Source organism: Nostoc sp. FACHB-280 (assembly GCF_014697615.1).
Taxonomy (GTDB): Bacteria; Cyanobacteriota; Cyanobacteriia; order Cyanobacteriales; family Nostocaceae; genus Nostoc_B.
Map to the genome: position 1 here is coordinate 1 of NZ_JACJSD010000030.1, position 53,400 is coordinate 53,400.

A 53,400-nucleotide genomic window follows, 5' to 3' on the forward strand; every position below is an offset into this window, starting at 1 on the left:
TCCGTCAAATAAACTCGGTATCCTTGCTCTAGTAAAACTTTAATCAGGTCAAAGTAAAGTCTTGTGCTGCGATGTTCCTCTCGGCAGTACTTTGAATGCAGAGCGTATGGCGTAGCAATTTCAATCTCTTCTACTCTTTTATCACTTTGCCTTCGAGGGTCTTGCCCAAGGATGACAATTGTTTTTTTATCTTGAATATCGTTATTTAGTTCAAGTATGCTGGGAATATCCACTCCAATTATCCAGGCATCATCATAAAATTTTTGAAAGCCTTCATTAGATGAGCGAAAAATACATCTAGTGGAAGTGTATTGAGGACAGCCTTCTATCTCAAAGTCCTGTCGCATTGTTTCGTATAAGTTAGATAGCTGGTTTTGTGAAATAGTAAAAATCTGAGCTAGATGCTGAGATAAATTTTCAAACTCATTATTTCTAAATTGTGAAAATAAGTACTGAGTCATATTGTAAGTGGTTAAAAATAGCTACTTACATAAAATACCCACTTTTATTAATAGATAATCATGATTTACAATAATGATCTGATGAATACAAGTTACATAGACTGCTTATTTTTATACTTGCTGCTGATCCAGGTCACAGTCCGAGAAATACACACGAGTTACGCTTAATCTACAAAATTAGCAGTGGGATCTGTGCTGAAGGCAATTTATCAGCTAATGCTATCCGAGACACAATTAAGTTGATGCTCAGTGCGTTTGGAATTGAATCGCGTGAATTTTCGCTTTATCTCCGTGAAGATCAGAACGCAGCAGAATAATTGGTAAGCGATCGCTAATCTTATCCCATCAAGCACATCTACCAAACGATGACCTACTGGTTGTTTCAAGGCAACCCCAAATATTACCGCATCATAGATGGCATCCGCGACTTTGAGCAGATGCCTTGGCTTGCCACACGCTATGCCAAAGAAATGGCTGCTGGCGACGGAGTGCTGATTTGGAAATCTGGGGATCAATCAGGGATATATGCGATCGCAGAGATTATCGAACCACCCAAGATTATCGCTAGTCCGCCTGACATTGGCTATTGGATTGACATCAGCCGTGTTGGTATTAAACCTTGTGCCAGGATTCGGTTTACTAGCAAGTTGTTAGAGAAACCGCTGTTACGGGAAAACTTAAAACAAGACCCTGTGCTGAAAAATCTGAACGTCATTCGTCAGCCGAATGCTACCAATTACAGGATTACTCAGCAGGCGTGGCGGCGAGTTCATGAGTTAAGAATATAGCAAAAGTATTGCAATTTTTATAACTAAATTCGATATGCTTACAACAAAATCTCTAAAATCTACATTTTCCATACTGGCTGGTTTTGTATTAGTAACCAATTCGCTCGATGTAGCTAATGCTGTAACTGTATTTAATAATAGTCAAAGTTCAATATTAAAACAAAATAGTCAAAGTTATATTGGTTTGCGCTATCGAGATGTACCTAGAGGATTAAAAGATTTAGGTGGGTGGATAGTAGGTAATCCTCAAGCTGGGCTTGAATATGCGATTGCTCATATTAAGAAGAAAAATCAGAATATGCTATGGTTTGAAATTCTTGTTTCAAGAGATAATAGAGGAAAAGCAACTTTTCAAGTTATAGATGTACTCAACTTGCCTAAACTAAATAAGTTAGAGCAAATAGGACATGGTGGCTCATGTCTGCTAAACGGAGTCAACGATCCTGAAATAGTAGCAATTGTGAAATATCAAGATACTGAATATTGGAGGCAGATTACAAAAGCTTGGCGTTCTAATCGTAATTCCGGTAAGTTTGAAGAAATTTCTCCTCGTAATATTGCCTGTGAAAATCCAGGATGGGGAGTTTGAAACAATAATAACTATTTCTTTCACGCTATTCTTAAAGGAAAACTCAAAAGTGATAGCGATTTAAATTTAGCAGCATCTTAAAAAACTTTAGATAAAGTAAGTATGAAAGCGGTTTAATTAGTAGGGTTAATAAGTTGCTAGTTACCATGTACTTCTACTGAATATTTCATCAAGTACAAGCTTTCAGCTTATGACTTATTCATATTTTTTATTTCTCAATAATCTAAACTTCACACACTGGAATTGATTTAAGCACTTTATAACACTTTTAAACTTAGTGGCAGTTTCTTAACAGCTTCTTAAATTTAATTTCGATAAATATATCATGGTAGCAACAGTCTAGATGATTGATATTAGAGAAGTGGTATCAAACAAGGTTAATTAAGCAGTGAATAAGAAATGGGCTGTTAAAAGAATAACGATTAATCTCACATCAGTTGAAGCAGAAAAATTAGAAAAATACTGTTCAACTACAGGACGACCAGCGACAGATGTAATTCGAGAGTTAATTCGTTCTTTGACTGTTGAAGAATCCCACATTGTAAATAACACATGATAGATGGCTGGGTATGCAAACAAAATCTGCTCAAAACCCTGTTCAAGTTAATTGAGGAATTGGCTATGAGAACTCTGCAACAGTCATCAGCATTAAGAGCCGCATTCCAAGAGAAAATAACTGCTAAAAAGTCTACTGTACACCAAGAAATTCACCAAGCTTTAGGTGACAGTACATTAGGTAGTTTAGCTTCGTTCATGTATGAGTTTAAGCAAGCTAAAAATCAATTCAAAGGTAGCATGGGTGAGTGGGGTGTATCAGCTATATTCCAATGCTTTCCTGATACTTGGGTGATGTTCAATAATGCCTTAATCCCTACTAACAAATTTGGCGGTTTAACTGAAATAGACCATGTAATTATAGGTACAAAAGGCATTTTTCTACTAGAAATCAAGACTTGGAAGGGTTCATTTAGCGCATACAACGATAAGTGGAAACGTCGAGAAGGTAGTAATTGGGTAGCAGTAACTAACAGCCCAACATCTCAAAGTGCTTACCATCAACAGATGTTTGCTCAATGGATAGTTTCTGTAGTTCCTAATATACCTAATAATTGCGTTTATGCTCCTGTGGTTTTCCCTATCGCCAAATGGTTGGGAGTGAACAATTGTTCAGTGCAAGTCTTCCAAGGTGTACCTGCACTGCTGCAAGCAATGGTTAGTTGCCCTGAGTGTTTGAGTGAGCAGCAAATACAGGCAATCGCCTCTGCTGTAGCTAATTATGAGATTCCAGAAAATACGACTCCAACGCCTAAACCAATTCCCAAGCCAAAGCCTATTAAGCGTCCCAATTCTAGCAGTTGAGTGTTTCTACTTTATTTTTTAGGCAAAACCCAAATAGGCTTATCTACCAGCCAGAATAGGCAGCACATTACAGGTGATGTTTATAGCTGTAAAAAGGGAATACTAAACATAGAACATTGTTTTATTTTTATACTATGAATAAACCAAATAGTGTAGATAATATAGAACAAAAACGGCGAAAGTCTAATGGGCCTGCATATCTCCCATACCCTAGTTGCGGAATGTAGCTTTTTCTATTTGAGATATTCTAAGTTAATTATCTGTCCCTCTCATCCATCTGTTTCCTGACCCATTCCCTGATTGCTTGTCGGAAAACACGTCTTCCTGCCATACGGTATCTTTCAATTAGTGATGGAATTTCTTGAATATTTAGATTAGGAAACACTAAACTTGTTTCTGTTTGAATATATTCCTCACCTTGCAATTGGTAAATTTTGATGACTCCAGAATCGTAAGACCAAATCTCAGGTACACCTAATCGTGCATAAATGGGGAAGCGATCTAAAGACTTACTGGTAACATCAATTTCTAAAGCTAAATCGGGAGGTGGGTCTTGATTTAAATCAAACTTGAGCTTGCCGCGAATTAAGAGTTCATTTTGAAAATAAAAGCAATTATCAGATTCTACTCCAGCTTTTTTAAGTTCTCGCTTCCAGGTGGTTGAGCCGTAACACTCGTAATCTAGCTCTAAAACCTCAGCCGTATCTTTGATGATGTCACCAATGATTTCCTTATAATATTCGTGTTCTGGTAATGGGGTCATGATTTCTAACGTGCCATCATCATAAGCAATCCTAGCTGCTCGGTTTTCACCTAAATCTATTAATAAACTCTCAAATTGTTGCCAACTGATATTATAGAGAACTACCCGGTCAGCGCGACGTTCTGTTAACAGCATAATTCCTCGCAGTATCAGTGAGCCATCAACAATAATCAGTAATCAGCGAGAAATCAAGTATATTTTGAAAACCTGCAACTGATGACTGGCTAATATCAAAATTTATCTTAATTTATTGTATCAATCATCATTGATGAATACTTTCAAACCTAGCAACCTCCTCTCACGCAACTTTCAACGAGAAGCGATCGCTAAACTCGTCAATCAGCAAGACATCCACTTCACTCCTCCTTTTCTGCTTATACTTAATTTTCCCCAAAGGGGGATGAAATCACCTAAAATATTCAACATTCTTCGACTCAACCCATACGATGCCCAGAGCAGTCACAGCCCCCAAACGCAAGCCTAGAGCCAAACCAACCCCGAAAGACTCAGTTCTTACGTGGCCAGATGAAACGGAACTGGTAGGCTTAGTGTTTGATTTGGAGGCAACAGCAACGGCTTCTCTTTACTCGCAATACACGATAGGACTTCATGCTTGGTTTCTCGACCAAGTACGCCAAGTTGACCCAGACCTATCTGCTTACCTGCACGATGGCGAGTCAGAAAAAGCTTTCACTATATCAGCACTGGAAGGTCAACTGCTTCCTAGCGGCAAACAATTGAAACTAGTCGCTAACCAAATCTATCACTGGCATATCAACGCGCTATCTCAACGAGTGGCATTGTTTCTCAAGCAGTGGTTGACTAACTTACCAAAGATTATCGATTTGAGAGGCGCATCCCTGCAAATCAAGCAAGTGAGTATCGCTCATGCCCCCACGACTTACGCCCAATTACTGCGATCGCCAATTGAAAAATCAGTAGTAGACCTCAGTTTCGTTTCACCAACCAGCTTTCGCCGCAAAGGACATCATTTCCCATTGCCAGTACCAGAAAACTTGTTCCACAGCTATCTAAGGCGGTGGAATGACTTTTCGCAGCAGCCTGTAGACCAAGAAGCTTTTGTGAACTGGATTGATGAAAGCGTTATCATTCACCAACACCATTTGGAATCGATGAAGGTGGCAGCAGGCAAGCAAGGGTCGGTCACTGGATTTACGGGAGCAATATCTTTGGGTTTGAGCAGGGCTGCTTTGGCAAATACTGAATTTACTCAGCTATTCTACGCTTTGCTCCGGCTTGCCCCATACTGTGGGACAGGGCATAAGACAACTTTTGGGATGGGACAAACTTGCTCTGGTTGGCTCTCAGAGCAAAAGGCAGCTGTAGCCGAGCAGTTGATTACTGATATGCTGGCTCAACGGATTGAAGAACTGACAACGATATTTACTGACCAACGTAAACGCAAGGGTGGGGAGCGCACAGATAGGATTGCTGTGACTTGGGCGACTGTACTGGCCCGTCGAGAACATGGAGATTCTTTGGGGGCGATCGCAACTGACTTGGAGATGAAACCAGAGACTGTGAAGACTTACGTGAAGTTGGCTCGAAAGGCTCTCAAGCAGGAGTAGCTAATAAAACTATTGTAAAATCCAGGTTATTAATTGCGAATTGCGAATTGCGAGTTGCGAATTGTTAGTGCTTGGGCGACTGTACTGGCCCGTCGAGAGCATGGGGATTCTTTGGGGGCGATTACAACTGACTGGGAGATGAAACCTGAGACGGTGAAGACTTACGTCAAGTTAGCTCGAAAAGCTCTTAAGGGAACTGAGGGGGCAATTGAGAATCAGTAGTCGGCAGAACAGGGATTGGCGCGAAGCGGAGGAGTAGAGTAGTGTTCGCCCTGTAATTATGAACAAGAACGGTAGGAATTATTAGCAGGTGTGTTATCAAGCTGGCGTTTAGAATTGAAGGCGATCGCACTTTCAATTATGAGTTGAATTTTCATGATATTTCTTGCGAAAGATGATTTAAGTTTCTAGATCACTCTAAAGACAAATAGAGTCAAGTAGAGCTAAGAATTAAAATATAAATTAATTTAATTTACCCTAACAAAATAATAAATATATGTTGAGTATACTTTGGGGCATAGTGGTTTTGCTAGTAGCTTTTTGGGTATTAGGGCTAGTGCTTCATATTGCAGGAAATTTAATTCATGTGGCATTGCTTATAGCTATTGCCCTCGCCATCTATAATTTTTTCAAAGCTCGTGATGTATAAAAGAATAGCTCTTAAGATACAGTATGTTTTTCAATTAAAATCTGTAAAAATTGTTGCTGTATTGTTTGATTAATTTTAATTTCTAACTCTTGAGTTCCTGATATGAAATTAATTAATTTGACTAACTGGTTTAACCACAAGAAAGAAATTATCTTACTTTTTGATTCAATTGTGGCAGCGAATGAAATAGCCATGATGCTTAATGCTCAATGGGATAGTTGTAATGGTGTAATCGTAACTGTCTGTAATGAGGTTGCTGTTAATACTGCTGCCCAATTATGTGAAGTTAAATGGTGTCATCAAGGTGCTGAAAAAGCTGTCTTGGTTAGGTTAAAGACTGATGAGTTTCTACAGCGTTACGCACTTGGAGAAAGAAATTTCCATAATGCTAACTTAAGATGTGCCAAATTGTTATCCACTAAGCTCAGTCAAATTAATCTCAGTTATGCACATTTGAATATGGCTGATGTTAGTCAAACTAACTTAACTCAAGCTAATTTCACTCAAGCAGACTTAACTGGGGCAAATTTGAGAGGGGCAGATTTAAGCCAAGCACAGTTAATCAGCACAAACCTAACTCAGGCAAACTTAGCTCAAACTAATTTGAGAAAGGCAAATTTGTTTAGGGCGAATTTAACACAAGTAGACCTGACTAATGCAGACTTAACAGGAGCAAATTTAGCACAAGCAGACCTAACTGGGGTAAATTTCCATTTGTGCAACTTAAGTGGCGTTAATCTAGAAGGTGCAAAGTTCATTGAATCTGAGTTATCTTGTGCAAAACAATGTTAATTTAAGTGTCGATAAAGCAGCTTTTGTGTATGTTTGCTGGTGAGCCAAACAGAACCCTACATCGAGCAGTATCATAACCAGGAGTGTAACAGCAGTGATCGCTGGCTATGGCAAGTTTATGCTACACATAGAGTTATCAATTTTTTGGCTGAATCAAGTGATTGATGGTATTTACAATATGTTGATAATGCTTGTAATCACGAGTAGGTGATGATAAAGAAATTAATTTACCTAATTTTAATTCTAGTTGTATTAAGTACCACGGAGTTCGATTTGCTAAGGGAATTTGAGTAACAGAGGCTTTTAAAACTTCACTTAGCTTTGCTTGTTGAGTAAATATACCCAAAAATTGATGTTGTTTTTTGATAATAATTTGGTCTGAATATTTATCAAAGTCACAAAAAATCTGCTTTGGAATTGCTAAAGATTTGAAAATAATAGCAATACCTGGAAGTAAAAATACTATTCCTTCGAGAAATCCTGACCACCGATCATCTTGTTGAATCTTTAGCCCAAGCTGTTGAGGATTGTTGATAAAAGCATTAATTGTATCAGTAATTTTGTAGTGCTTCTCTTTAATAAATACTCTATGGTTCACTAATTCTATTGCATCCATACTAGAAGAAGTATACAGTACAACTCCTGTCCCATATTCTGTGACAACAGCAGCTTCCTTTAGCTGACCAGAGAGCCTATTTGTTTCTGTTCCTAACAAACTAAGAATTGTTCTTCGGCAAGTAATTTTGTTACTGTCATTGCGCTGACATTCTAATGTAGTTAAATTGCTTGTAGCTGCAATAATGAGTAATCCAATGATGACAAAAGGAATACTAAATATTATTCCCCAAAGCCATTGTAAATTTTTATCTTCTAATACCAATTTAGTTGATGTTTCCTCAATAATTTGCATCTATCCATTCCCTAATTGACTTAATATTTGTGCTAATTCAGCTAAACACAAATTCCCTTCTACTGGTTGTCTGCCTTGCTGTTCTGGTTTTAAATAGAGATATTTGCAATCAATATTTATAAATTTATTATGAGTGGGTATTTTCCAAGCGAACACACAAGCCCCTGTCAATATAGCAAAGGAGAAATCTGTATTTTGCACTAGAGAATGGCTAAAGTCAGTATCCGTTAAGTTGGCTTTTCTAAAAGATGTACCAGGATGACTTTGAATTAATTGCCGCAGCCATTGTAAAATCCGAAAACTTACAATTCCAGAAACAGACATTAACAGTAGGAAGAAACATCCTTGAGTCGGAGAACTACTAAAGCTAGAAAAACCAATCATCATAAACCAAAATGTCAGCAGGAGCATCGCTAAAAATAATGTAGCAATAGCTCCCATACTGAAGATATTACTAAGTATTGGGAATTGAACAATCAGACTATCTCTAAGAAAAATCTCAGCTAAAAATAATAACAAGGGGAGCGCACCAAACAGGAAATTGAGGACGGGTTCGCTCAATAAGGTAGTTAATACCTCTACCAAGAGTATAAAGGAGCCGCATAAAATTATTGGGCTGGCTATAGTCGCAACAAATAACACATTTACTTGGCGTTGGCTCTGTCCCGTTTTGACCTGTTGAAAGTTAGTCCCTATTAAGTTTGCTCCAGCAAAATCACAACCTCGCAAGTCAGAACCATTAAAATCTGCGCCAGCCAATTGCTGTCCTTTGAAGGAACGATTTTGCAAGTTCTGATTGCTGTAGTTGAGACTAGTCATTCTTGGCTGGCTTCGTCAGGATGCAATACTATTGTGTAAGTGCTTTTTGGTGAGATTATCTCTAAACAAATCTCATTTTTTCACCCACAATGTTAACCAATTCTGCCTGGAACGGCTAGAGATGAATAACCAACTAACTGCATCAAATTTTTTCAATACCTTAAATTAAAATAGATGCTTAATTCCAGTGCAATTAGATATTTGTTCATAAGTCCAACCAAAAGCCTTAATTCCCCACGCATCAACTTCTGGTATGATGGGTGACCCCTTGAGGCTTTTGGTTGGCAGATCAGGGCTTTGTGCAAGGCGAGGGGATGAAGTAGTCATACCTTAGCTAAATAGCGATGTATAAATTGCACACACACACTGCCCTCGCCAACACCAGATGCAACTCGTTTGACTGAACCATAGCGCACATCACCTGCTACAAAAATACCAGGCACGTTAGTTTCTAATAGAAAAGGATCGCGCTCCAATGTCCAGCCTTTAGGACGACGTTTATCTAGCATTAAATCAGCACCTGCTATAATAAAGCCGTTTTCATCGCGTTCGACGATGCCATCTAGCCAGTCAGTTTGGGGACGAGCGCCAATGAAAATAAATAGGGACTTTGCAGGTAAGGTTTCAATTGCTCCGGTTTGGTCATTGATTAACACAACAGCTTCTAAATTTTGTTTCCCCTTAACTTCCACAACTTTAGTCTGAGTGCGAACAGTAATATTTTGTGTGGCTTTTATCTGGTCAATCAGGTATTGCGACATACTTTTGGTAAGCGAATCACCACGTACTAACATCGTCACCGAGTGAGCATACTTGGCGAAGTGCATCGCCGCCTGTCCAGCCGAGTTCGCACCGCCAATAACAAATACTTCTTCACCTTGACAGGCAATTGCTTCAGTCATTGCCGCACCATAATAAACACCCGCACCAGACAGATGCTCCTCACCCGGAATATTTAGCTTGCGGTACGATACTCCCGTGGCAATCAACAGTGCATGACAACTGATCTCACTACCATCTGCCAATAAAATCACCCGATAGGGGTCTTGAATCCTAACCCCTGTTACTGTTTGCGGGGTTAAAATCTCGACCCCAAAGCGTTTTGCCTGCGTTACTGCCCGACGCGCTAAATCTACACCGCTTAACCCTATAGGAAAGCCCAGATAATTTTCGATGCGAGAACTTGAGCCTGCTTGCCCACCTGGTGCTTCTTTTTCAATCATCACAGTGCTTAGTCCTTCGGAGGCACCATAAACAGCCGCCGCTAGTCCAGCCGGGCCGCCGCCAACAATTGCCAAATCATAAAATGGGCGTTCTGCCTGAGTTTGCAATCCAATATGTTCAGCAATTTGCAGGTTTGTTGGTTGTATCAGCGTAGAGCCGTCTGGAAATAATACTAATGGTAAGCTTTGCACACCATCGGGTTTAGTATAAGTCAATAATTGATTTGCTTCCTTTTCTAACTCTACATCCATCCATTGATAAGGAATTTGATTGCGTGCCAAAAAATCTTTTACTTGGTGTGACTGTGGCGACCAACGGTTTCCGACTACCCGAATACCTTCAAATGGTGGACGATAATCTGCTAACCAGTCATCAATCAAATCATCCAGCACCGGATACAGACGTTCCTCTGGCGGGTTCCAAGGTTTGAGCAGATAATAGTCGAGTTTAGCGTTATTAATGGCACGAATAGCAGCATCAGTATCTGCGTAAGCAGTCAGCAAAACTCGCTTGGCATTAGGAAACAGAACGATCGCCTGTTCCAAAAATTCCACCCCACTCATAAGCGGCATTCGTTGATCAACAACAAATGTGGCAACAGTTTCATTGCGAATCTTTAGTTGTTTTAAGACATCTAATGCAGTCGCACCGGAATCTGCCCGCATAATCCGAAAGCGATCGCCATATTCTTTTCGCAGGTCTCGTGCTATCGCTTGCAGCACATCGGGATCGTCATCAACGGTGAGAATGACCGGTTTTGCCACGCACTTGCTCTCCAAAATTTAACCAGATGCGCTCTCAGCCTAGAACTAGATATAAAAAAAATGATTCTATCTAAAGACTGAGTTTCAAATGTACGTCAGTCAGCTTTGATAAGTAAGAGCGTTATTATGCTATCCCAGCAGACGAGGAAATTATGCTTTGTCTTGAAGAACTGTTGACTCTGGAATTGTTTCAAGCCTTGCCAAGAAACCGCCTCGACTGGATCTGTGAGCGTGCCAAAACGATTGACTTAAATATTGATGAGGTATTGGTGAAGGAAGGAGATCCTCCACGGGGATTTTTTATTCTACTGTGTGGTCGTATGGGATTAACTCGGCGAAGTGAGGGACTGGAAATACCGATTGGACAGCATGACGCTCCTAGCTTTTTTGGTGAAATTCCAGTCTTAACTGGCGAACCTGCCCCTGTAACTGCCAGAGCAATCACAGACTGTCATTTTTATGAACTATCAGGTGACGATTTCCTGACATTGCTGCATGAGTGTCGCACCTTTGAGCAGATGATTTTTCAAAGTGTGGCAAAGCGATCTCGTGGATTAGAGTCTTTTATCCGCAACCGGGAAAAAATGGCAGCTTTGGGTACTTTAGCAGCTGGACTGGCACACGAACTGAATAATCCCGCCGCCGCATTGGTTCGTGCTTTACAAGATATCACCCCAGCAATCATAGAATTGCAACACATGAATTTAGTCGTTGGGCAACACCAAATTGATGAAGCACATACTCAAGAATGGCTCAAAGCACGAGATGAGGGGTATGAGGCAATTCTCCACAAACGGATTGATCTGATGAGTTTGAACGAGCGCGAAGACAAAATGCTCAATTGGTTGGAAGATTATGGCGTGAAGGATGCCTGGAAACTGGCTCAACCTCTAGCTGAAAGCGGCATCAAAATTGAAACTCTCGAAAAATTAACAAACCAATGGCGGGATGAATTAACTCAAATGCGTGACATTGGGCTGCGTTGGTTGGCACTTTCGTTTGAAGTAATGTCAATGACCACCAGTGGGTTGCATGGTGCAGAACGCATTGCCCAATTAGTGCAGTCGATGAAGTCTTATTCCCATTTAGATCAGGGCGTGCGACAACTAGTAGATATACATCAAGGGCTAGAGGATACACTACGATTATTCTCCTACAAACTGAAGCACGGCGTAGAAATCCACCGCTCCTACGCTCCGTTAATTCCCAAAATCTGGGCTTATGGAAGTGAATTAAATCAGGTATGGACAAATTTAATTGATAATGCCATTGATGCAATGGAAAATAAAGGGGAGCTTGAAATTGTTACTATTCTCCACAGCGATCGCATCGAAGTACAAATCATAGATTCAGGCTCAGGTATCCCACCAGAAATCCAATCACGAATTTTTGAACCATTTTTTACAACAAAGCCAGTTGGAAAAGGCTCAGGATTAGGCTTAGAAGTGGTGCGACGAATTGTCGAAATTCGCCATCAAGGAACAATAATGCTGGCATCTAAACCAGGTAAAACTCAATTTACTGTTTGTTTACCTAATTCCGAGAGAAGGCTCCCGCCATAATCTTTGATTTGGCGGCGAGATGAATCGAGGGCTAAAAACGAAACACCCCAAAACCCCCTCAAACCGCAGGTTTGACAAGGCAAGGGGTAGTTGAGTTTTTAGCAAAATACGTGATATTTTTACGTCAAACTGCATGACGTAAAGATGCTGGTATTTGAGGTAGATATAGCGTAGCTGACACCAAGGGCAAACTAAACAGTTTAGTTTAAAAATAAGGAGAATTGGAAAATTGTTAACAAGTTGAGCAAAAAGATGTTAACAAGTTTATCCTAGAGTTAGTGTAAGCTGTTAACAACTTTATGACTGATCCAATAGCTAAGGGGGGACGCGGACATAAAGCCCCATACTCAACCACCCATGTCAGAATTGCTCAAGGAATCAAACCAATTGTTGAAAGACTGAGCGCCGTATATCGTCAAAAATTTCTAGGCGATTTAAACCCAGACACAAACGAGGCAACCGAAATACTAGAGCGTGTAGAAGCGGCGTTATCACCAGTCGTATCGACCGTTGAGGATAAAGAGCAAGTTTGCGAACGCTACTTGGCATCGTTGCAGCTAGAGGAGCAATCACTTGAGTACAAAAAAGCAAAGCAGCATATTGAGGCATTTATTCAAGAGTTACATTGGGAGCGATTGTCACTGACTCCATCTAAGAAGAAGATGAATGTTGAAGCATTGCGACTATTGCGTCACGAGTTTAAAAACAATTGGCTGAGGTTCTTTGAAGCAATCTCAATTGAGCCTGGATATTTTCTGACTTTTGAAGAATTATTACAAACTTTAGAGCAAGAAATGGCTATAGCGTATGGGGATTTAGAATCTCATGAAAAGGATTTTCTTCGTGGTTGGGATGAGGTTTATAGCAGAGCTTGTACTGAGGCTGACCGACGAAAACACGGGGCAAGTCCTAACTTGAACTGGCTTGAGCAGTAGTGGCTGTACTCATGTATGAATTAGCAAGTCTATTAGAAGTACGACTTTGGGAACTAAATGAAAATCTAGAGTTAACTACTGAAGATATGTTTGATATTCTCTGTCAAGAATACCACTTGAAAGCTGATTTTATAGAAAAAACACTAAGTTGTAAATGTCCATTTGCATTAACTAGCTTCTTGAAAGAATTACAGAACTTAGAGATTGCTAATTATTTAGAATATTGAAGACAATGAAAGATGAAATATACCGAAAAGTGTTACTTTAATTTAGATTTGTGCTAGTACAAATAGCAAAAATTAGCAAACCTAAATAAATCAACAAGAGACTGCCTAAATATCAAAAAAGAGGATAAAAATTAGAAATGGATATTAAGAGTGGAAACTATATTGGTTTTAAAAATTGGTCAAAGCTAGTTGTATCTTGGCCATGTATACCTCCAATAATTTCAATTAAAATTGACCAAGAGCGTAGTTGCGTTTGGTTTGATGTAGGTGGTGAAAATCGTCCTCTTGTTAGGTACGATATTTTTTCTAACATGGGTGGTTGGGAAAGTGGTCATCAGGCTAATGCTGCTGCTAATCCATCAGCTTTTTCACTAGAAGAAGCAACATATTTATATAACCAACTGATTACTGGCAAGATGAATCATGAAGTCAAGTCAATTTTGACTCTTGTTGCACTTGCTAAAAAACGTGAAAACAGTCCTTAATCGTGTTTGCCTATGGTGACTAAATATTAATCAAGGAAGTTTAGCTAATTTCTTAGTTGTTGTAGTTCTAGGCACTGCCTCTAAATCAATTGTGGCAAGTTGTGATATTTTTTAATATCAAGAAAGCAATGAGTGAATATCAATATTACGAATTTCAAGCACTAGACAAACCCTTAACTGCATTAGAACAAACATATATTAGTAGTTTTTCAAGCCGTGTACAGCTAACATCGAGAAGTGCAATTTTTACTTATAGCTTTGGTGATTTTCGTGGCGAACCCAAGGAACTTCTAGATAAATGCTTTGATATCATGCTATACATGGCGAATTGGGGAACTAGACAATTAGTATTTCGTCTGCCAAAATCGTTAGTTAACTCATCAATTTTTCAACCTTACTGTCTTCCTGAGCAAATTACTGTAGCTACGACATCAAATTCTGTAATTCTAGATATAAATATTGATGATGAAGAATACAGAGATTGGATAGAGGGTGAAGGATGGTTAACTAAGTTAGCGCAAATTCGGGATGACATTTTACAAGGTGATTTGAGAGCTTTATATCTTGCGTGGTTAAAAGCGAGCTCAATTTTAATAGATGAAGAGTCAGAAGATTGTCTTGAACCACCTGTGCCTGCAAAGTTAAAAAACCTACCTGCCCATCTTAAAACTTTTATCGAATTTTTTGATATCGACCAGGATTTGGTTGCAGGTGCAGCAGAGCTAAATACTTCACAAAAATCGGAAATTGAACCACTAGAAGAATGGATTTATGCTTTATCCGCCAAAGAAAAAGATAAGTTTCTCCTCAAAGTAGTTGAGGGCGATCCTAATGTTAGGCTTCAGCTACTCAACAGACTAAGAGAACTATTTAAAAGTCCAGAAAATGCTAGTAGTGTTAATATTCACAGACGGACTTTTTCAGAATTAGTAGAAATTTCTCAACAGCAATCCCAACGCCGTCATGAACAGGAATTACTAGTGGCACAACAGATAAAAAAGTGTAAATTAGAAGCACTAGCTCTCAAAGAAGAATCTGTATGGTTAGAGGTATATAGATTAATCGAGATTAAGCAAGCTAAACAGTATGAAAAAGCAGTAGGATATTTAGTTGATTTGCGAGATGTAGCTGAATATCAAGATAAATTAGATGAGTTTAAAGCTTGTATCCAAAAGATACAGAAAGATTACAGTAGTCGTTCTGGTTTACTATCTCGGCTCAAAAAAGCTGGATTATTCAAACTTTGAAAATGAAATAATCTTTGCAGTAACTAATCAACAAGTCAATGCTTTTTAATGCGCCTGTAGATATTACGCTGCCCTTGTGAGTACCATTATTTTGATTTAATGACGATGGAACAAAGTCTCCAGATAAACTTGTGCCACTCGGCGGTCGCCATCAGCATTCTGTAGCAGAAACAGTGAGACAGCAGCCGTTAATACCCGGTTCTCATCCCAACCAGGGTGCTGTTGTAAATAATCTTGGAGGCACTCATGCAGGGTTTCGGGAATTTCGGTGAAGATGCTAACTGTTGTATTCATACGGTGAGAATGGGAGCAAGCGAATTAGGACAACTAGCTTTGAGTGAAGTAGCTAAAGGCTGTTTCCAAATATTCTTCAAATACTGAACCAAGTTTCTACATTTGGTTTTTACAGCTTACAGAACTATAAAAGCTAGTCGAATTATTGTGCCGCTAAAAGGGGTGGGTTTGTCAATGCTACGAAATATTAAGCCCAGGTACAGAAAGAATCAATATTTACGACAGAATTAGGGATAGAGATATATTTTTGTTACTTTGCTTCATAAAAACTCAGTAACTGCTCTGATAGGCCAAGAGGAAATGAAATCCCCAGCCATGCAACCAAAGCCTACAAGCCTGTCGAACTGCTGTGGAAAATCACTCTTACATCTGTGGAAAAGCTGTGGAATGATTGCGGAAAAGTTAGGCTAATGATAAGAATTGCAAAAAACAAAGAAACTGTAGACTGCGGTAAGATGTGTAACTTAGTGCTGTTTGAGCTAATAAGGTAGTTATTCAGCTTTCACAAAAAAGTTATGTCTCAAGTTGTGATTGTTGGGGCAGGGCCTACTGGGGCAACGTTAGCAGTTTTGTTTGCCAAACGCGGCATTGAAGTTAAATTAGTTGAAGCATCGCGTAACTTCCACCGCATTTTTCGCGGTGAAGGGTTAATGCCAAGCGGATTAGATGCGCTGGCACAAATGGGACTGTTGCCCATCTTGGAAAGTATTCCTCATCGTGCGTTAGATGCTTGGGAGTTTTTCATCGACAATCAGTTTTTGTTTCGCGCCCAGGAACCATTTCAAACTGGTGAGAGGTCAACAACGCTTGTCTCACAGCCATCTCTACTGGAAGCTCTCATCGCCGAAGCAACCAACTATTCTAATTTCGAGTTCATACAAGGTGTGAGTGTAAAAGACTTGTTATGGAATGAGCAACGGGTGGGAGGTGTAAAACTTAGTGATGAGCGTAATATTGATGCTGACTTAGTTATCGGTGCAGATGGTCGTAATTCTGTTGTTCGACAACGAGCGAATTTATCTTTGGAGCATTATTCTAAAACTTTTGATGTTCTCTGGTTCAAATTAGCAAGTAGTTCTGATGTTGGATTGGAGAGTATATTTTATTCAATTGTGAATGTTACTCATGCGTTTGGTTTGTTCCAGGGAGCAGAAGGGAATCTACAATTAGGTTGGTCGCTGGGTGAGGGTGCTGGCAGTGATTGGCGGCAAGTTGATTGGCCTAAGATGCTAGTGTCAGTATCCCCTCCTGGTATAGCAGAACAGATAAAGCAAAATCAGCACACCATTGAGCGACCAGTACTGTTGTCGGTGGTAGTCGGGCGTTGTCCACGCTGGTACGTGCCAGGATTATTACTTTTGGGAGATGCAGCTCATCCGATGTCACCCATTCGCGCCCAGGGAATCAACATGGCTTTACGAGATGTGATTGTTGCCGCCAACCATTTAGTCCCTGTCTTGCTCTCGACGAAGTTGCAGCAGTCCAATATTGATGCAGTTTTACCTGAAATTCAAGCACAAAGGGAGCCAGAGATTGTGCGTGTGCAGCGACTTCAAGCTCAAGAAGCAGGACAAGCTGAACTATTAGGCAAAAGTGCATTACTGCGATGGGCAATCAGTAAGCTACCGCCTGTGCTACGACAATTTATTCGCCAGTCTTGGCTATTGCGGCAGATTCAGTTGCGTCAAGGAATCAAGCCGTTAGAGTTAACTGTTTAGTTATCTAAGGATTTTAATTGTGTACGCTCAACTACTGGCATATTTGAGAACTCGTTCCCATTCCCAACGCCATGCGGTCTCGACTGTTATTTCTTTGCCGTTAGTAAACTTGATAAATTCTGCACCGTCATCATAAAACACATCAGCAACTATTCGATTGCGTACATCGTAACCCCAGATTTTCTCTGCTGTCTTCCACCACCTCTGTCCAGGCGATTCTAGCATTGGTAACTCTAAATACTCATCACGCCAGACCATCGGCTTCCATTGTTCTTGCAATGCCCTAACCAAAATCCGGTTGGGAAACATTTCTTTGTTATTTTCATGTAGCCACAGCATATAGCTGATAGAACTTCTGAGTGCATCTTCTAAGTCGTATGTACAAGCTTCAAGCGCATTTTGAACTTCTTCGTTTGAGAAATTAACACCCAGAGTGGCTAACGCTCGTTCGTAGATTTTGAATATTTCGTACTCTATCGAGTCTTGTTCCCAGAACCACACCCCTTAAGCCTCCTATGAGCTAACGCACTTCAAACGTTTTTGGGTTTTTCTACCTTAATTATGAATAGTTAAGGCTTGCTCTTGTATTCAGTTATATGTTTGCTGAGTAGTTAAAAGAGTTTCTTTCTCTTGACGAGTTTGTAAATCCATAATCAAATTATGGTTAATCAGTGATTTAGCAATCTCATCAGCAACTCAGAACACTGTTATGAGCCAGGGTATCTATCCACCGGACTGGAAACAAATTGCCACAGCACTCAAAGATGCTTGTAATTGGCGTTGTACTCGGTGCGATCGCTTATGCTTGCGTCCTGAAGAAAAAGCACCTCATTTAACTTTTTCTGAGCGCAAAGCTTACACACTGCAAGTACACCATTGGAATCGAGATCCGTCTGATAATCGCCTGGAAAACTTAGTTTGCCTATGCAGTGGCTGCCACCTTTATTATCATCGTTTTGGACGCGGCAACGTTTCGCCTGGGCAGTTGTCATTGTTTGAGAAAAAAGTCTATTAATTAATCAGCAGCCAGAGTTTAGTGATATGTGATCGCTCTCTCCAAAGACAGCAAAGTGCTATGTACTCAGTGTTAAGTAGTGATTTAGAACTGTTCACTAATAACTAATAACTGTTGAGAACTAAGTATAAACTTGTCGTTTCAAGAATACAACTGTCATATTTTCTAAATCTCCTGCTAATTTTGGCTTCTAGATTATTCACTTTTTAGAGTTCACACCAACTAATGGCAAGCAAAGAAATTCAAGTCCAAGAATACACAGTCCGAGCGCACAAACGACTGATACACACGCGCACATTCAACTTCGTCTGCAAACAGTGCGAACAAACAACTTCTCGTGAGACGTATGGCCCACGCCCTTTATACTGCGAAACCTGTCGTCCTCCAGGGCCGCCGAAGAAATCCTCTGTGGCTACACCTGCTAAGAAAGGTAAGCCCAGGGCTAAAGTTTATCGAAGTGATGTGGATTTTCAAAAGTCTTCGTGAGGCGATCTCTGTTTTTAGAGAAAGAGAGAAAGAATGTCCCTCCAGCCAGATAGCGTAGGCATCTACTTACGAGAAATCTCTAAATATCCAATGCTGACACCAGAGCAAGAGATTACTTTGGCGCGACAGGTGCAGCAGATGATGGTAATAAATCAACACAAAGAAGCTCTCGAATTGCGGTTACATCATCAGCCAGCCTTGTCAGAACTAGCTGCTGATCTGGGAAAAAGCGAAACTGAAGTATCCCAGATTCTGCGGTTAGGACAGAAAGCCAAAGAAAAGATGATTGCGGCTAATCTACGGCTTGTGGTGGCAATCGCCAAAAAGCATCGGTGGAGTCATCTAGAATTTCTGGATTTAGTACAAGAAGGGTCGATAGGATTGCAAAAAGCAGTTGAGAAATTTGACCCAAATCGCGGGTACAAGTTCTCAACCTGTGCGTATTGGTGGATTCGACAGGAAATTACAAAGGCAATAGCTAATAAATCGACCACGATCAGAACGCCAAGCCAAATGAAAGATCGCTTGATTAAACTTAAAAAAGTACAGCGAGACTTGACGAGAATGTTGGGGCGATATCCTACAATTGCAGAGATAGCAGAAACTGTTGAACTTCAGCCAATGCAAGTGAGAGAATGTTTGATAGCTTTTCGTCAACCGCTATCTTTAGATCGGCCGATGGGGCAAGAGGATGAAGTTAACTTTTTGGAGATTCTGCCTGCCGATAGCACTTCCCCAGATGAGTACCTAGACGAAGGATTTCTGCGGCAAGAATTGGCGAATTCTTTGATAACGCTTAAGCCAATACAAAAACAAGTGCTGATGTTTCGCTTTGGTTTGGGTAGTGTTGACAAGCTGACAACGAAACAAATTGCTCAGAAGCTCAACATTAAAGAATCGAAAGTCAGGACAGCTCAGAATCGAGCAATAAAAGTGTTGCATGGCAGCCAGTCGCAGATGCGAGAGTACTTGGTTTGATGTGCTGAGTTTAACAGTATTTCAATGTGCATTATGATGCGTTAAAATTTCAGGCTAATTATCGTGGTTGCGTTAAAATTTGCACAGAGGGGTAGTGGCGATTTATTAGCTCAAGATGATTACCAAGTAAGAAATGGACTTGTTTGACCAACATCTCAAAAAAATCGAAGAAACTGAAGCACCATTAGCGGCACGGATGCGTCCTTTGACACTAGAGCAATTTGTTGGTCAAGATCATATTATTGGCCCAGGGAGGTTATTACGACGTGCCATTAGTTTAGACCAACTATCGTCAGTAATTTTCTACGGCCCACCAGGGACAGGAAAAACGACATTGGCAAGAGTGATAGCGAATACAACGATCGCCCATTTTATTGCGATTAATGCGGTATTGTCAGGAGTTAAAGAAATTCGTGCTGCGATAGAAACGGCACAGCAACAGCGAAAAATGTACTCTTCACGGACGATTTTGTTTGTAGATGAGGTTCATCGTTTTAACAAGTCCCAGCAAGATGCACTGTTGCCTTGGGTAGAGAATGGAACGGTAATTTTAATTGGTGCTACTACAGAAAATCCATACTTTGAAGTTAATAAAGCATTAGTGAGTCGTTCGCGGATTTTTCAATTAAAGCAATTAAACGACCAAGATTTGTACAAAATTGTTCAGCAAACGCTAACTGACAGCGAACGCGGTTATGGAAAGCTATTAGTAGAATTTGAGGATAAAGCGTTAGAACACTTGGTAAACGTCGCCAATGGGGATGCTCGTTCATTATTGAACGCCTTGGAATTAGCTGTGGAGACAACGCCAGCCAACGCACAAGGAGTTATACAGATTAGTTTGGCAGTAGCGGAAGAGTCAATTCAACAGCGTGCCGTGTTGTATGATAAAGAAGGTGATGTCCACTTTGATACAATCAGTGCGTTTATCAAAAGCTTGCGAGGTTCTGACCCGGATGCGGCACTGTACTGGTTGGCGAAAATGGTTTATGCGGGAGAAGACCCCAGGTTTATATTTCGCCGGATGTTAATTTTAGCGAGTGAAGATGTAGGGTTAGCTGACCCCAACGCGATTGTCGTTGTCAATGCTTGCAATGAAGCTTATGACAGAGTGGGGATGCCAGAAGGACGTTATCATTTAGCACAAGCAGCCCTATATTTAGCAACTGCGCCGAAGTCAAACAGCATCATGGGCTTTTTTGATGCACTAGCATCAGTAGAGCAAGAAAAAGAGAAAGAAGTACCGAATCATTTGAAGGATGCGAATCGAGATAAGAAAGGATTTGGACATGGGCAAGGTTATCTTTACCCTCACGCATACCGAGATCACTGGGTAGCACAACAATATTTACCAGCCAGTCTGCAAGGGCAAGTATTCTATCAACCATCAGCCCAAGGCAAAGAAAAAGAAATTAGCACCCAAGTCTTGCGTCGTCGAGAAGCCCAACTAGCTGCATTAATGGAAGATAGTTCTGTTGCACCATTAGAGATCCTGACTTATGGAAGTAGTGACAAAGCTAGTGAGCGTTGGTTGCAGCGAGTACTTTCGCAAGTAGGTACTCAGTTAGCAAACGTTAGAGAACGGATTTTTGATTTAGCAAAATTGCAACGGCATCATTTAGTGTTAGATATTAACGCTGGCACAGGTTTACTGACTTGGGAAGCAATTCGGCAAGTTCCAGAAGGTGGAGTATATGCTTGTGTTCGCACAAATACAGATGCTAATGCGCTACAAGAGCAAGCAGCAGCACTACCCCACCTGATGCGTCCGGTCATTTTGACTGTGCCAATCTCCCAACTACCTGCGGTATTAGTCCAGGAAGCAGCAAATGTACAATTCGATTGCATCATGGGGCGAAATGCCTTGATGACGGAGCCTGAAAAATTACAAGCTGCCCAAACTTTATCTCAACTAATACCATCAGGGGGAAAGCTGGTACTTGCTGAGACTGTACCACGTTACACTCAAAGGTTATATCGCTTACTTCAGCCACGCTTGGTAGATGCTTCACTGTACAAACGATTAGTTGACGCAGAAGAAGCAATGTACGCTAATCAATCAGACCCCATGCTTAACTGGGATGCAGATGACTTACGTGATGCTTTTGTATCAACAGGGTTGACAGTAGATATTGTAGTTGAACAAAATTCAACGCAAATGCACATCAGTAATGCTTTTCTGGAGCGTTTGTTTGCTAATAAAGGAAATCAACCGAGTTATGCACAACGTGTGGGAGAAAAACTCACATTGGAAGAATTAGAAAAGCTCAAAGCAGCTTTCACCCAGTACTTGCTGAACCAGACATTTGACTGGCAAAGTGTGATCGTTTTTCTCAAGGCTTATAAAGCTTAATTTCTTATAAACATGTCGGATTTTAAAATTCGACATTTTATTTGATGTAGAGATTGATATTTGCTAAAACTTAAAATCAATCAAACAAAGAATGAATGTATGATATTTGCCTAAAGACGTGAACGTTAAGGCAATTATTGTAAATCAATCCCATAGTTATGTATGGCGAGGTTTTTGATGGCACAAGTAGTTATTGCGGTTTTGGCGAATGCTGGTGGTGTCGGTAAAAGTACTTTATCTGTACATCTAGCTTATGAAGTTAGTAAGCGTAAACACAAGGTAGCATTGCTAGATTTAGATCCACAGAGATCGCTTGATGTTTTTTGTGGTTTAGAAGCAGCCGATGCAGAAAACACAATGGTTAAAGTTTTAGCAAAGGATTTTAAGGGGGACTGGGTTTTAGAATCAGCATGGGATGAGGCAAGAATAGAAGTTTGTCAAGGACATCCATTACTAGCGGATACAGGCAATGATTTAGTAATTCGTAAACGAGGAGAATATACCTTAGCGGATAGACTGCACAAATATCCTTTACCCCATGATGTGGTAATTATAGATTGTCCAGCTACTTTGGGAATGCTGAATGTAAATGCTTTAGCAGCCGCCACTCATCTTTTAGTGCCGATACAGCTTGAAATGAAGGCGATTTCAGGTGCCGCAGAGTTAGTTGAATGGTGTATCAATACATCTGAAGAACTACAGTTAGATCCTAAGCCTTCTATCATGGGTTTCGTGCCAAGTATGTATGATGAGGCGATAGCAATGCACAGGCAGTACTACTCACAACTGCCAGCAATTGCAGAACAATTAAATGTTAAATTGTATCCAAAAATTCGTAGTTCTAATGAGTTTAAAAATGCCAGCGCACATGGATTACCTCTGCATAAATATCGAAATAAACATCCAGCTTGTAAAGATTTTAAGCAAATTGCAGATGATGTGGTTGAATTAATCAAAAGTAAGTGAGGAACTTCTATGCCGAAAGCACTACCACAAATAGGGGAAAAATTCAAAGGGGCAGTTCAAAAAACCGAGCAAGAAAAAAAAATTGCTCAATTGCAAGCAGAAGTAGAACAGCTAAGAATCAAGCAAGCTCCTGAACTTGAGAACGAGTTACAGTTATTGCGAGAAAAACTGCGGAATCATTCTGGAGAAGTGGAAATTGATCTGGAATTAATTGATCCTAATCCCAATCAACCAAGACAAACAATTACTGTAGAATCAATTCAAGCAAAAGCACGACTATTAAAAAAACACGGGCAGATTACTCCTATCATTCTTGTAGCCCAAAAAAATGGGCGTTACATACTGCTTGATGGGCAACTGCGTACTGAAGGGGCAAAGCTATTAGGATGGAAGTCTATCCGGGCTGTTATTGTTCCAATGCCCAAAGATTTAACACAATCATCTCTCATTACTTTTCTCGGATTTGAAGACTTAAACCCCTTAGACAAAGCTGAAGCTATTGTTCAAGAACTAAATAAAGCAACAGAATTGGATTTAGAAGAAATTTCTACAGTACTAGCAACTGTGCTTAAACGTATAGAACGTGATGGGAAGAGTAAAGAGTTGACAAAATTAGTTGCTTTGGACTTAGAGCAACAAAAGTTAGGATTAGAAACTTTAAATGTAATAGGTGAAGAACAAAGTTTGTTTTTAGGATTGTTAGAGTTAGGATTGAACCCTGCTTCAGTAAAATCTAATCTTTTACCGATGCTGTTCCTACCTGATGATTTAAAAAAGGCAATTCGCTATAACGGATTGAAAGGGGCGCACGCTTTGGCACTAGCAACTTTATCTGCAAAAGCTTTAGACATATCTGAAGAAAAGGCTCAAAAAGAACGAACTAAAATCACAGAAAAAGTTTTAGCAGAAAATCTTACAGTACCAGAAACACGCGAACTTATTAAGCAAGTTAAAGCTAAATACTTAACAACAACAAAATCAGAATCCAAAGAAGTCAAATCTATAATTCAAAAAATCAGTAATTTATCAGAAACATCATTAATTCAGGCAAGTACTGAGCAGCTTCAAGAACTAAAAATAATTTTGCAAAAAAAATTAGCTGAAATAGAGAACCTAAGCCAGCATCAAGCTTAACAGTGTAGAGATAGAGTGATTGCTCAATTTGTGGATAAAGAAACGTGCCAATAACTTTTAGAAGGAGTGATTGATCGCTCAAAGTCTCTCGTTAAGCGAAATTAGTTGCTAAATCCAAGTAATAGATCAGCAGTCAAAAACAGACTCAGCGATATCATTAAAAGTAGATAGCAGCAATCCCTTCACTGTGGAAGGGATGATAGTACTATCGAACTTAAGAATAAATTGGCAGACATAGCCACCCATTAATAATGCCAAAGTTAACCTGTTTAACTGCACAGCTAACTGTACTAACAGCCCTGAGCCTGACAAGTTGCAGTACCACTAGTGTTGAGCAGTACGAAGCGACAGCACTTACCAGTTATATCTGGCAAGTAAAGTATGCCAATAATTTAACTAATGCACCACAGCCAAGGATTGAAAGCTTTGGCACTGCATCAGTACTGAATCGGAATGGATTGAAACCAGCAGGAGCAGTTATTGGCCCCGACGATCAAGGACTATGGTGGCCAATTGTGCCACTACGCCCAAGCATTGATGAAGTAGAACAACGCAAAAAACCTCAAGAAGAAGCAGGCAAACCAGAACTACAGAAAACGGTAAAATATCAAATTACTTATGGAGCAGGTGAGCAACAGAAAACACTGCCTACAAACTATGATGTTTATCGGCAGGTAGTGAAGGCTTACCCGTTCCGAATTCCGTTGGAGTTAACTTTCGGATTAAATGATGACTCGGTAGAAAAGGCTGAACCAGTTGGCAAGTAATAATCTGATAAGCCTTAACTGCTGCTTATATTGGCAAATAATATTCTGTGAAGCATAAGGGAAACTTTCTTGTGTATCCCTAAAGTTTGCCATCACGCAATAATTTGTGCGCCATATCACCTATCAAGAGCAGAGTGTAGGGTATAGGGGGTAGGGTGTAGTGAAAGCAGCAGAAAATCCTCACGGCAGTTAGTTATTTTTCTGTGAACTCTAGCAACTTTCTTTCGAGCTTTAACACGGTTGTTAGAACCTTTCTGCTTCTTAGATAGTTGCCGTTGTTTAAGTTTTAAATTCTTCTCATGCTTATTGAGTATTTTAGGATTGTCAAACTTTGAACCATCACTGGTAACAGCAAAGTGGGTTAATCCCAAGTCAATACCTATCGCTTTACCTTCTGTATTTAATTCTGGTTTTTCTTTACCATCATCAAAAAGAATAGCCGCAAAGTATTGATTAGAGAAGTTTTTGGATATGGTTACAGTCTTAACTTTCCCTTCAATGGGTCTATGAATGATTGCTGTTACATCTCCTATTTTTGGAAGACCTACAGAATTATCAGCAATTTTGACATTTTGAGGATATTGTATTGACTGCTTACCATGTTAGCAACTGCCGTCGGGAAACTGTCGTCAACTCACGCGCAATTCATCTCAACACTTCCGCTATCGCGGTAAGTGTGAGGCTTCTTGCTGTTCAAGCTAAAATTATTTGTTCCCCAAATCAATTTTTTAAAATTACTAAAAATCAGTACCGTTAATAAAAAATCCAAAACTACAAATAGGGGTCAAATGGGGGTCATATAACCCCCAACAATTAAAATTCACAGATGGGGGCTAAATGGGGGTCATATAGGTTACATTTGACCCCCATTTAGGGTATCCTCAAAAAGCCCTGATTTTATGCCGCAATTAACATCAATGACTTTTTTGAATTGGAGCAAAGCAACATGACGAATGTCCACGCACTGCAAAAAATTTTTCCAGCCGGCTTTGACAATGGCTACGGTAGCTTGAAGCTGTTAGTCGATGGCTTTGAGGTGGTGAGAGTTCCTAGCTACATTTCCACAGCAGATATGGAAGACGTTCCAGGTAGAGTCGAATTTGATGGGACAGCATACACAGTTGGAGAATCTGCATTCCGAGCCGGAGATCATTTTGAACGCAACACTGATAGCAATGATAATAAGGTAAAGAATGCCCTGAGAACGCTATTGGGAGCATTAGCACATTTGCCACACCGCAAAGCTTGGCATTTAAAGTTAGTCGTCAGCTTGCATGATGTCGCTCTAGCAAAAGACTTAACCCAAGTACTCAATGGAGAATACCACGCTGTCCTGGCTGGCAAACCCTCAGAGGTAAAAGTAGAAGTCCTGAAAGTTGTTCCCGAAGGAATGGGGGCATTGTTTGGCCAAGCATTACCGAAGAAATTAACAGTTATCGACTTTGGTAATGGCACAACACTGTATTCTCGATACACCCAAGGCAAGCGGGAAGTACACACTCCTTACCCTGTGGGTGTAGAAGTTCTCATCGATGAAATTGCCCAGAAAATGAAACATCTCAATGGTGGCAAGCTAGGAGATCCATCGAAAGTACGGTATGCCCTGGAGATGGGACACACCAGATATAGCCGTGACATTGATATTAAAGATGTGTACACAGCTTGTTTTAAAGATTGGTATGAGAAGTATTTGAAAAAAGTAGTGGGTATGGCGTTGGATGCCAAACACCAAGGTGATGAAATCTGGGCAATTGGTGGTGGCTGTCTATTGCCAGGGTTTAAAAAGCTTTTAGAGAAAAATGGGTTTAAAGTCCTGGACAATCCAGTAGAGGCTAATGCTGCGGGATTACTAGAAATGGCAAAAGCGATAGTCAACAAAAATGCTTAAAAAACTAGCAGGAAAAAACCATGCTCAATAATCAAGATGATGTTTCAGATAAAGTACGCATTAGAAATAGTTATCGTCAACGCATAATAGCAGAGGCAAAACAATTAGATAAAAGCTATTTGGAGACGCTTCACTTTATGATTGATTGCTATTTTGCATTTAAAAAAGGAGTGTTAACTACACAGCAACCAATAGCTTATACGTCCGATTTCAACGGAATAGAGCTTAATTCGGGAGATTCCCAACAGTCTATTACTGTATCGACCTACTCTGAACAAGAAGATACTGAGGGTAAAACATTCAGCCTGGATTTTGAGTTGTAAAGTTGGGAAGTAGTAAAAGATATCTAATTTTGTGCTTATCGACGAAACAAATTCAAGTCAGTGACAGCACCTAAACTACTAGAGGAAACTAAAAGAGCATATTTCGCCAATACACCTTGAGTGTAACGTGGGGCTGGGGGTTGCCAATTGGCACGGCGACGGGCTAATTCTTCATCAGGAACATTTAGCTGCAATAGCCGTGATGGTGCATCAATGGTGATGCTATCACCTTCTTCGACTAAGGCGATCGCTCCACCCACAGCTGCTTCTGGTGCAACGTGACCAACTACCATCCCATAAGTCCCACCGGAGAAACGTCCATCGGTAATTAACCCCACAGAATCACCCAAACCCGCACCAATAATTGCCGAGGTAGGCGCTAACATTTCCCGCATTCCTGGGCCGCCTTTGGGGCCTTCGTAACGAATCACAATCACATCACCAGCTTGAATTTTGCTTGCTAAAATCGCATCTAAACAAGATTCTTCCGATTCAAATACTCTGGCGGGGCCAGTGATGACTGGTTTTTTCACCCCGGTAATTTTAGCCACAGCGCCTTCAGTAGCCAAATTACCTTTAAGAACTGCCAAGTGACCTTGAGCATACATCGGTTTATCCCAAGGACGAATTACATCTTGGTCAGAGCTGGGTTCATTCGGCACATCGGCAAGTACTTCGGCGATGGTTTGACCAGTGATGGTAATACAGTCACCATGTAGCAAATCATGTACCAGCAGCATTTTCATGACTTGGGGAATACCGCCAGCTTTGTGTAAATCTGTAGCTACATATTTACCACTGGGTTTTAAATCGCACAATACAGGCACGCGACCACGGATAATTTCAAAGTCGTCGATGGTTAATTCCACACCAGCCGCACGGGCGATCGCCAAAAAATGCAATACTGCATTTGTAGAACCACCAACCGCCATAATTACTGAAATAGCATTTTCTATAGATTTGCGGGTGATAATCTGGCGCGGTAATAATTGCTTACGAATAGCTTCGACTAACACAAACGCCGATTTTTCCGTACTGTCGGCTTTTTCGGCATCTTCGGCAGCCATTGTGGAAGAATAAGGTAAACTCATCCCCATTGCTTCAAATGCCGAAGACATGGTGTTAGCTGTGTACATCCCACCACAGGAACCCGCACCCGGACAAGCGTTTTGTTCAACGGCTGTTAATTCAGCTTCGTCAATTCTGCCAGCACTGTATTGTCCCACCGCTTCAAAGGAACTGACTACAGTTAAATCACGACCGTTGTAGTGTCCGGGTTTGATTGTACCACCGTAGACAAAAATCGCGGGAATATTCATCCGGGCAATCGCCAGCATTGCGCCTGGCATATTTTTATCACAACCACCAATTGCCAATACGCCATCCATACTTTGTCCAGTACAAGCAGTTTCAATGGAATCGGCAATCACTTCTCTCGACACCAGGGAATATTTCATCCCTTCTGTTCCCATTGAAATCCCATCACTGATAGTAATTGTCCCGAAGATTTGCGGCATTGCTCCAGCAACTTTAATACCAGCTTCTGCCCTTTGTGCCAATTTATTTATCCCCATATTGCAAGGGGTAATAGTGCTGTAACCATTGGCAATACCGACAATTGCCTTGTTAAAATCGGCATCTTCAAACCCAACAGCCCGGAGCATCGCTCGATTTGGCGATCGCTGTACACCCTGTGTTACAATCCGGCTTCTCAAATTCTCTGACATTGTTGTTTTATTCATTACTCAAAGCTGGAACAAATCTCTGTATGAGTATGATATGTAGATATTTTTGAGATGTCCAATATATATTTATTAGTAATTAAGACTTATAAAATATTAAAAAAGATGGAATTAAGGCACTTGCGTTACTTTATTGCTGTAGCTGAGGAACTACATTTCACTAAAGCTGCTCAGAGATTGCATATAGCTCAACCGCCTCTGAGCCAACAACTCCAGCAACTAGAAGCAGAAATAGGAGTAAAGCTGTTTCATCGCAAGACTAAACGACAAGTACAGCTAACAGAAGCCGGCAAAGTTTTTCTACAAGAGGCTTATGGATTACTTCAGCAATTAGAAACAGCAGTAGCACTGACTCAAAGAATTGGAAAAGGGCAAACAGGTCAACTGAGAATAGGATTTACTAGTTTGGCAATTTACGATCTGTTACCCTTGATTTTGCGAGAATTTCGCCAGCAATTTTTAGAAGTAGAATTAGTTTTACTAGAGCTAACCACCAGTCAACAGGAGCAAGCACTCAAAGATTCCCGAATTCATCTGGGTTTTGCTCATCCACCATTAGTGGATAACACTTTATCTTATAGTTGCATTCAAAGTGAAAGCCTAGTCGTAGCTTTGCCTTCGACTCATTCATTGGCTCAAAAAGAACATATTTCAGTGGAATCGCTATTAAGTGAACCCTTAATCATGTTTCCTCGCTATCTAGCACCAGGACTTTACGATCTAGTTATGGGTCTTTTTCAGAAAGGAGACTTCAAACCTCACATTGTTCAGGAGGCGATTCAAATGCAAACAATTATTGGATTAGTATCGGCGCAAATTGGTGTGGCAATCGTACCATTTTCTCTACACAACCTTCAAAGGTCTGGTGTAGTTTATCGTTTTATAGTAGGACAAGTACCTGTAATCGAAACTGCTTTGATTTGGCAGCAAGATAGTTTAACAGCCATTGCAGAGAATTTTTTACAGTTTACTCAAAAGTTTATTGATGAGAACTTGCAAATCTAATTCATCAACCATTGTTGGCATGAAGCCAGATTAGACAAAATGATTCAAACAAGTTACTAAGTCTAATTATTTAAATTAGTTGAGTTGCTCCTTCTAGAAATTCTTGTAGCGTTCGCAAAGTGCGCTCTGTGGAATCAATAAATACTACTTGAATACGAGCTTCAACAGCAACTAAGGAATTCCCTTCTTTGATCACCTCAATTGACTGCCAAAAATTGGCTTGGTAGAGTGATGATTGATTTGATTGATCTAACTTAGTGTTGACAATCACATTCTCCAGAATAATTTCCTTACGATAATTAACTTCAATCCGAGCCACAACTGGAACAATTTTCTGTTTGATATTTATGTTATGGTGCTTCAACCAATCCCAACGTCCCGTTTCTAAATACTCTAAAACAGTAGCATTGTTAACATGACCTAAACTATCGAGGTCATTTGGACGTACCGGTAGTTTTAAAGAGACAAGTTCAAAACTCATTCGTTAAAAATCTTTTAATTTAAATTTATTTGGCTAGTTAAAATACTATAGGACTACATATTTAAATTAATTTTTGATAAAAAAAATACAAATAAGAAAAAAATCGAGCAAGCTTATTTACGGCTGAGAATTTTTCGACCTGTTGTGGCGTTCAATTGATGATAGTTTTATTACAGGTACGGTAGAAGGCTTTCTAATTGTCTAAGAAAATTTACCCTGGTATCAATGATTGATGCGTTTGATATAAGAGTAGAGAATTTCTCGTTCGCTATGGCTAGAGATAATAAAGCATTGTTGACCTACTGCATGATGATAAAAAACAATGGCAACACTTTCTTTTGGGCAAACTCCTAAACAACTGGTAGTGAACTACCTACACTGACCTTGCGGTACAGTGTAGGCTTCCTGCCCAACAGAAAGCGCAGTAGTGGATTTCTTGCGTCCTCCCCTGCTCCGACTTACATCTGGGCGACAGGCTTTATCCCCCGTTCCAGAGGTCAAAAGTTTCCTCCATATCTTCCTCCCTTGCCTATCGGCATCGGTCGGAAGATTGTCGTCAATTAGCCTGCCATTCATGAGGACACTTGCGTGGGCGGCTCTGCCGACTTGAGCAAAGTGTCCATCTCATCACCTCCCTACCCTTCGGGAACACTTCGTGAACGGGTAGGTGAGAGGCTTCTGTCAGTTCAAGCTAACAACTCGATATTTTCCCCACAATCCATCTAATTTGAGTTGAGACTTCAGCCATTTCTGTAGTTCTTCGGAAGCTGTTGTACCTGATCTTACTTGGTGATAACTGTCAGAAAATTTCTCGGCTGCACACTGGGAACAAACGAGTATCAAACCATTCTGCCACTGGGGAGTGAAAGTGGGAATGGGAGGAATAATGGCAGGAATTTCTAATGGGCGATCACTGGAAGGAATAGTAGGTTGTTCATTATATGAGAACTGCTGAAAAATTTGCTTGATTAGTTTAAAAATCCGTTTAAGCAGTTTTTTCATGATCGAATGGCTTTGCTATTTCTTTCATAGCATTACTTAAATTGACTATTGAGTTTGTTTTAATAGATTCAGGATCACATAAAGTTTTTTGAACTTTGTGTTGAGAGTTTTCCTATAACTATTACTTGTCATATCTGGATCGATTAGCGGGATTAGGACGATATACCAGGCTGTACAGATTACACATGACATTAAGACACGCGCGAATACTTTTGAGTGAATTTGAGATTGCCAGGAAGAAAGAGCCGAATTGGTGCGTCTTTCTCAAATTTGACCGATAAAATTGGCTGATTCCTCACGCTGAAAAACAAATAAATTACCTGTTACACCTCGTCCTATTCTTATATCAGAGTCTAAATAGGAGGTTCGCCATAAAGCCTCATTTCGCCAAAATTCTAATATCGGCAGTGTCAATACAGGAAAGTTTTGAGTGGATATACCCAAAAGTTTTGTTGCTCTCCAAGAAAAAGCATCAAAACTCACCTTCGCCACTTGTTCATCTTGCTCCCATTTCCATACTCCATCAACCGATAACTGTAGCTGTCCTACTAAAAATAATTCAAATTCAGCCGCATTAATAGCAGCAATTTTTCCTGGTTCTTGAACAAGCAAATTCTGCCACACACGTTTGATTTTGATTGCTCCAAAAAAATCTGAAATAGAGGCTAAAGGACGTGTTACTACAGTTCCATTGGAGGCATATATTAATTGCCAGTTACCACTTAAGCAAGAAAGATTACTAATGTTTAATGGATTTACTAAAGGATTAATTTTCTCTAACTGCTGCACAATTGTATCAATCGATTCTTGTTTTAACGGAAACAAAGCTTGTTGTAAACTTAATGCTCCTATTTGAGACAAGAGTTCATGTTTTAATCCAAGTCTTGCTACATTATCGTCAATCATACCTGAATATTATATTCCTGTACTGTCAAGTTTCGTTGTTCCAATTCAAAATTCAAAAAGGTCAAAACTTCCTAGTATTTAAAGATTGTGCATTAAGCTGATTCAAAAAATATCTTCAGTTTGGATAGGTAAGTAATGATCTGCGGCTGTTAAGCGTGATATGGGCTGCAACACAATATATAAATAATTACCATCTTTCAACGATTGAATTGCTAAACTGATCACCTCAAAATTTAATAACCAACATTCATCTCTATTAAAAGGAACCGAGATAGATAGCTTCATCCCTATAGATAATTGGTAAAAATCAAGTATCTTTGCCAAGGAGACTGTTTTGAGAATATCGAAGTATTTTCTGCCATCTAATTGAGGATAGCCTTGAGCAATAATTTCATCAACTATCAGTAGGCGATATTTTCCCGCACGCAATAATTGTGAATAGCTACCTTTATGAGGCATTTTTAGTGTTTGAGGAGGAGGTGGTGCTGGTGGATGAACTATGGTTTCGGTGATTGGTAGAAAATTGGATTTTGTTGGCTGTTGAGCATCTTTTAACAACGTCAGATGAATATCTCTACCAAATATATTTTGAAAAGCAGCTTGCAGTTGGGGCAATCGAGTAGTGATTTTATCGTGCCAAGAACTTTTACATTTTATAGAGGCAGACTGACCATCAAAAGAAACTAAAGAACACATTTGCCCAATTAATGCCCTCGTTGGAATGTTGCTAATTTGAGGCAAAACTTCCTGCCAAACAATCGTCAGGTCATACTGTGGTACTGGAGGTGGTGGTAGTGGTACTGGTGGCTTTAATGGTTTAGATGATGGAGGTGTTGGTGATGATGTTTCTTGAGTGAAAAATTCTTCAGCTTCCGACAAAGAATCAAAATCAGCAACTTGTTTAAACAGCTTGTAGCCGCCCTGACAAAATCTAACTTCGTAACCTTTTTGAGCAGCAATATTTTTGAGTTTGGACAGGGTTAATCTGTTCATTATCAACTGTAATTAGATAGCAGCACCGAATTCATCACAAATATATATTGTAGATGGCATCAAGAGTAGCAACAAAACTTAAGCTAGATATTTATCTATGATAATTGCTGGCACACCTTTCATAGGAAGAATTGAAAAATTGCGAATCAACAAGCGATAACTGTGCCAACACACAAAAGCGATCGCACAGCAAATGTGCGGATTCATGAAGATAGCTTATGAGCAATTCCCGCACAAACACGGATTGATTGAACGGTGTGTTTAGGTAAAACTGCATTGTGAAAGTTACCAAGGTACATTTATGAATGATATTGCAATGTTAAATATCCGTGCAAATGAGCAAATAAATTTTGAGGCTTTAGAAACGGCAGTAGCAGCGACAGAAGAAGAGTCAGTAATATTAGCCGAAAAACTTACACAAGTTGCACTTCCTTTAGAAGTATTGTTGCAAGCACTGAATATAGCTAAATATGATAAAGAAGCGGCTTTTCGATATGCCGATAACTATATAAGTGGGATAGTTAATCAAACTAGAAAGCCAAAATGGATTGTAATAAAAACTGGCTCCTTTTCTAAAATGAAATGGAATTGTACGAAAAAAGCGAGAATTGCTTAGTATAACTTGAGAAATTAAATACAATCAATAGAAATGCGCTTGCTACTAATTTAGAAAACAATTTTTTTAATCAATACGCTCAGCCTTTGATATAGGAATTTCTAAAAAATCAAATCCATTTTCAACAAGCCATTGCTTTGAAATTTCATCAGGACGATTAGCAATAAAGCTGCAAGCGTCGTCTAATTCTTCAAAAACTAGGTTACAAATGGTTGGGTGCTGATAATCTCCTACGCCCATTACCCAGACCTCTTGCCCGTAGTTAGACAAATAAATCCTGACTACATTATCAGGGTAACAATGCCAGTTTTCGGGGTCGGAAACTACAGAGATCGTATCTGTTGGTGCGGGTAGTTCACGATTTATTCTCCCATCTGGGAATTCAGCCCTGTATTTGGCTATATATTCTTGAATCTTGAGTTTGGGCATATTTGTAGATGATCATACGGTTTAATTTGATTTTATGACTGGGAGTGCGATTGTCCCTCCCTTGACCAAAAGAATGGGATACAAGCCCCGTCGTTCTACGACGGCTTTTCTTGATTTCTGATGTACTCCTTTAGGATCTCTAATGGCGCACCTCCTACGGACACAGCAAAATAACTGGGACTCCACAAGGCTTCTTTGTGGGGCTTTTTATATCCTGCTTGTCCATATCTGCGACTAGAAACACCTTTCAAAGCATTAACTATTTGAGAGATAGACAATTTAGGTGGATATTCAATAAGCGCGTGAACATGATTATCTTCACCATTAAATTCAATTACTTGAAAATCCATCTTTTCGGCTACTTCTCTAAACGTTTTATCAATTAATTCAAGACTTTCTTTTGTGAATACAGACCTACGATATTTGGTAACACAGACCAAATGAATTTTTAAATCTGTGACGCTATGTCTTTCTCTACGGAACTGGCTTGTCACTTCTTGTATGCCAATGTATAATACTCTTACAGACCAATTATACATTATCTATGAAAGCTAGATATCAATTCCGTTTCTACCCAACAGACCAACAGCAACGGCTTTTAGCTCAGTTGTTTGGTTGTGTTCGCGTAGTTTGGAATGATGCTCTAGCTATCTGCAAGCAGTCCGAAAAGCTACCAAGTAACAATGACTTGCAAAAGTTGGTGATTACCCAAGCTAAAAAGACATTGGAACGTTCATGGTTGTCTGATGTTTCTAACATTCCGTTGCAACAATCTGTTGCTGATTTGGGAGTTGCTTACAAAAACTTTTTTGATTCTCTCAAGGGTAAGCGAAAAGGTAAAAAGGTCGGTAGTCCTAAATTTAAAAAAAAGTCCGCACGACAATCAGCACGATTTAGAATTGGTGGGTTCTCAATCAAGGGATATGAAGTATATTTAGCCAAAATTGGTAATGTTAAGCCTATTTGGTCGAGAGAATTACCAGCATCGCCTACATCTATCACGGTCATAAAGGATTGCGCTAATCGCTATTTTCTTAGTTTTGTTGTAGAGGTTGAACCAATCAATATTGATGCCAAAAATCAAAGCATTGGTATCGACTTGGGAATCACAACTTTTGCGGTTATGAGTAATGGGGATAAGGCAATAAGCCCTGATTACTCAAAGAAAGACCGCAAAATTCGTAAACTACAACGCAAGTTAGCAAGACAACAGAAAGGCTCTAAACGTCGTGAAGTCACCAGATTAAGAATTGCTAAACAACACCTACATATTGCAGATACCCGTAAAGATTTCTTACACAAGTTATCAACCAAAATAGTTAGCGAGAATCAAACTATTGTTTTGGAAGATTTGAATGTATCAGGAATGGTCAAGAATCGTAAGTTAGCAAGAGTGATTAGCTTGCAGGGATGGAGAGAATTTCGGGTATTTTGTGAGGCTAAATCTGAAAAACTTAATCGGGATTTCAGGGTAATTAGTAGATGGGAACCTACTAGCCAAACTTGTTCTTGCTGTGGGTATCGCTGGGGCAAGATTGATTTGTCTGTTCGCTCATTGCTGTGCTTGAGTTGTGGTACTGAACAAGACAGGGATGAGAACGCATCCCGAAATATAGAAATGGTCGGCATGGGGCATCGGCACGACCTTAAGCGGACGGGGAGCGACCATAAGACTACGAAGAGTAGCTAGTTGCTGTGAGCCGTCAAGAATCACCGCACCTTCAGATCGGTGAGTATGTCAAATTCGATACCTTAATACCTCTCGAAGAAAAAAACAGCCGAAACTGTCTCGCATTGAAAATTACTTGGGATTAGCCATAAGCTAATTTTTTGGCATATTCTTGTGCTTCTACACCAGATAAAGAATCAAATGCTTGAATTAACGGTATGGCTTCTTGACCTCTAGCATCAAAAACCAGTGAATAGCAATGGGGTTCAGGAAGTCCTGGTTCTGTCAATTCCGCAATCCAAAGCCAACTTTCGCCCTCGTTATCCAAATAATCGTAATGTAGATCGGGTCTTTGTTTGGACATGAGTTCTCCTTTTAGTTATACTGTCTTTTTTAAAAATATTTAGCGTAGCTATTCTTTGTTATGCAGGCGTTAATATTGGTAGGGACGGGTTGTATAATCAAGTAAACTTATGTCTTACAGTGATTTCACCCTCAAAAAAGTGAAAACCGAATTTAACCTCACCATAGTTGAGCGTCCCACCTTTTTTGAGGAAATTGAACCTATAACTCCAAGTGATTTTTTATCGACATTTTTAGAAAAACACTTACCATTAGCTCTAGCAGTGAATACTGAAAAAGCTAGATCCGAATGGTTGATATCTCCAGTTGTTTTAGAAATCAAAGATATATTACCTAACCAAATTAGCTTATTTTCCGGCACAGATTTCACTGTTGATTCTTCTGTTGGGCTAAACGGAGTTTGTGATTTTCTCATTAGTAAATCAACGGAACAATTATTTATTGAGGCTCCAGCAGTGGTAATAGTGGAAGCCAAAAGAGAAGATTTAAATGCAGGGTTAGGACAGTGTATTGCGTCTATGATTGCTGCTCAAAAGTTTAATCAACAAAATCAAACTCCTATTCCCACAATTTACGGAACCGTCACTACAGGCGATCGCTGGAAATTTCTCAAATTAGAAGACACTATCGTTACTATTGGGTTGCTAGAGTATAACATTCCTCCAGTTAATCAACTGCTAGGTATGCTTAAGAGCTTTGTATCTTAGTGACCCAGCCCCGGAAACAGCCGCCCCCACACCGACTTCTTCTGACTTTCACCGCCAGTCTCAAACACACTACCGAAACCCCGATGCCCCGCTTGTGATTCCAGCACGTTTAGATCGTGGATCATTTGAGCAAATTCGGGGTTCTCTCTGATTAATTCGTCCTCTAGTTCCAACTCCTGTTGTAATAACTGTGCATTCCGCCGCAAAAGCCGCCGTTGGTTGTGGCGGCGGCGGATTTCGGCTTCTGATAACAGCAGTTCTTCTTCAAAGTTCACATCGTCGTCGTACATTGGTTTTCTTCCTCAATTAGTCCAAAATACTCTGCTGAGATTTCCATCAGGTAGGTGAGGGCTAGGCAGTCGCCGTATTGAGTGTAGATTTGGGCGATCGCCTTCAACACTTCCGGCATGTTTTCTGGGGTAATTTGCTGGAATTTCGCTGCCAAGTGGTATGCCGAGTGTTCGCCGTCGGGTTCTACAACGGGTACATCTTCTTCCCAGATCATCAGTTTACGCCGGTCTAATTCTGCGAGGCTTTCGGCGTTGACGGTATCCAGGATTGAGTCGGGCAGATAGTGAATTAGTTGTTTTATCATCCGATTAGAGTTAAAAATGTTAATGCTGTTGAACTTAGTTTTGTCCTTATGGGCGCTGAATCTGTTGCATAACAGCAGTAGGAGTGATTTTTTTCAGTTCTGGCAATACTCCCAAAAACAGCGAAACAGCCAGTACCAGAATCAAAGGATTCGCCTTAGCTACATTAAACCACCAACGCCAGTCTCTAAAATTTGGTAATTGAGGCAATCGAAAATTACCAAAACTAAAATTGCCAAACCCAATTGATACTCGACTACCAGGAAGCCACTCTTCATCAATATTCACGAAAATAACTTTGATGCGTGGGCTTTGCTCAACCCTTGAGGCAGTTTTAAGCGTGGATGGTTGCTCTCGCGCATCAGGTGTCAGAAATCCCATCACCACTAACTTGTGACTGTTGTTCAGTCCGTAAAGGTTGAGTTGGCCGATTGCTTGAAAAATAGTGTCACGGGTAAGATATTTTTTGCACTCGATAATCGCTCCGCCCTGCCAGGTGCTAACGATGTCTGCTCTACCGCCGTTGGCAGGCACCTCTAAGTGAGCCTGGAATCCACGCTCTTTGAGGCGATCGCTAATATATTTTTGTAAGTCGCTTTCCTGCCAATAGTCGGGAAAGCCAGCAGCTTCAGCAAATTTAGATGGCAACATAGAATTAGGGGTATAAAAACTAAGCGGGAATGTTTTCAAAGCGATACGCTTGAAATCTTTTATCCAACAAACCTGACTGCACGATACCGTCCCCACGTCCCTGAAGTGCGGTGACAGATTCTCCCCGGCGCATTAAAATCATGCGTCCACTGGTGGCATCGACACAACGGAACGCGATTCGACAAGGCAAGTTATCACGTAAGTCTGGGGGCAACCCTTGGGGGTCTTGCTGTCCTCGCTTCGCTCCACGTTGCAAGCCAACTACTACATGAATTTTCAGTCCCCTTCCACGACGGCCGACTTCACATAATTGAGCATCGTAGGCTTTTCGCTGACCATCATCCAACGGGACAGTACCTTTGTACTCATCGATGAATAATATCCAAGGCTGTTGCTCGGCTAACTCAGCTTTGGTCATTGAGTTTCGGCGATCGCACTCTTGGAAGTACTCACCCACAAACTCATAAGTGCGCCCCATATCATTCATAGTGATGCTGTCGAATCGTTCAGCAAAGTCTTCGTAGTCTGAAACTTTCCCGCCACACACATCCACCCGCGCACCTTGCATGAGTAAGCAATATGCAGCTGCTCGAAAGAAGTTGGACTTACCAGATCCCGTCGTGCCAACTACGAGTAATTGGGGTGTGTCCTCACTAGACAGGTCGATCACTACTTCCCCGTCTAACGACTGTCCTAGCACAATCAGGCGCTCACTTTGTTGCCAGTGTCTTGTCGGAAAATCATAGTAAGTGCGGTCTTCTGGACGCAAAGGAACTTCGACGGCAATTTGTTCTGGTGCATAAATATAGCAGGGGAAATCGCTACTACCTATCCCCAGTGCAAGTTTAGCTGCGGCCTTGAATTTAGGTAAAGAATTGAAATCCTCCGTTTTCATGGCGAAAATTAATCTTTCGTAGCTAGGCGCTCTGTCAACTCTCAAGCATTTAGTTTGAAAACCAACAACACCCGCCGCTTTCTCCAGCCCTTCTATCTTTGATGACTGTGGTAATTCTGCTTCTACTTCTGGCGCAATCTCAACAACATTAGAACTATGTACAGCCGCCCTGACTTGTTGTGCCTGCAAGGCCAATTGTCGCTGATGAATTTCTGCCTGTAACCTCGCTTGTTCCAATTGCATTTCTGCTTCAGAGGTAGCGAGTAGTACATTGCCCAAAGACTCACCATTCTGAATCATTCCTAGAGCCATGCGGTTTACAGCCCCATTCTGTCCAGTTAATGACAGTACCTCAGAAAATAAAGGTGCTGTTTGTTGCAGAAGACTGAGTTGCCGTTCGGTTTCTTTATCAGATTCTTCATATTGCCGTTTGCGTTCTGCCGCCGAGGACAGATATTGCAATTGCTCTGATGCTTGAGTTTCTTTTAGGGCCACGAGCATGTCTTCGGCGCGTTCTTTATCAATATATATCTTCTCTAGCTTTCGTAGCTCGATACCGGCGTAACTGGAGAACGCGATCGCTGCCAGATTCGCCGGAATAAAAAACTTCACATCCCTGGGATTCGCTGTCAAGGCGCATACCAGGGCAACTAGTCCACCACCGCCAATTTTTACCCAGCGAAATAACATTTACACCACCCAAAGGCTAACCCTATAGCCACTACCTGCAACAATTTTGAATCGCTAGTTTTACCTTGCAAATAAGTAATGACTGCTGCTACCCCAATCACTAAAAATGACCAGGGCAACAAACTAATTAACTGCGCGATCGCACTAGCAATAATGAATCCACATATCCAAGTCAATAACTTACAAACTTCTGACATTTCACTGCCCCCCTGCCTAACTCTGCCTAACTAACGCTTCTGATTCGTTGGGTAACACCTGGAGTCCCAGAATACCGAGCGTTTCTTAATTCCTGGAACCGAGCTACCAAGTTGCTGGATTGTTCTTCGTAAGGAGTTGGTTCTTTCTTTGTTGTTTCTTCTGTCAACTTCTGCAATTTCTTGTTTTTGCCTTCCGAGTATTGAGAAGAAATCTTACCCAAACTGATTTTTAAATCATCCTGAACACCTGTAACGCCACTACGAGCATTACCAACTATCTGTCTAAATTTGGATTCTAAATTAGCTAATGACATAGACAAGTTTTTTTCTAATTCAGCTATTTGAACCCTGGATTCAGCTACATTTTCGCTAACTTCTGCTTGCTTTTCCCGAACTTTATGTAGAGCCTTGAGGTAGCGACTAAGAGCAGATGAATATTCTGTCCAGTTTTTGACCTGGAATTCAGCCCCTTTAGCCTTATCTAACATAGAGGCTACATTTTCCTCTGTTAGATCACCAAAGACTGTGATATCTATTGGTAGCATGTCAGCTATTCGCTGCGCGTTTTCCCAGACAGCTGACTCAAGCCCAAAATGTCCGTCTGGGAATACGATGGCTTTACCAATATCACCGCCTAAATCGGAAAGAACTAATCCTCCAGATTCTTTCGGCGCTTCCGCTTTGTTTGTGTTTTTTACCATTGTCTAACTCCTAATTAATTGCAAATTGCGAATTGCTATCATCTGACATTAACCAATGAATTGCAGGGTTGATATTCCACAAACACATCATCCTCAAATTGTTGCCATTCGCCATCTATGGGGCGAAAATATCGCATTTGCTCAGTCGGTATTTGTTCAGGTAATGCCAGAGAATTATCACCTACTCTAATTTCCAAATTAATATCAGGAAATTTGAAAACGTTATTTTTTTTGATTACCCTGACTTTCTCTGTGTCAATGCCTAATTTCATTCCTAGATGAAGTACGATTCCCTGCTTCTTATATCTCTGCCAATAGTAAGACCATTCATTTTTATCCAGGAAATTGACATTATTTTTGGGAACACCATTTTCAAATAAAAGGGCTAATATCCCCAAATCAGGATAATGAATTTTGGCTATTCCTGTGTTGTGTTCATCGCTCCAATAAGCTCTATGAAAATCTGCTATTTGCAAAATTTTACCTCCAATTTTTTAATTAACATTTTGGCGACGGACTGCCACACCAAAGACCATGCTCTTTGATTTTTCAGTCGGAATTGAACCGCCGCAATATCAGCTTGTGAGGGAATAACATTGCCATAGACTTCTAGGTTGTTAATCGCTTTTTGAAAACTAATAACCTCATCTTCTGCTGGTGGCAAGTCGGGCGCGACGGCAGTTGCTAGTCGCCCCATTACCCCACTGAGTGTTGCCGATTCTGTTTTAATCCTCTGCAACTCCTCAGACATCACCTCAATGGCTGCTAAATTTGATTGCGCGATCGCTTGCTGGAAGTCATAGAGTTGGGCTTCGATTTGGCGTTGCACTTCCTCACTGATCAGTTCAGTAATTTCAGCAAACCCCTGTCCCTTACGGACGGAATCAATAAATTCCTGCACCTCATGCGATACTGGCGGTGTACTCGAATTTCCCATCTTCTAAATCTCTCCACTCGATTTTTACGCCTACATGAGATGCAAACCCTTCTACAGTTTTCTTCATTGTCTCAAAAGGCAAATAATCACAACTGTCAATCAATTGATCCAGTTCCAACTCAATAAACTGCTTTTGTGTTGCCGCTAATTGTTCGCGTTTTCTTTGGGCTATTTCTTCTCTGGCTGATTGCTTTCCTTTTTCTCTGGCTTGCTCTAAAGCTTCTAATCTGGCAATTTCTAATGCTTTGGTTAGTTTTTCTTCTTCTGTTACTTGTTGGGCAATCTGTTTTTGCTCCCGGACTAATCGCTCCAAAATCGCTAGTCTCAAGTCTTCGTCGAAGGCTATCTCTAGCTTTTCAACAACTAGCGCAAATGCACTTGGAGCCTGAGTAATTTCTGGCTTTCTGCTCTTGACCATGCTCCTGGACTGGGGCTGAATAGTCGTCGCCGCCTCTGTTAAGGGTACTGTTAATTCACCTTTCCGTGCCATCTATATCTCCTGCATTAACAATAGTGACAATATTCTCCGCCCATCACAAAATTAATCGTGAAGGCTAAAACGTTGTTGAATTTATCGAATAGTCGGATCATGCAATTCTCCTTTTTTGTGATGGTGAACTACCTACACCGACCCGAAGGGCGGTGTAGGCTTCTGGCATATTTTTAATGTTTCCAGAACTTCCTTCGAGGTACTATTAGTAGTAGATTGAGTTACTACGAGATTCCCTCTACGGCGTTTTATTGTTGGGAACAGTCCCAGCCCAACACGCTTTATGTTGATTCCGGCGTTAATATCGCGGTCAACAATCAGCAATTCATATTCATCCCAATACTCGCGGATGTTGCAATCGGTGAATATGAATTGATCACGATACGCGAGTAATTGAGATGTATATGCAGGTTTTACTGCCATCGTCCTAGCCCCAGCTTTTCCAGCTATGTATTCTAGGATTATGAAAAATTGTCCAAATGCAGCGTCATTCCAAGATTTATTTAACCCTGACTTAGCTGACTGACCATTAGGAAGATAACTACCATCCTCATCTTGCTTTGCTTTATTCCTTTTAGATAAAGCTTTTAGATTTAAATCTTCGTGTACAAAAACTTTCTTACCAGTCCTGACAAGAGAATGAGCAGTTTTAAAAGCGTGGTCTTTTCTCGCCCTGGCTACACGCTGATGTTCCCGTGCTTCTCGTTTTGCTAGTTTACGTCTTGCTCTACTGCCTTTGTTTTTAGCAGATTTACGACGCGACACTTTAGCTAGTAGTTTTTCTAATTTTCTGAATGATTTCAGTGCAGGTAGTTTGGTATTTTCGCTAGTAGCCAGGTAATCATCTTCATGAAGTACCGCATCTAGTCCAATCGTATTTTCCCATGTCGGTACTATTTCATCAGGTGTAAATTCTGGTACGTTTGGATCTTCCAAGCAAATAGTTAAATACCATCCATCCGACTTTAAAGTTAGTAGCGCATTTTTGAGCGTAAACCCTTCAGGTAGTGGTCGGTGTAGTCGTATTTTTATCCACCCTTTGAGTTTAGAGAAAGATACAAATAACCAATTTTTCTCTACTTGCTCTATAGTTATAGCTTGTCCGTCTATCCTCATAGTGCGGTAACGAGCAGCATTTTTAAATCGTGGTTTGCCACTACGATTGCCGTTGCTATCACCTTTGATAAAACGACCAAATGCTAAATCTACACGTTTGCAAACATCCTGTAATGTTTGGGATGGTACGTGAGAGAAATCTAGTAGTTCTCCAGAATGAAAAACTTTTATCAAATCTTCTTTGATAGAAGGTAATTGCTTTTTCTGAGAGTAATAACTGGGATTATCTCGCAGTTGAGGCAATGGGCAAATTAACGGACAAGCATTGATATTATTGCGGTTGTTCTCCCACCAATCAAACCTATCACCCAGTTGCTTGTTGTACCAGTATTGGCATATTCGCAACCAATAATTAAGTTCTAGCTTTTGATTGGTATTTGGATAGACTCGATACTGATAGTTAAGCAACAAAGCAACTCACCTCCTGTTTTTAATCACTGTTGTTATTTCAGAGCAATATATTCAATCCTACGGATTGATTTGGTTGTCGGTCTTTTAGTCATCGTCCAAAAATTCATCCCACACCGCCCTTCGGGTCGGATGCGAGGCTTCTCTTTGTTTTAGCTAAATTTTTCCATCGTGCTAATTCCGATGGGGAATAGTGTCTGCGCTGGCTAAACTCTCCCCACTTATACAATGTGCGTATCGAGACTTTATACCCGTAAGCTGCGAGGTATTTGACTAAATCTCTTCCCTTGCACCCCCTCATCTGCCAAGTCAGCCATATTTTGGCGCTCGAAGCTGTTTCAAAGCTCATCGCTCTACGTGACCAGTGCCTCATCATCACAAATAATTGAGACTCTGAAGGAAACTTTTGTGTGGGATGGTCATGCCTCCAGCAAGCCATATACGTTAGCAGTGAAGCTTTTCCTTCTTCTACAAACCTCTCGTACTTGGGAATACCCAGAAATTGTTTCCATGCCGCCCAACAGTTCCGCGAAAGTTCCCGCCCCATAATTCGGTCACAGCACTTCTTGACTTCAGATAGTGCGATTTTTGGGGGTTCTTGCTTCACTTCATCTGCTACAAACAGTTCACCTGAATTTACTTGCTCACAGAATTTCTCCAGTACTTCATCAATTTTATATTCGTTACTTTTGTGGAAGTCTCTCAAACTTCTATATGTCACCTTCCGCCCTGGGAAGTGCTTCCGAAGCCACGCCAAGCATAGCAGCATTTCTGTCTGCTCCTGGGTGTATTTTCTTTTTGCCACAGGCTTCCCTTGCGGGTAATTCGCCCCCGCTAAATGCTCCCAGTCGTACCATGTGCGATCGCTAATTTCTCGTCCACGGATCTGCTGACAAATTTTTCTCAGAATGGATGATTCGCTCATCCATTCTTCTATTACTACTACTGGCATGGTTCCAACTCTGCAAAATCAAAGTGACGACCAAAATTGAGAGACTAATTGCGATGATCGCTCCACAAAATTCTAACAAACCTGACGGATTTCTTTCTTCTATTTCTATAACTTCAACCTCTCCGTCAAGAGATGTTTTTGTGTATTTTTCTTTCCTGTACATGAGGGTGTAAGGGTGTGGGGGTGTAAGGGTGTAGGGAAGAAGTTTTTATTTGTTCGCGGACGAAACTTAAAACAGTAAAACTTTTGATCTGTATTTGGTATTGAATTTTAACAGCATCCTCCTATCTAATTCTTTCTACTCGCACCCCTACACCCCTACATCCCTACACCCGTATATTTAAACACTGATACTTGGTTGAACAATACTACACTCACCCCTAACTCTGAAAAAAAGAGTGTCTGATTTCCGGGATTTTAAAGTTGAAAAAGGGACACTTCACTCGCTAACCTTCTGCCGATTCCATGCTGGATAAGCATTTCAGCCGTGTAGTATTACAGTAACATGAATCTCTATGGATTTAGCAATGAATTTTTCATGCTCTTTATCGAAAGTTCCGCAGAGTGAATGTAGTCTGTCATCAAAGGCAAAAAGCTTGCAGAGCATTGATTTTATGGTGTGTAGGCTTGTAATCACTCAAAAAGTAAGCAGGGCATTTTTTGAAGAGATTTATCGTAAAGCTGGTTTTAGTTGTACTGAGTCTCTATGTATTTTTTGCAGCGCATCTAATCGAGCATTTACATTCACTCCATAGCTTTCAAATGTTTGCTCTAACTCTCTTTGGGACATTTCTTCAAAGTCTGATATAGCATTTCTTCCATGTTTTAGCCCTAGAAATATCTGAAGTTCTAGTATTCGTTTAATTTCCGACCAACCAAATCTTGTTCTCTCGAATAAGCCCAAGGCTTTCAGGTACTTATTTATCGTGTCCCTCGACTGAATTCTTAACAATTCTCGACACTGTGTTTTGTTCAGATACTCCATTCTTAAAGTCGAACCGTTGAACTATTTATATAATATAAAACCCGCAGGGGGCGGGCAATAAATTCACTTACACAATGTGCAGTTCTTTTCCTTAAATTGCACATTGTGTAAGTTTGACGTATTTATTTCTAACCTGTGGATTGGTATTTAGAAATATATGCAGCCTGTTCAACTCTGTTAATGTCCTTTGGTTAACTCGGCGGTCGCCATTACTCCACTTGTCAACAGCTGAAGTGGATACTCCCATTAGCTCGGCAAGTGAACGATGATACATAGGATGAAGAGTGAAAAAGTCGTTTAAGCTGGTGATTTCTGTCATAATTGCGCTTGCTCCTGACTACAGGTAGGTTCTGTGTTGGGAGAAGCCCTGATGACTGACCTCATCGGGGCTTTTCTTTATTTTGGACTATTTAGATTCATAAAATCAACTAAATAGATACTAAATGGTATCTAATAATCGATAAAATCAGGAAGTATTGTTATATAAATTCCACATGATTAGAAAACGCGATCGCCGATTTCCGGTAAACCTTCCTATTGTTAAAGAAATCCGTTTATCTCTGTGGGGACATACCAGAGGTGTTTCTAAGACTCGTATGGCTGAAGCTATTTTGATTGACCGGGTATCTAGTGCAGATAATTGGGATGAAGTTTGCAAGGACTTGCGGCAAGAAGCTGCCATATTAAAAATTCCTGTCGAAGAATTAATCAAGCAAATACTTAAGGCTGATAAGTACGACGAATCTATAGATGTGGATGATGTTGACTGGAGGTGCCTCATAGAGGATGGTGAAATTGAGTTCCCAGAAGCAGATGAATAATTAAAGTCATTGCTATGCAAAGCAACGTCAGACTAATTCGCGGTCAAGATAGCATCACCATAGAAGCAGATTTAGTAGAACTAAGACAAAAACACGCTGATGAATATACCTCCCGGTGGAAAGAACAGTTAAGTTTACACGGGCAAGAGGATAAATTCTGGGATTGGGAATTTAAACTTCAGTTTGTCATTAGCAGACAACCAAATCGGGAAGGCTTTGCAATTGAGTACGAAGATGAAACCCAAGGTTTGATGATCATCGAAATTCAAATGCACGGCTCACGTTTGGCTCCTGGGAAAAGATTAGTGTATGTTGATGGAATTGCCTCTGCACCTTGGAATCGAGAGGTGATTCAACGTCCTCCAAAGTATAAAGGTGTTGGCACTGCTCTATTAAGCTTTGCCAGAACTCGTAGTTTAGAACTGGGTTTTGAGGGTAGAGTAGGACTACACTCTTTGCCTGGAGCAGAAAAATTTTATGAGCGTCAAGGCATGATTGATTTGGGAGCAGATGAAGATTACGATGACCTAGTGTATTTTGAGTACGGGTTGTGGCGTTCTTCGAGCAGGAGGTTGGGGATAGATGAATCGACATGAATTTAATGAGAATCATGATTACTCTGGTCAAAACAACCCAATGGATTTATTACTTGATGAAGCTTGGTTACGGCAAGCTGTAGAAGCTGAGGAGCTTGTTGGTGGTAACATTGGTGCTGGATTAAACTGGGGAAGTGCATTTGGCGACCTCATACTCAACTTTGAACTCCTGGGGCGTTTAACAACATTGCGTATCTCCCTAAATAAAGAAGTGCGGTTACTACTTAATAACTGGAATTTAGGTACAGCTACAAAAATTGCTCTTGTAGCTGCACGAGAGAGAATATTAGAAAAATTAAGGTTGCCCACACCACAGGTAAAGCAATTAGTACTCACAACTTTGGGAAAAGATGAACTTTATGGTGAAGAGTTCATTTCTAACCGAGAAGTACTACGCGAGTTGCTAGAAGTTTTATTAACACCACAGGATTGGGAAATGATTGCCGCAGTTGCCGCAGACTCTCTCAAACAGCAAATTATTCATCAAGCTACTGGCGAAAAAATCTCAGCATAAAATATGATTGAACCGACACCAGAGCAACAACTTTTTATGCAAGATGATGTTTCCACCCGCTTACATCATTTGGCAAGTCACTTGTCACAAATTCAGTCTTTTTGGACTCAAAACTCATCGAAGGATTTAATGCTGCCTCTGGTAAAAGAAAGTCGGTATTTTATTGAGTGGACTGTGCCAGACATGGTGAAAGCGGATGACATTGACCGGGCTTGTGAATTGGTTGATTTAGTGCGTTTAATGACTCATTGGCTATTTCATTGGGACGAAATATGGTCTGATGCCCAACAAAAACAAGCTGCGGCTGTTGCAAGTGGGGATTGGTTGCGTCGGGTTTTGGAGATAGCCGATACAGAACCAGAACCACTAAGTGCTTAATGCTGGGGTGATTAGTTAGGGCTTGCTGAACTTGTCGTGATCTGGACAAATATCGCCCTCTACTCCTAGCGGATGAATTGCACATACAAGCTTCACCCCTCCATATTCCAGACCATGAAAATTGCGACACCCTCTGCAAGGTTTTGGTATTGCTTGAAGCCTTTGCTCTCTAGTTCTGTCGATCTCTTCATCGAGTTGATATTTGAAAAAACGGTTGAGGGCTGCGGCTTGCAATGCTGTTCCACCTAGCATGAAAGATATAGCTGCAAACCAAGTCTTTGCACCTTCTCCCTTGATTACTCCTTTAATACCGATAATGCTACCAATGACTAATACAATTGCTCCACAAGCAGCCACAAAAAGGTTTAGATATTTAAGCTTTAACATTTTGGCTCTCCTATTGGGTTCCATCAAAATCCAGGCATCCATTCAACAAAGCACTTCCTAAAACTCCTGAAATACATACCAACATCCCACCTAAACATTGTGTTTACTCTTAATATTGATATTGCTCTTATTTGTTGAGATAACCTAAAATGGATGATTCATCCGAATCTTGAATAAGCCCAATTAATCCGTGTGGACAATCACACTCTAGAACTTCTTCAAGAGCCAACGCATTTAGATTATTTTCTTGACAAACTTTGGTAAAAATTTCCGAGTATGTTAGCTCTAAATTGGTTTCTAGTTCTTCTACTCTTAATTGAATGATGCGTGATAATTCTGCCATATTTTTTCCTAAATAACTCTCAAAAAAATGAGTGTAGCTTTCGCTGGAAAAAATTAGCAGCCGTTGTGATGGCTGCATTATTAAATATCTAACGAGAAGCTACAGGTGTTACCAGTCCTGCAACATAATTCATCCACTGTTGGATGGCTTCTATCTCAGGAGTCCCAGAGGCGATCGCTCCCAAAACCTGCTGTTGATATGAACTGCTGGCATGATCTGAATTAACCTTGTCAGCAGCCCAAGCCAAGCAAATATCTCTCACCAGCCTATCAACAACAGCAACAGGAAGTTGGCTAGGAGCCGAAGCATCTTGAAACTGCAACCACTCTTTAATTAAGTCCACTGGATAATTAGTCAATATGCGGACTTGTTTTACGCGCAAGTCTTGGGGATGAACTGTATTAGATTTCGCAGGCGTTGGAGAAGGTGGTTGTACAACGGGGCGATCGCGTTCATCCTCGTCTAAATCATATTTAGGACGGGTGAATAATCTTGATTGAATCTGCTGTAATAGTCCTGCCCAGTCAGCGTTTGCATCCCAATCTCTACGGATTTTAGTTTTGCTGATAGCATCATGTAATCCACAGAAAACGACATTCTCCCCTCCAGGAGTAGCAACAATTGTTAGGGGTCTAGAGAAATCTTCTACAACTGATGCAGCAAGTAAAAAAGACTTAGTAAAGTTAGTCTCAATTCCACTTCTGACGATATATAAATCATCTGCAAAGACAACAATATCTAATTTAATATTGTCTTTGCCTTTGAAATCTTTACCAGTCACTCTTAACTCACTCAAATAGCCTGTTAATGCTCTGTCGGCTACCGGAGTCTTTTTATCAAGACTAACATCATAGTTATACCAGCCATAAGCCTGACCATCAATTTCTAATTTGTTGACATATAAATAAATGGGATATGGAGGATTACCCAAGCCTAATTTAATTTCAGTGTTCATTAGAAGTTCTCCAGTTCATTAGTAGTATTGTTTTGTGCAGATTGTTTGTACATTCTGGCTTTATTCATTTGGTGGGATGAGGCTTTAATTAATGGCATTGCTGCTTTTTTAACAGATTCCTTGGCTTGTTCAAAAAGAAACTGTGTTGCTCCATCTGCGTCTTCTTCTGGGTCTATTTGACCCCAAAGAGAGCAGCCTAGTTCTACTGATTCAAAATCACCCAGATTAAATTTTCGGTGATAAGTGACAGAGATTGTTTTGATTTCCATACAAATATAGTCAATCTTCCAATGATTTTCAGCGCAGCTATTTTTTAATAGATGAATTCTTTAAACTATCGATTATAATTAGTTATTATAGCTAATTCAAAGTGAGAAAAGTCTGCCATCAAAATTAACTAAATAATGAATGATGTTTGACAATACTTGTAAACTGATTGCTGAATTATATTCTCCTGATTTTGCGACTTGGCTGTTAGGCGAACCTATTACTTTAACTGTATTAAGCCCAACAGGGGTGACTTGGGAACCAATGCGGAATGATGGCGTGATACTGTTGCAATCAAACGAAGTTGTATTGCATATTGAATTCCGAACAAAGCCTGATGAAAATCTACCTTTCGAGATGGCTTATTACTATGTGCGAATCTACGAACGCTTTCCTGACAAACAGATACATCAAGTAGTAATTTATCTAGAAAAAACTACATCTGAGCAAGTGTATAACACCACATTTTCTACTAAAAAACTTCACCATAAGTTTGAAATAATTCGATTGTGGGAGCAATCCACAGATATATTTCTAAAATCTATAGGATTGCTACCATTTGCCGTCTTAAGTGCTACGGTTAACAAGGTTAAAACACTACAACAAGTAGCTGCAACTATTGATACACTTCCTCAAAAACAAGCACAAAGTCATATTTCGGCGGCTACTGCAATCTTAGCTAGTTTAGTTTTAGAGGAAGAAGTAATTGAGCGTTTGCTAAGAAAAGACGTTATGCGCGAGTCAATCATCTATCAATCATTTGAGGCTGAGAGGAGGAACAAAAAAGCCCGTGAAATCGCCCTCAACCTGTTAGCCGAGGGCATGGCTGTTGACGCGATCTCTCGACTAACAGGTTCACCCCCAGAAGCAGTACAACAGTTACAGCAGCAGCAAACCAACGAGTAACTTAAGATACCTGCTCTTGAGCTACCCTCGCCTCCACAAACATTCCAATACTGACTACCCCACCAAATATCTCACCACCTGCGGATCTATCGCCGCAATTTAATGCTTGATGGACTGCGGAGGATTCTTGAAAAACTGCTTCAAATCTCGGCTTTTGATTGGGTAATAACTAACCAGACCAAGGGTTAAAGATGACAACCCCTGTTCCGGCGAAATCATTTTCGTTCCGAGTTACTAATGTTAGAGAATATTGCAGGACTATGGCAGCAATTAAAGAATCCATTACAGGTAGAGGTCGCCCCAAAAGTTCTAGTTGTCCGACTAAGTTTCCCCATAACATCATCGTTGAGACATCAACGCTTAAAATTCTTTGTTCAAAGCGATGAGGTAAGGTTACATTTAACCAAGTCAAGAGAGAATCTTTACGCTTAGATGTAGGAAGTTTACTGATACCTTTAGCAATTTCACCAATTGTAATTACACTCAGGTAAAGTGTTTCTGGCTCTTGAGCATCTAACCAGTCTAAAACTTTTTGATTTGGTTGTTTGACAACCAGTTCCGAAATTAGGCAGGTATCAAGAAGGTAAGTCATGGCGTAAAGGCATCATGTGTCAGGCTGCGATCTCTGCTCAGGTCAAGTTCTTCACCCACTTCAGCCAAGGGGGATTGACGAAAAAATTGGGAGAGTTTGGTTGGTTGTTCTTTTTGAGTATCCTGTATTGTGAGACTTTGGGCTAGGAGTTGAATAATATACAGTTTCTCATTCTGGTCAAGTTGAAGCAGTTGTTGTTCAAATTCTGGGAGTAACATGATACGGTTTAGGCTTAGGATAATTTTATTTTACTTTCGCACTCGATTACCCCACCAAATACCTAATAACTTGTGGATCTATTTGGGAAATCCGCGTTCTAATTGACTGCGGAGGGTTCTTGAAAAACCGTTTCAAATCTCGACTTTTGACTTGGTAACAATGGACAGAACGTTTTTTTGCTTTCAGCCAACCCTGCTTCACCCAATTCCTCACGGTATTTGAATGCAAACGAAGGTTTTTAGCAATCTCACGACAACTGTAGTTATCTAAAGTAGGTCGTGCAGAGTATCCCAAAGATTGTAATTTTGATTTCACTGCTGATACTGTCCGATGATAACCTCTTCTTTTGAGCCGAAAAGCTATTTGCTCTGGAGTGTACATTTCTGCCATCTCATGAAGGGTCGCTAGTTCATCCTCAGCCCATCTGATGCTCATGATTTAATCTCCAAATTTTTATGATTGTGTGGCGACTTTTTGATTTCTGTTTACGCTGCAATGTTTTCGTCAGTTACTCTGGTCATACTTGCAGCCGAATCATCAAGTGCTACTGCTGCGTTCAAGGGTTTGGCGTACTGGTTCTCGTCTACTTCGTTTGTCCAGTGCGTGATGTGTTGAAAAACCAAACCCAGCATTGATTCGCCTTTGTAAACACGGTAGATTTTTGGGCGAAAACCGTTGCAGTAAACCAGCGTGTAACCTGAAATTTCGATTACCTCTGCGTTTGGATGATTCGGGGGTAAAAGTATCGGTTCGCAGCATTCACCCCAGTCGGGATCTTGAAGGAATAACATATTTGCTGTAATTTGCATTTATTGTGGTGAGGTAGCGATCGCTCTCTAAGGATGCGACCGCTTTTCTACTGTCGGTACTACGCCGCAACAGGTTGTCTGATTCCCAACAGTGCAATCGCCACATCAATATCGATAGCCGTGCGACTGCCCCCCAACTGACTGCACCTGCTGTACCATTTGCCTTCGAGGTTACAGCCCAGGAAACCCACACGCTGACGGTTGAAATAGAGGGTGGTGCTGAAACTGAGCCAGTCAATCTCTCCGTGTGTTAAACCGTATTTTTGACAAGCTGTTTCTAATTCTTCGCTCAGGCGATCGTTGCGTTCTCTTGGTGTTTCGGGTAGGGTTGCTTTAACTTCTGCAACTCTCTTGGAAAACCAGTTGCGGTCGAATGGCAAGCGTCCTCCGTTACTTAATTGCACCCATACGGTGATTCCAGCTTCGATCCAAATCGTGCGGATTGATTCGGCTTCCACTTCGATGATCTCGGCAATGATGCGGCGGTCACGAGATGTAAGCGGGTCTGTAGTTTGAGTTGCTTCTTTGGCTTGTGCTTCGAGGTGGTTGTAAAATTCTGCTTGTGCTGAGGTTTGCTCGTCTATTGTGTTGCTGTTAAAGCTTTTGGGTGCTTGCTGTGTATATGGGAAATAGTTCATAATAGAGTTCACCTTATTAGGGATAAAAGGCGATCGCTTAGTTTTCTCAGGACGTGCGGTCGTCTTTTGTTTTCTTAACTCTATTGTCTACTGATACCAGACAAATGTCAAGGGGTAATAGACACAATTGTTACTGCTGTACTAAAAAATTCTTCAATACTGCTGTTTAAAGCTTTGAGAAGAACGGAGATTTTAGGAAAAGAAACCGTAGAAGCTGAATTATCATACCTTTCGGGGTCTTCGAGCATGTGAATGTACTGGTGAGAAATACGCTCTCCAAGCTCTGCGGTTTTTTCAGAAATTGAGCGGACAGAATGACTGCCACGTAATGCTTTCAGGCGTTCACCTAGCTCTTTATCCCA

Annotated in this window: 70 protein-coding genes and 2 pseudogenes (1 of these 72 only partly in view); 32 read left to right on the forward strand and 40 right to left on the reverse strand. The window is 40.6% G+C overall.

Annotation, left to right across the window (positions count from 1 at the left end):
- Nucleotides 1–461 (reverse strand): annotated as a pseudogene (locus H6G75_RS20385) (uracil-DNA glycosylase); the annotation flags it as partial.
- A 365-nt stretch (nt 462–826) separates the two neighbouring features.
- On the opposite strand from H6G75_RS20385, the gene H6G75_RS20390 reads away from it, so the two are divergent.
- From H6G75_RS20390 to H6G75_RS20405, 4 genes are all read left to right on the forward strand, one after another.
- Nucleotides 827–1,249, forward strand: a complete 423-nt coding sequence (locus H6G75_RS20390; protein WP_190981810.1) for an EVE domain-containing protein — start codon at nt 827–829, stop codon at nt 1,247–1,249.
- 34 nt (nt 1,250–1,283) lie between these two features.
- Entirely contained in the window at nt 1,284–1,838 is a 555-nt protein-coding gene (locus H6G75_RS32710) for a hypothetical protein (RefSeq protein WP_199337956.1), read from the forward strand.
- A gap of 388 nt (nt 1,839–2,226) precedes the next feature.
- Entirely contained in the window at nt 2,227–2,394 is a 168-nt protein-coding gene (locus tag H6G75_RS20400) for a CopG family transcriptional regulator (protein ID WP_190981811.1), read from the forward strand.
- A 65-nt stretch (nt 2,395–2,459) separates the two neighbouring features.
- Complete coding sequence (locus tag H6G75_RS20405; RefSeq protein ID WP_190981812.1) at nt 2,460–3,197, forward strand: nuclease-related domain-containing protein; 738 nt, start codon at nt 2,460–2,462, stop codon at nt 3,195–3,197.
- Between the two features lie 256 nt (nt 3,198–3,453).
- Here H6G75_RS20405 and H6G75_RS20410 read toward each other — a convergent pair whose 3' ends face one another.
- A complete protein-coding gene (locus H6G75_RS20410; protein ID WP_190981813.1) occupies nt 3,454–4,095 on the reverse strand; it encodes a Uma2 family endonuclease in 642 nt (213 codons plus the stop codon).
- 133 nt (nt 4,096–4,228) lie between these two features.
- Between H6G75_RS20410 and H6G75_RS20415 the strand changes: the two genes are divergently transcribed.
- The 4 genes from H6G75_RS20415 (at nt 4,229) to H6G75_RS20430 (ending at nt 6,990) form a co-directional block, all read left to right on the forward strand.
- Nucleotides 4,229–4,444, forward strand: coding sequence for a hypothetical protein (locus H6G75_RS20415; protein ID WP_190981814.1), 216 nt, complete (start codon nt 4,229–4,231; stop codon nt 4,442–4,444).
- Nucleotides 4,407–5,549, forward strand: coding sequence for a CRISPR-associated endoribonuclease Cas6 (gene cas6 / locus H6G75_RS20420; protein ID WP_190981815.1), 1,143 nt, complete (start codon nt 4,407–4,409; stop codon nt 5,547–5,549). Before H6G75_RS20415 ends, cas6 begins: the two co-directional genes overlap by 38 nt.
- A 496-nt stretch (nt 5,550–6,045) precedes the next feature.
- Nucleotides 6,046–6,198: a lmo0937 family membrane protein gene (locus tag H6G75_RS20425; RefSeq protein WP_190981816.1), complete on the forward strand. Its 153-nt coding sequence runs from the start codon at nt 6,046–6,048 to the stop codon at nt 6,196–6,198.
- Nucleotides 6,199–6,300: 102 nt separating this feature from the next.
- Nucleotides 6,301–6,990 (forward strand): pentapeptide repeat-containing protein, encoded by a 690-nt coding sequence (locus tag H6G75_RS20430; RefSeq protein WP_190981817.1) that lies wholly within the window; start codon nt 6,301–6,303, stop codon nt 6,988–6,990.
- Nucleotides 6,991–7,126: 136 nt separating this feature from the next.
- Here H6G75_RS20430 and H6G75_RS20435 read toward each other — a convergent pair whose 3' ends face one another.
- From H6G75_RS20435 to H6G75_RS20450, 4 genes are all read right to left on the reverse strand, one after another.
- The gene (locus tag H6G75_RS20435; protein ID WP_190981818.1) at nt 7,127–7,900 is read right to left on the reverse strand and encodes a hypothetical protein; all 774 of its coding nucleotides are present in this window, start codon (nt 7,898–7,900) and stop codon (nt 7,127–7,129) included.
- Nucleotides 7,901–8,719: a pentapeptide repeat-containing protein gene (locus H6G75_RS20440; protein ID WP_190981819.1), complete on the reverse strand. Its 819-nt coding sequence runs from the start codon at nt 8,717–8,719 to the stop codon at nt 7,901–7,903. It abuts the gene before it with no gap.
- 165 nt (nt 8,720–8,884) lie between these two features.
- On the reverse strand, nt 8,885–9,046 hold the full coding sequence (locus H6G75_RS20445) for a hypothetical protein (protein ID WP_190981820.1): 162 nt from the start codon (nt 9,044–9,046) through the stop codon (nt 8,885–8,887).
- Complete coding sequence (locus H6G75_RS20450) at nt 9,043–10,707, reverse strand: response regulator (protein WP_190981821.1); 1,665 nt, start codon at nt 10,705–10,707, stop codon at nt 9,043–9,045. Before H6G75_RS20450 ends, H6G75_RS20445 begins: the two co-directional genes overlap by 4 nt.
- 152 nt (nt 10,708–10,859) lie before the next feature.
- Between H6G75_RS20450 and H6G75_RS20455 the strand changes: the two genes are divergently transcribed.
- The 5 genes from H6G75_RS20455 (at nt 10,860) to H6G75_RS20475 (ending at nt 15,163) form a co-directional block, all read left to right on the forward strand.
- Nucleotides 10,860–12,269: an ATP-binding protein gene (locus H6G75_RS20455; RefSeq protein ID WP_190981822.1), complete on the forward strand. Its 1,410-nt coding sequence runs from the start codon at nt 10,860–10,862 to the stop codon at nt 12,267–12,269.
- A gap of 299 nt (nt 12,270–12,568) precedes the next feature.
- Nucleotides 12,569–13,204: a hypothetical protein gene (locus H6G75_RS33085; protein ID WP_242051593.1), complete on the forward strand. Its 636-nt coding sequence runs from the start codon at nt 12,569–12,571 to the stop codon at nt 13,202–13,204.
- Nucleotides 13,204–13,431, forward strand: coding sequence for a hypothetical protein (locus tag H6G75_RS20465; RefSeq protein WP_190981938.1), 228 nt, complete (start codon nt 13,204–13,206; stop codon nt 13,429–13,431). Before H6G75_RS33085 ends, H6G75_RS20465 begins: the two co-directional genes overlap by 1 nt.
- A 137-nt stretch (nt 13,432–13,568) precedes the next feature.
- Entirely contained in the window at nt 13,569–13,916 is a 348-nt protein-coding gene (locus H6G75_RS20470; RefSeq protein ID WP_190981823.1) for a hypothetical protein, read from the forward strand.
- Between the two features lie 128 nt (nt 13,917–14,044).
- Nucleotides 14,045–15,163, forward strand: coding sequence for a hypothetical protein (locus H6G75_RS20475; protein ID WP_190981824.1), 1,119 nt, complete (start codon nt 14,045–14,047; stop codon nt 15,161–15,163).
- A 96-nt stretch (nt 15,164–15,259) separates the two neighbouring features.
- Here H6G75_RS20475 and H6G75_RS20480 read toward each other — a convergent pair whose 3' ends face one another.
- A complete protein-coding gene (locus H6G75_RS20480) occupies nt 15,260–15,457 on the reverse strand; it encodes a DUF2811 domain-containing protein (RefSeq protein ID WP_190981825.1) in 198 nt (65 codons plus the stop codon).
- Between the two features lie 515 nt (nt 15,458–15,972).
- Between H6G75_RS20480 and H6G75_RS20485 the strand changes: the two genes are divergently transcribed.
- Nucleotides 15,973–17,175, forward strand: coding sequence for an FAD-dependent monooxygenase (locus H6G75_RS20485; RefSeq protein WP_190981826.1), 1,203 nt, complete (start codon nt 15,973–15,975; stop codon nt 17,173–17,175).
- A gap of 27 nt (nt 17,176–17,202) precedes the next feature.
- Here H6G75_RS20485 and H6G75_RS20490 read toward each other — a convergent pair whose 3' ends face one another.
- Nucleotides 17,203–17,676 carry a hypothetical protein gene (locus H6G75_RS20490; RefSeq protein WP_190981827.1) on the reverse strand — a complete coding sequence of 158 codons (474 nt, stop codon included), beginning with the start codon at nt 17,674–17,676 and terminating at the stop codon, nt 17,203–17,205.
- Nucleotides 17,677–17,884: 208 nt separating this feature from the next.
- On the opposite strand from H6G75_RS20490, the gene H6G75_RS20495 reads away from it, so the two are divergent.
- The 7 genes from H6G75_RS20495 (at nt 17,885) to H6G75_RS20525 (ending at nt 24,874) form a co-directional block, all read left to right on the forward strand.
- Complete coding sequence (locus H6G75_RS20495; RefSeq protein WP_190981828.1) at nt 17,885–18,190, forward strand: HNH endonuclease; 306 nt, start codon at nt 17,885–17,887, stop codon at nt 18,188–18,190.
- A gap of 225 nt (nt 18,191–18,415) precedes the next feature.
- Nucleotides 18,416–18,676, forward strand: coding sequence for a hypothetical protein (locus H6G75_RS20500; protein WP_190981829.1), 261 nt, complete (start codon nt 18,416–18,418; stop codon nt 18,674–18,676).
- A gap of 33 nt (nt 18,677–18,709) precedes the next feature.
- On the forward strand, nt 18,710–19,654 hold the full coding sequence (locus H6G75_RS20505; protein ID WP_190981830.1) for an RpoD/SigA family RNA polymerase sigma factor: 945 nt from the start codon (nt 18,710–18,712) through the stop codon (nt 19,652–19,654).
- Nucleotides 19,655–19,787: 133 nt separating this feature from the next.
- The gene (locus H6G75_RS20510) at nt 19,788–22,007 is read left to right on the forward strand and encodes an AAA family ATPase (RefSeq protein WP_190981831.1); all 2,220 of its coding nucleotides are present in this window, start codon (nt 19,788–19,790) and stop codon (nt 22,005–22,007) included.
- Between the two features lie 177 nt (nt 22,008–22,184).
- Entirely contained in the window at nt 22,185–22,973 is a 789-nt protein-coding gene (locus tag H6G75_RS20515; RefSeq protein WP_190981832.1) for a ParA family protein, read from the forward strand.
- 90 nt (nt 22,974–23,063) lie between these two features.
- Nucleotides 23,064–24,107: a ParB/RepB/Spo0J family partition protein gene (locus H6G75_RS20520; protein ID WP_313934877.1), complete on the forward strand. Its 1,044-nt coding sequence runs from the start codon at nt 23,064–23,066 to the stop codon at nt 24,105–24,107.
- 251 nt (nt 24,108–24,358) lie between these two features.
- Nucleotides 24,359–24,874, forward strand: a complete 516-nt coding sequence (locus H6G75_RS20525) for a hypothetical protein (RefSeq protein WP_190981833.1) — start codon at nt 24,359–24,361, stop codon at nt 24,872–24,874.
- 170 nt (nt 24,875–25,044) lie between these two features.
- On the opposite strand, the pseudogene H6G75_RS20530 reads toward H6G75_RS20525, so the two are convergent.
- A pseudogene (locus H6G75_RS20530) lies at nt 25,045–25,476 on the reverse strand (RNA-guided endonuclease InsQ/TnpB family protein); the annotation flags it as partial.
- A gap of 344 nt (nt 25,477–25,820) precedes the next feature.
- Here H6G75_RS20530 and H6G75_RS20535 point away from each other — a divergent pair.
- Both H6G75_RS20535 and H6G75_RS20540 read left to right on the forward strand, forming a co-directional pair.
- Complete coding sequence (locus H6G75_RS20535) at nt 25,821–26,762, forward strand: ParM/StbA family protein (protein WP_190981834.1); 942 nt, start codon at nt 25,821–25,823, stop codon at nt 26,760–26,762.
- A 20-nt stretch (nt 26,763–26,782) separates the two neighbouring features.
- Complete coding sequence (locus tag H6G75_RS20540; protein WP_190981835.1) at nt 26,783–27,085, forward strand: hypothetical protein; 303 nt, start codon at nt 26,783–26,785, stop codon at nt 27,083–27,085.
- Nucleotides 27,086–27,120: 35 nt separating this feature from the next.
- Here the strand turns inward: H6G75_RS20540 and ilvD are convergent, their stop codons facing one another.
- A complete protein-coding gene (ilvD, locus tag H6G75_RS20545; protein WP_190981929.1) occupies nt 27,121–28,812 on the reverse strand; it encodes a dihydroxy-acid dehydratase in 1,692 nt (563 codons plus the stop codon).
- A gap of 120 nt (nt 28,813–28,932) precedes the next feature.
- Between ilvD and H6G75_RS20550 the strand changes: the two genes are divergently transcribed.
- Nucleotides 28,933–29,832, forward strand: coding sequence for a LysR family transcriptional regulator (locus tag H6G75_RS20550; RefSeq protein ID WP_190981836.1), 900 nt, complete (start codon nt 28,933–28,935; stop codon nt 29,830–29,832).
- 70 nt (nt 29,833–29,902) lie between these two features.
- Here H6G75_RS20550 and H6G75_RS20555 read toward each other — a convergent pair whose 3' ends face one another.
- The 5 genes from H6G75_RS20555 to H6G75_RS33570 form a co-directional block, all read right to left on the reverse strand.
- Nucleotides 29,903–30,313 (reverse strand): thioesterase family protein, encoded by a 411-nt coding sequence (locus H6G75_RS20555; protein WP_190981838.1) that lies wholly within the window; start codon nt 30,311–30,313, stop codon nt 29,903–29,905.
- 681 nt (nt 30,314–30,994) lie between these two features.
- The gene (locus H6G75_RS20560) at nt 30,995–31,315 is read right to left on the reverse strand and encodes a hypothetical protein (RefSeq protein WP_190981840.1); all 321 of its coding nucleotides are present in this window, start codon (nt 31,313–31,315) and stop codon (nt 30,995–30,997) included.
- A gap of 264 nt (nt 31,316–31,579) precedes the next feature.
- A complete protein-coding gene (locus H6G75_RS20565; protein ID WP_190981842.1) occupies nt 31,580–32,221 on the reverse strand; it encodes a PAP/fibrillin family protein in 642 nt (213 codons plus the stop codon).
- Between the two features lie 102 nt (nt 32,222–32,323).
- Nucleotides 32,324–33,214 (reverse strand): hypothetical protein, encoded by an 891-nt coding sequence (locus tag H6G75_RS20570; protein ID WP_190981844.1) that lies wholly within the window; start codon nt 33,212–33,214, stop codon nt 32,324–32,326.
- Between the two features lie 78 nt (nt 33,215–33,292).
- The gene (locus H6G75_RS33570) at nt 33,293–33,421 is read right to left on the reverse strand and encodes a hypothetical protein (RefSeq protein ID WP_277884099.1); all 129 of its coding nucleotides are present in this window, start codon (nt 33,419–33,421) and stop codon (nt 33,293–33,295) included.
- 94 nt (nt 33,422–33,515) lie between these two features.
- Between H6G75_RS33570 and H6G75_RS20575 the strand changes: the two genes are divergently transcribed.
- Entirely contained in the window at nt 33,516–33,830 is a 315-nt protein-coding gene (locus tag H6G75_RS20575; RefSeq protein ID WP_190981845.1) for a hypothetical protein, read from the forward strand.
- A gap of 66 nt (nt 33,831–33,896) precedes the next feature.
- Here the strand turns inward: H6G75_RS20575 and H6G75_RS20580 are convergent, their stop codons facing one another.
- Both H6G75_RS20580 and tnpA read right to left on the reverse strand, forming a co-directional pair.
- Entirely contained in the window at nt 33,897–34,259 is a 363-nt protein-coding gene (locus H6G75_RS20580) for a hypothetical protein (protein WP_190981846.1), read from the reverse strand.
- Between the two features lie 95 nt (nt 34,260–34,354).
- Nucleotides 34,355–34,798 carry an IS200/IS605 family transposase gene (tnpA, locus tag H6G75_RS20585; RefSeq protein WP_199337952.1) on the reverse strand — a complete coding sequence of 148 codons (444 nt, stop codon included), beginning with the start codon at nt 34,796–34,798 and terminating at the stop codon, nt 34,355–34,357.
- 5 nt (nt 34,799–34,803) lie between these two features.
- Here tnpA and H6G75_RS20590 point away from each other — a divergent pair, with 5 nt between their 5' ends.
- Nucleotides 34,804–35,949, forward strand: coding sequence for an RNA-guided endonuclease TnpB family protein (locus H6G75_RS20590; protein ID WP_190981847.1), 1,146 nt, complete (start codon nt 34,804–34,806; stop codon nt 35,947–35,949).
- A 121-nt stretch (nt 35,950–36,070) separates the two neighbouring features.
- Here H6G75_RS20590 and H6G75_RS20595 read toward each other — a convergent pair whose 3' ends face one another.
- Nucleotides 36,071–36,292, reverse strand: a complete 222-nt coding sequence (locus H6G75_RS20595) for a hypothetical protein (RefSeq protein ID WP_190981848.1) — start codon at nt 36,290–36,292, stop codon at nt 36,071–36,073.
- A 109-nt stretch (nt 36,293–36,401) separates the two neighbouring features.
- On the opposite strand from H6G75_RS20595, the gene H6G75_RS20600 reads away from it, so the two are divergent.
- Entirely contained in the window at nt 36,402–36,998 is a 597-nt protein-coding gene (locus H6G75_RS20600) for a hypothetical protein (RefSeq protein WP_190981849.1), read from the forward strand.
- Here the strand turns inward: H6G75_RS20600 and H6G75_RS20605 are convergent.
- The 12 genes from H6G75_RS20605 to H6G75_RS20660 all read right to left on the reverse strand — a co-directional run bounded on the left by H6G75_RS20605 (nt 36,995) and on the right by H6G75_RS20660 (nt 45,613).
- Nucleotides 36,995–37,288, reverse strand: coding sequence for a hypothetical protein (locus H6G75_RS20605; RefSeq protein ID WP_190981850.1), 294 nt, complete (start codon nt 37,286–37,288; stop codon nt 36,995–36,997). The genes H6G75_RS20600 and H6G75_RS20605 overlap by 4 nt on opposite strands.
- Entirely contained in the window at nt 37,270–37,503 is a 234-nt protein-coding gene (locus H6G75_RS20610; protein WP_242051594.1) for a hypothetical protein, read from the reverse strand. Before H6G75_RS20610 ends, H6G75_RS20605 begins: the two co-directional genes overlap by 19 nt.
- Before the next feature lie 136 nt (nt 37,504–37,639).
- Entirely contained in the window at nt 37,640–38,242 is a 603-nt protein-coding gene (locus H6G75_RS20615; protein ID WP_190981852.1) for a hypothetical protein, read from the reverse strand.
- A 19-nt stretch (nt 38,243–38,261) separates the two neighbouring features.
- A complete protein-coding gene (locus tag H6G75_RS20620; RefSeq protein ID WP_190981853.1) occupies nt 38,262–39,827 on the reverse strand; it encodes an FtsK/SpoIIIE domain-containing protein in 1,566 nt (521 codons plus the stop codon).
- Entirely contained in the window at nt 39,809–40,024 is a 216-nt protein-coding gene (locus H6G75_RS20625) for a hypothetical protein (RefSeq protein WP_190981855.1), read from the reverse strand. Before H6G75_RS20625 ends, H6G75_RS20620 begins: the two co-directional genes overlap by 19 nt.
- Before the next feature lie 26 nt (nt 40,025–40,050).
- A complete protein-coding gene (locus tag H6G75_RS20630; protein WP_190981857.1) occupies nt 40,051–40,725 on the reverse strand; it encodes a hypothetical protein in 675 nt (224 codons plus the stop codon).
- Between the two features lie 38 nt (nt 40,726–40,763).
- Nucleotides 40,764–41,201 carry a hypothetical protein gene (locus tag H6G75_RS20635; protein WP_190981859.1) on the reverse strand — a complete coding sequence of 146 codons (438 nt, stop codon included), beginning with the start codon at nt 41,199–41,201 and terminating at the stop codon, nt 40,764–40,766.
- A complete protein-coding gene (locus tag H6G75_RS20640) occupies nt 41,192–41,662 on the reverse strand; it encodes a hypothetical protein (RefSeq protein ID WP_190981861.1) in 471 nt (156 codons plus the stop codon). Before H6G75_RS20640 ends, H6G75_RS20635 begins: the two co-directional genes overlap by 10 nt.
- Entirely contained in the window at nt 41,628–42,152 is a 525-nt protein-coding gene (locus H6G75_RS20645) for a hypothetical protein (RefSeq protein ID WP_190981863.1), read from the reverse strand. Before H6G75_RS20645 ends, H6G75_RS20640 begins: the two co-directional genes overlap by 35 nt.
- 132 nt (nt 42,153–42,284) lie before the next feature.
- Nucleotides 42,285–43,679, reverse strand: coding sequence for an RNA-guided endonuclease TnpB family protein (locus tag H6G75_RS20650; RefSeq protein WP_190981865.1), 1,395 nt, complete (start codon nt 43,677–43,679; stop codon nt 42,285–42,287).
- A 103-nt stretch (nt 43,680–43,782) separates the two neighbouring features.
- Entirely contained in the window at nt 43,783–44,628 is an 846-nt protein-coding gene (locus H6G75_RS20655) for a hypothetical protein (protein ID WP_190981873.1), read from the reverse strand.
- Between the two features lie 670 nt (nt 44,629–45,298).
- Nucleotides 45,299–45,613 carry a hypothetical protein gene (locus tag H6G75_RS20660; RefSeq protein ID WP_190981875.1) on the reverse strand — a complete coding sequence of 105 codons (315 nt, stop codon included), beginning with the start codon at nt 45,611–45,613 and terminating at the stop codon, nt 45,299–45,301.
- Nucleotides 45,614–46,107: 494 nt separating this feature from the next.
- Here H6G75_RS20660 and H6G75_RS20665 point away from each other — a divergent pair, with 494 nt between their 5' ends.
- The 4 genes from H6G75_RS20665 to H6G75_RS20680 are packed head-to-tail and all read left to right on the forward strand — an operon-like array spanning nt 46,108 to nt 47,922.
- Nucleotides 46,108–46,434, forward strand: coding sequence for a hypothetical protein (locus tag H6G75_RS20665; protein ID WP_190981877.1), 327 nt, complete (start codon nt 46,108–46,110; stop codon nt 46,432–46,434).
- Between the two features lie 14 nt (nt 46,435–46,448).
- Nucleotides 46,449–47,030: a GNAT family N-acetyltransferase gene (locus tag H6G75_RS20670; protein WP_190981878.1), complete on the forward strand. Its 582-nt coding sequence runs from the start codon at nt 46,449–46,451 to the stop codon at nt 47,028–47,030.
- Nucleotides 47,017–47,544 (forward strand): hypothetical protein, encoded by a 528-nt coding sequence (locus H6G75_RS20675; protein ID WP_190981880.1) that lies wholly within the window; start codon nt 47,017–47,019, stop codon nt 47,542–47,544. Before H6G75_RS20670 ends, H6G75_RS20675 begins: the two co-directional genes overlap by 14 nt.
- 3 nt (nt 47,545–47,547) lie before the next feature.
- On the forward strand, nt 47,548–47,922 hold the full coding sequence (locus H6G75_RS20680; RefSeq protein WP_190981882.1) for a hypothetical protein: 375 nt from the start codon (nt 47,548–47,550) through the stop codon (nt 47,920–47,922).
- 15 nt (nt 47,923–47,937) lie between these two features.
- On the opposite strand, the gene H6G75_RS20685 is transcribed toward H6G75_RS20680, so the two are convergent.
- From H6G75_RS20685 to H6G75_RS20700, 4 genes are all read right to left on the reverse strand, one after another.
- Entirely contained in the window at nt 47,938–48,309 is a 372-nt protein-coding gene (locus H6G75_RS20685; protein WP_190981884.1) for a hypothetical protein, read from the reverse strand.
- A gap of 127 nt (nt 48,310–48,436) precedes the next feature.
- The gene (locus H6G75_RS20690; protein WP_190981886.1) at nt 48,437–48,652 is read right to left on the reverse strand and encodes a hypothetical protein; all 216 of its coding nucleotides are present in this window, start codon (nt 48,650–48,652) and stop codon (nt 48,437–48,439) included.
- Nucleotides 48,653–48,740: 88 nt separating this feature from the next.
- Complete coding sequence (locus H6G75_RS20695) at nt 48,741–49,607, reverse strand: hypothetical protein (protein WP_190981888.1); 867 nt, start codon at nt 49,605–49,607, stop codon at nt 48,741–48,743.
- The gene (locus H6G75_RS20700; RefSeq protein WP_190981890.1) at nt 49,607–49,876 is read right to left on the reverse strand and encodes a hypothetical protein; all 270 of its coding nucleotides are present in this window, start codon (nt 49,874–49,876) and stop codon (nt 49,607–49,609) included. Before H6G75_RS20700 ends, H6G75_RS20695 begins: the two co-directional genes overlap by 1 nt.
- 139 nt (nt 49,877–50,015) lie before the next feature.
- Between H6G75_RS20700 and H6G75_RS20705 the strand changes: the two genes are divergently transcribed.
- Complete coding sequence (locus H6G75_RS20705) at nt 50,016–50,780, forward strand: Rpn family recombination-promoting nuclease/putative transposase (protein ID WP_313934880.1); 765 nt, start codon at nt 50,016–50,018, stop codon at nt 50,778–50,780.
- Nucleotides 50,781–50,949: 169 nt separating this feature from the next.
- On the opposite strand, the gene H6G75_RS20710 is transcribed toward H6G75_RS20705, so the two are convergent.
- The 6 genes from H6G75_RS20710 to H6G75_RS20735 all read right to left on the reverse strand — a co-directional run.
- Nucleotides 50,950–51,372 (reverse strand): type II toxin-antitoxin system VapC family toxin, encoded by a 423-nt coding sequence (locus H6G75_RS20710; RefSeq protein ID WP_190593368.1) that lies wholly within the window; start codon nt 51,370–51,372, stop codon nt 50,950–50,952.
- Nucleotides 51,369–51,590 (reverse strand): hypothetical protein, encoded by a 222-nt coding sequence (locus H6G75_RS20715; protein WP_190981892.1) that lies wholly within the window; start codon nt 51,588–51,590, stop codon nt 51,369–51,371. The genes H6G75_RS20710 and H6G75_RS20715 overlap by 4 nt, the downstream gene beginning before the upstream one ends.
- 46 nt (nt 51,591–51,636) lie before the next feature.
- Nucleotides 51,637–52,026: a hypothetical protein gene (locus H6G75_RS20720; RefSeq protein WP_199337953.1), complete on the reverse strand. Its 390-nt coding sequence runs from the start codon at nt 52,024–52,026 to the stop codon at nt 51,637–51,639.
- Nucleotides 52,027–52,076: 50 nt separating this feature from the next.
- Nucleotides 52,077–52,400 (reverse strand): hypothetical protein, encoded by a 324-nt coding sequence (locus H6G75_RS20725; protein ID WP_190981894.1) that lies wholly within the window; start codon nt 52,398–52,400, stop codon nt 52,077–52,079.
- Between the two features lie 59 nt (nt 52,401–52,459).
- The gene (locus H6G75_RS20730) at nt 52,460–53,038 is read right to left on the reverse strand and encodes a hypothetical protein (RefSeq protein WP_190981896.1); all 579 of its coding nucleotides are present in this window, start codon (nt 53,036–53,038) and stop codon (nt 52,460–52,462) included.
- A 107-nt stretch (nt 53,039–53,145) separates the two neighbouring features.
- Nucleotides 53,146–53,400 carry the 3' portion of a hypothetical protein gene (locus H6G75_RS20735; protein WP_190981898.1) on the reverse strand. The gene runs 63 nt beyond the window's last position, so the window shows 255 of its 318 coding nt (coding positions 64–318); the start codon falls outside the window, past its right edge; its stop codon occupies nt 53,146–53,148.

What these genes read in the sequence shown, in the direction of transcription:
- H6G75_RS20390 (WP_190981810.1), top strand. Translation starts at nt 827, where the DNA reads ATGACCTACTGGTTGTTTCAAGGCAACCCCAAATATTACCGCATCATA.
- H6G75_RS32710 (WP_199337956.1), top strand. Translation starts at nt 1,284, where the DNA reads ATGCTTACAACAAAATCTCTAAAATCTACATTTTCCATACTGGCTGGT.
- H6G75_RS20405 (WP_190981812.1), top strand. Translation starts at nt 2,460, where the DNA reads ATGAGAACTCTGCAACAGTCATCAGCATTAAGAGCCGCATTCCAAGAG.
- H6G75_RS20410 (WP_190981813.1), bottom strand. Translation starts at nt 4,095, where the DNA reads ATGCTGTTAACAGAACGTCGCGCTGACCGGGTAGTTCTCTATAATATC.
- H6G75_RS20415 (WP_190981814.1), top strand. Translation starts at nt 4,229, where the DNA reads ATGAATACTTTCAAACCTAGCAACCTCCTCTCACGCAACTTTCAACGA.
- cas6 (WP_190981815.1), top strand. Translation starts at nt 4,407, where the DNA reads ATGCCCAGAGCAGTCACAGCCCCCAAACGCAAGCCTAGAGCCAAACCA.
- H6G75_RS20425 (WP_190981816.1), top strand. Translation starts at nt 6,046, where the DNA reads ATGTTGAGTATACTTTGGGGCATAGTGGTTTTGCTAGTAGCTTTTTGG.
- H6G75_RS20430 (WP_190981817.1), top strand. Translation starts at nt 6,301, where the DNA reads ATGAAATTAATTAATTTGACTAACTGGTTTAACCACAAGAAAGAAATT.
- H6G75_RS20435 (WP_190981818.1), bottom strand. Translation starts at nt 7,900, where the DNA reads ATGCAAATTATTGAGGAAACATCAACTAAATTGGTATTAGAAGATAAA.
- H6G75_RS20440 (WP_190981819.1), bottom strand. Translation starts at nt 8,719, where the DNA reads ATGACTAGTCTCAACTACAGCAATCAGAACTTGCAAAATCGTTCCTTC.
- H6G75_RS20445 (WP_190981820.1), bottom strand. Translation starts at nt 9,046, where the DNA reads ATGACTACTTCATCCCCTCGCCTTGCACAAAGCCCTGATCTGCCAACC.
- H6G75_RS20455 (WP_190981822.1), top strand. Translation starts at nt 10,860, where the DNA reads ATGCTTTGTCTTGAAGAACTGTTGACTCTGGAATTGTTTCAAGCCTTG.
- H6G75_RS33085 (WP_242051593.1), top strand. Translation starts at nt 12,569, where the DNA reads ATGACTGATCCAATAGCTAAGGGGGGACGCGGACATAAAGCCCCATAC.
- H6G75_RS20470 (WP_190981823.1), top strand. Translation starts at nt 13,569, where the DNA reads ATGGATATTAAGAGTGGAAACTATATTGGTTTTAAAAATTGGTCAAAG.
- H6G75_RS20475 (WP_190981824.1), top strand. Translation starts at nt 14,045, where the DNA reads ATGAGTGAATATCAATATTACGAATTTCAAGCACTAGACAAACCCTTA.
- H6G75_RS20480 (WP_190981825.1), bottom strand. Translation starts at nt 15,457, where the DNA reads ATGAATACAACAGTTAGCATCTTCACCGAAATTCCCGAAACCCTGCAT.
- H6G75_RS20485 (WP_190981826.1), top strand. Translation starts at nt 15,973, where the DNA reads ATGTCTCAAGTTGTGATTGTTGGGGCAGGGCCTACTGGGGCAACGTTA.
- H6G75_RS20495 (WP_190981828.1), top strand. Translation starts at nt 17,885, where the DNA reads ATGAGCCAGGGTATCTATCCACCGGACTGGAAACAAATTGCCACAGCA.
- H6G75_RS20500 (WP_190981829.1), top strand. Translation starts at nt 18,416, where the DNA reads ATGGCAAGCAAAGAAATTCAAGTCCAAGAATACACAGTCCGAGCGCAC.
- H6G75_RS20505 (WP_190981830.1), top strand. Translation starts at nt 18,710, where the DNA reads ATGTCCCTCCAGCCAGATAGCGTAGGCATCTACTTACGAGAAATCTCT.
- H6G75_RS20510 (WP_190981831.1), top strand. Translation starts at nt 19,788, where the DNA reads ATGGACTTGTTTGACCAACATCTCAAAAAAATCGAAGAAACTGAAGCA.
- H6G75_RS20515 (WP_190981832.1), top strand. Translation starts at nt 22,185, where the DNA reads ATGGCACAAGTAGTTATTGCGGTTTTGGCGAATGCTGGTGGTGTCGGT.
- H6G75_RS20525 (WP_190981833.1), top strand. Translation starts at nt 24,359, where the DNA reads ATGCCAAAGTTAACCTGTTTAACTGCACAGCTAACTGTACTAACAGCC.
- H6G75_RS20535 (WP_190981834.1), top strand. Translation starts at nt 25,821, where the DNA reads ATGACGAATGTCCACGCACTGCAAAAAATTTTTCCAGCCGGCTTTGAC.
- H6G75_RS20540 (WP_190981835.1), top strand. Translation starts at nt 26,783, where the DNA reads ATGCTCAATAATCAAGATGATGTTTCAGATAAAGTACGCATTAGAAAT.
- ilvD (WP_190981929.1), bottom strand. Translation starts at nt 28,812, where the DNA reads ATGTCAGAGAATTTGAGAAGCCGGATTGTAACACAGGGTGTACAGCGA.
- H6G75_RS20550 (WP_190981836.1), top strand. Translation starts at nt 28,933, where the DNA reads ATGGAATTAAGGCACTTGCGTTACTTTATTGCTGTAGCTGAGGAACTA.
- H6G75_RS20555 (WP_190981838.1), bottom strand. Translation starts at nt 30,313, where the DNA reads ATGAGTTTTGAACTTGTCTCTTTAAAACTACCGGTACGTCCAAATGAC.
- H6G75_RS20560 (WP_190981840.1), bottom strand. Translation starts at nt 31,315, where the DNA reads ATGAAAAAACTGCTTAAACGGATTTTTAAACTAATCAAGCAAATTTTT.
- H6G75_RS20565 (WP_190981842.1), bottom strand. Translation starts at nt 32,221, where the DNA reads ATGATTGACGATAATGTAGCAAGACTTGGATTAAAACATGAACTCTTG.
- H6G75_RS20570 (WP_190981844.1), bottom strand. Translation starts at nt 33,214, where the DNA reads ATGAACAGATTAACCCTGTCCAAACTCAAAAATATTGCTGCTCAAAAA.
- H6G75_RS33570 (WP_277884099.1), bottom strand. Translation starts at nt 33,421, where the DNA reads ATGAATCCGCACATTTGCTGTGCGATCGCTTTTGTGTGTTGGCACAGT.
- H6G75_RS20575 (WP_190981845.1), top strand. Translation starts at nt 33,516, where the DNA reads ATGAATGATATTGCAATGTTAAATATCCGTGCAAATGAGCAAATAAAT.
- H6G75_RS20580 (WP_190981846.1), bottom strand. Translation starts at nt 34,259, where the DNA reads ATGCCCAAACTCAAGATTCAAGAATATATAGCCAAATACAGGGCTGAA.
- tnpA (WP_199337952.1), bottom strand. Translation starts at nt 34,798, where the DNA reads ATGTATAATTGGTCTGTAAGAGTATTATACATTGGCATACAAGAAGTG.
- H6G75_RS20590 (WP_190981847.1), top strand. Translation starts at nt 34,804, where the DNA reads ATGAAAGCTAGATATCAATTCCGTTTCTACCCAACAGACCAACAGCAA.
- H6G75_RS20595 (WP_190981848.1), bottom strand. Translation starts at nt 36,292, where the DNA reads ATGTCCAAACAAAGACCCGATCTACATTACGATTATTTGGATAACGAG.
- H6G75_RS20600 (WP_190981849.1), top strand. Translation starts at nt 36,402, where the DNA reads ATGTCTTACAGTGATTTCACCCTCAAAAAAGTGAAAACCGAATTTAAC.
- H6G75_RS20605 (WP_190981850.1), bottom strand. Translation starts at nt 37,288, where the DNA reads ATGTACGACGACGATGTGAACTTTGAAGAAGAACTGCTGTTATCAGAA.
- H6G75_RS20610 (WP_242051594.1), bottom strand. Translation starts at nt 37,503, where the DNA reads ATGATCTGGGAAGAAGATGTACCCGTTGTAGAACCCGACGGCGAACAC.
- H6G75_RS20615 (WP_190981852.1), bottom strand. Translation starts at nt 38,242, where the DNA reads ATGTTGCCATCTAAATTTGCTGAAGCTGCTGGCTTTCCCGACTATTGG.
- H6G75_RS20620 (WP_190981853.1), bottom strand. Translation starts at nt 39,827, where the DNA reads ATGTTATTTCGCTGGGTAAAAATTGGCGGTGGTGGACTAGTTGCCCTG.
- H6G75_RS20625 (WP_190981855.1), bottom strand. Translation starts at nt 40,024, where the DNA reads ATGTCAGAAGTTTGTAAGTTATTGACTTGGATATGTGGATTCATTATT.
- H6G75_RS20630 (WP_190981857.1), bottom strand. Translation starts at nt 40,725, where the DNA reads ATGGTAAAAAACACAAACAAAGCGGAAGCGCCGAAAGAATCTGGAGGA.
- H6G75_RS20640 (WP_190981861.1), bottom strand. Translation starts at nt 41,662, where the DNA reads ATGGGAAATTCGAGTACACCGCCAGTATCGCATGAGGTGCAGGAATTT.
- H6G75_RS20645 (WP_190981863.1), bottom strand. Translation starts at nt 42,152, where the DNA reads ATGGCACGGAAAGGTGAATTAACAGTACCCTTAACAGAGGCGGCGACG.
- H6G75_RS20655 (WP_190981873.1), bottom strand. Translation starts at nt 44,628, where the DNA reads ATGCCAGTAGTAGTAATAGAAGAATGGATGAGCGAATCATCCATTCTG.
- H6G75_RS20660 (WP_190981875.1), bottom strand. Translation starts at nt 45,613, where the DNA reads ATGGAGTATCTGAACAAAACACAGTGTCGAGAATTGTTAAGAATTCAG.
- H6G75_RS20665 (WP_190981877.1), top strand. Translation starts at nt 46,108, where the DNA reads ATGATTAGAAAACGCGATCGCCGATTTCCGGTAAACCTTCCTATTGTT.
- H6G75_RS20670 (WP_190981878.1), top strand. Translation starts at nt 46,449, where the DNA reads ATGCAAAGCAACGTCAGACTAATTCGCGGTCAAGATAGCATCACCATA.
- H6G75_RS20675 (WP_190981880.1), top strand. Translation starts at nt 47,017, where the DNA reads ATGAATCGACATGAATTTAATGAGAATCATGATTACTCTGGTCAAAAC.
- H6G75_RS20680 (WP_190981882.1), top strand. Translation starts at nt 47,548, where the DNA reads ATGATTGAACCGACACCAGAGCAACAACTTTTTATGCAAGATGATGTT.
- H6G75_RS20685 (WP_190981884.1), bottom strand. Translation starts at nt 48,309, where the DNA reads ATGTTAAAGCTTAAATATCTAAACCTTTTTGTGGCTGCTTGTGGAGCA.
- H6G75_RS20690 (WP_190981886.1), bottom strand. Translation starts at nt 48,652, where the DNA reads ATGGCAGAATTATCACGCATCATTCAATTAAGAGTAGAAGAACTAGAA.
- H6G75_RS20695 (WP_190981888.1), bottom strand. Translation starts at nt 49,607, where the DNA reads ATGAACACTGAAATTAAATTAGGCTTGGGTAATCCTCCATATCCCATT.
- H6G75_RS20700 (WP_190981890.1), bottom strand. Translation starts at nt 49,876, where the DNA reads ATGGAAATCAAAACAATCTCTGTCACTTATCACCGAAAATTTAATCTG.
- H6G75_RS20705 (WP_313934880.1), top strand. Translation starts at nt 50,016, where the DNA reads ATGATGTTTGACAATACTTGTAAACTGATTGCTGAATTATATTCTCCT.
- H6G75_RS20710 (WP_190593368.1), bottom strand. Translation starts at nt 51,372, where the DNA reads ATGACTTACCTTCTTGATACCTGCCTAATTTCGGAACTGGTTGTCAAA.
- H6G75_RS20715 (WP_190981892.1), bottom strand. Translation starts at nt 51,590, where the DNA reads ATGTTACTCCCAGAATTTGAACAACAACTGCTTCAACTTGACCAGAAT.
- H6G75_RS20720 (WP_199337953.1), bottom strand. Translation starts at nt 52,026, where the DNA reads ATGAGCATCAGATGGGCTGAGGATGAACTAGCGACCCTTCATGAGATG.
- H6G75_RS20725 (WP_190981894.1), bottom strand. Translation starts at nt 52,400, where the DNA reads ATGCAAATTACAGCAAATATGTTATTCCTTCAAGATCCCGACTGGGGT.
- H6G75_RS20730 (WP_190981896.1), bottom strand. Translation starts at nt 53,038, where the DNA reads ATGAACTATTTCCCATATACACAGCAAGCACCCAAAAGCTTTAACAGC.